Raw genomic sequence first — 49,562 nt, 5'->3', positions numbered from 1 at the left:
GCGCCTCCGCGCGCCGCCGCGTCCACCCCCCCCCCCCCCCGCGGCCCCACCCCCCCCCCCCCCCGGGGGGCTCGCCCCCACCCAACCACGGGTGGGGAGCGACCCCGGGTTCGGCACGTCCGGACGGCACGTGGACCGAGGTCGGGACCTTCGACCGGTCCGGCGCACCGGGCGGCGGCGCTACGTTCGAGGTCCTGGCAGCGCGGCGGGCGAACACCCACTCGTCGGACTGCCGGGCCGTCGTGCGTCGGAAGGAGCCGCCGATGACCCGCCCCGGCCTCGTGGTCGCCGGACTGAACCGGTTGTCCGTCACGGACTGGCCCGGGCGGCGGGTGGCGACGGTCCTCACCCAGGGCTGCCCGTGGCACTGCGGGTACTGCCACCACCCCGGCCTGTGCGCGGTCGCCGCGCACGGCGCACCACCGCCCGGGGACACGGTCCCGTGGTCGGAGGTCGTCGCGTTCCTCGGCCCGCGCCGTCGCCTCCTCGACGGCGTCGTCTTCTCGGGCGGCGAGCCGACGCTCCACCCCGGCCTGCTCGGCGCGATCGACGACGTGCGCGGCCTCGGCCTCGACGTCGGGCTGCACACCGCCGGCCCCTGGCCGGCGCGGCTCGCGCGGCTCCTGCCGTTCGTGGACTGGGTGGGCCTCGACATCAAGCACCTGCCGTCGCGCTACCCCGTCGTCACCGGGACGATCCCGTCCGGGCGCCGCGCGTTCGAGGCGCTGACCGTGCTGCTGCGCTCCGGCGTCGACCACGAGGTGCGCACCACGGTCGACCCGAGCGTGCACTCGCGCACCGAGCTCCTCGCGCTCGGCACGCACCTGCGCCGCCTCGGGGTGCGCGAGTGGGTGCTCCAGGAGGCCGTGCCCGACGGCGCGTCCGCCGCATGGACCCGCGCGCTCGCGGGCCGCCGGCTCGCCGACGTGCTCGACGAGACCGACCTCGCCTGGGCACGACGCCGGTCGGCCGCCTGACGGAGGGGTCAGTAGGTCGTCGGTCGAGCGTCAGGCCGGGCGGACGGGCTGGCGCAGCACCGTGCGGAGCCGCGTCGGGTCCGTGCGTCGCACGTCGCTCAGGTAGATCTCGTGGGGCGGCCCGGCGAAGGTGAGCCCTCGGGCGGCGCGGACGGGGCTGGCGCGCCCGTCGTGCGCCTGGTATCCACACGGTGTGACGCCCTCGCCGCCCCCGTACCCGCCACAGGACCCCCGCGCCGCGTACCCGCCCGCCCGCCCCGCGCAGGCGCCTCCCCCGCCGGGCCACCCCGGCGCTCCGTACGGCGGCTACCCGCCCGTCCCCCGGCTCCCGCCGGCGGCGTTCACCGCCGGGTACCGCCGGACGGCGTGGGCGCTGATCTGGGTGCCCGTCGCGCTCATGGTCACCGCCGGCGTGCTGAGCGTCGTCCTGCTCGCGTACGCGGACGCGGACCCGGTGAACAACTCCGGCGCCGGGTACCTGGCGCTCCTCCTCTGGGGGGTCATGCTCGTCGGCGGTCCGCTCCTGCTCGGCGCGTTCATCCCGGGATGCGTGATGCTGTCCCGGTCGAGCTCGGCCCGCGCCGTCCTGCGGGCAGCGGGGCACCGGCCCCCGGCCTGACGCACGACACCTCGCCGCCTCCCTCGGTGGGGCGACGGGTGACGGGTGACGGGCTCAGGCTCCGCGGCGCGCGAGGTCGGGCTCGACGGGCGCGGCCGGGCGCAGCGGCGTCACGTAGTCGACGACGGCCCGCACGACCTCGGGGTCGCGCAGCAGCCGGTGGTGCCCGAGCCCTTCCGTCGTGAGGAGCTCGCCCTCGGGCCAGGCCGCGGCGAGCGCGGCCCCGACGGGGTAGGGGACCTCCTTGTCCGCGCGGTCGTGCACGACGAGCGCGGGCGGGACCGGGTGGGTGCGCAGGGTCTCGCGCACGTCCAGCTCGGCCAGCGGGCGACCGGCGACGTCGGAGAGCAGGCCTTGGAGCAGCTCCCGGGTCCGTCGCGAGAGCCGGAGCAGGTCGGCGAACCCGTCGAGCTCGCCCAGCACGTCGGCGATCGCGGCGACGAGCACCAGCCGACCGGCGGGCAGCCCGTCGCGGACCGCGAGCACGGTCGTCGCGGTGCCGAGCGAGTGCGAGACGACCGCCGCGGGTTCGCCGTGCGCCCGGACCACCGTCGCGAGCGCGTCCGCGAGCTCGGGCATGGTGCTGCGCCGCCACCCGAGGCTGCCGGGGCCGGAGTCGCCGTGGCTCGGCGCGTCGAAGGCGACGACCCGGTAGCCGGCCGCCCGGAGCGGCTCGACGAACGCGCCGAGCTGGCCGCGCCACCCGCCCCACCCGTGGGCCAGGTAGACGACGCCGACCTCGGCCGGTACGCGGGTCCCCGCCGGCTCGCCGGCAGGGCTCGCCTGCCCCTCGCCACCGGTCGCGGCCGCGGCCGCCGCCCACGTCTCGACGACGACCCGCGACCCGGCGTCCGTCGTCACCGTGGTGAGCTCGCCCGGGGCGGAGCGGCCGTCGCGGCGCCGACCGGCGCCGTCGGGCGGGGTGCACCAGAGGTCGAGCGCGAGACGCGCGGCCCGACGCGGGGACACCGCCTGGAGGCCGGCGAGGCGCGCGCGGACGACCGCGAGCTGCAGGGCGGCCTTGCGCCGTCGCGCGGCTCGGCGACGGTCGGCACGAACGGTCGTGCTTTTCTTCGAGCCTGGGACGCCCACGGCGGTTCCTCTCGGTCGGTGGTGCAGACGGCTGCGGTCAGCGGACAGGGACCGGCGCGGTCGTGCGCGCCGCGTCGAGCAGGGCCTCGAACGCGCGCCGGGCGCGCTCCTCGGCCAGCGGGTCGGCCATGAGGACGTGCGCGTGGTTCACCCCGAGCATGACGCCGTAGAGGTCGGAGGCGAACTGCTCCGGGTCCGCGTCGGCGCGGAACCCGCCCTCCGCGACGCACGTGCGGAAGACCTGCGCGACGGCGTCGCAGAGGTCACGGTGGTCGCGCACGAGCTGGTCCCGGACGAGACCCTGCTGCGCGGAGAGCTCGGTCGCCGCCTTGACGAACAGGCAGCCGCCGGGGTCCTGGCGCAGGTCGCACGCGAGCCACCCCTCGAACAGCGCCCGCATCCGCGGCTCGCCGCGGGGGGTGCGCAGCGCGGGGGCGACCACGGTGTCGATGAACTCGGCCCGCGCCTGGCCGAGGACGGCGAGCTGGAGCGACTCCTTGGAGCGGAAGTGCGCGTACAGGCCGGACTTCGACATGCCCGTGGCCGACGCGAGCTCGCCGATCGTGAGACCGGTCAGCCCGACGCGGTACGCGGCCTCCACGCCACGGTGCAGGATCGCCTGCCGCGTCTCGTCGCCCTTGGTCACCTCCCGACCGTAGCACGGTCGTGCTGAAATCTGCCGGTTCGCGACCGACGGACCGTGACCCCGGGCCGAGGGCTGGCCGTGCGGCCCGGGGTCACGGCGGTCCCACCGCCGCTCAGGCGGGCGCGGGCGACTCCGTGACGAGCGGGTACACGCCGTTCTCGTCGTGGACCTCTCGCCCCGTCACGGGCGGGTTGAAGACGCAGACGCACCGGATCTCCGTCCGCGGCCGGACGACGTGCTTGTCGTGGTCGTTCAGCAGGTACAGCGTGCCCGGAGCGAGCGGGTGCACCGTGCCGGTGCCGAGGTCCTCGATCTCGCCCTCGCCGGACGTGATGAACACGGCCTCGACGTGGTTGGCGTACCAGAACGTGCTCTCGGTGCCGGCGTACAGCGTGGTCTCGTGCACCGAGAACCCGACGCCCTCCTTCGCGAGCACGATGCGCCTGCTGCGCCAGTTCTCGCTGTGGACGTCGGCCTCGGTGCCGGTGATCTCGTCGAGCGTGCGGACGATCATGGGGTGTTCCTCCAGGTCGGATTCGGGGCAGGTCGGTCGGCGCTCCGGCACCGGGCGCGAGGACCGGCCCGGCGCGGGGGGCGGCTCAGCGCAGGACGGCGGCCAGCGCGTCGTCCAGCACGTCGAGCCCGCGACGCAGCTCGGCGTCCGTGAGCGTCAGCGGCGGGAGGAGCTTGACGACCTCGCCCGACGGCCCGGACGTCTCCACGAGCAGGCCGCGCGCGAACGCCTCCGCGCACACCCTGGCGGCCAGGTCGCCGTCGGGCAGCTGCACGCCGCGCGCGAGGCCGCGGCCCTTGGAGACGAGCGCGTGGTCGGGGTAGCGCGCGACGACCGAGTTCAGGTGCGCCTCCACCAGGGCGCCCTTGGCGAGCGTCGAGCGCTCGAGCGCGTCGTCCGACCAGTACGTGCGGATCGCCTCCGCCGCCGTCGCGAACGCCGGCGCGAACCCCCGGAAGGTGCCGTTGTGCTCGCCCGGCTCCCACACGTCGAGCTCCGGGCGGATGAGCGTGAGCGCCATCGGCAGGCCGTAGCCCGAGATCGACTTGGACAGGCAGACGATGTCCGGGACGATGCCGGCGTCCTCGAACGAGAAGAACCCGCCAGTGCGCCCGCAGCCCATCTGGATGTCGTCGACGATGAGGAGGATCCCGTGCCGCGAGCACAGGTCGGCCAGCCCGCGCAGCCACTCCGCGCGCGCCGCGTTGATGCCGCCCTCCCCCTGGACCGTCTCGACGATGACCGCGGCGGGCTCGTTGAGCCCGCTCCCGCCGTCCGCGAGCAGCCGCTCCAGGTACACGAAGTCCGGGACGTCCCCGTCGAAGTAGTCGTCGTACGGCATCGGGGTCGCGTGCACGAGCGGGACCCCCGCCCCTCCGCGCTTCATCGAGCTGCCCGTGACGGACAGCGCGCCCAGCGTCATCCCGTGGAACGCGTTGGTGAACGTGATGACGGACTCCCGCCCCGTGACCTTGCGGGCGAGCTTCAGCGCGGCCTCCACGGCGTTCGCGCCGCCCGGGCCGGGGAACACGACCTTGTGGTCGAGGCCGCGCGGACGCAGGATCCGGTCGTGGAACGTCTCGAGGAAGTCGCGGCGCGCCGTCGTGAGCATGTCGAGCGAGTGGACCATGCGGTCGTCGGCCAGGTAGTCGAGCAGCACCCGCTTGAGCCGGGGCTCGTTGTGGCCGTAGTTCAGCGACCCGGCCCCCGCGAAGAAGTCGAGGTACTCGGTGCCGTCCTCGGCGCGGACGGTCGCACCGACCGCACGGTCGAACACGGCGGGCCAGGCGCGCGAGTAGCTGCGCACGCCGGACTCCAGGGCCGTGAAGCCCGTCGGGTCGTCGGCGGCGTACGCCTCGGGAGCAGGGACGGTCGAGATCGTCACGAAGGACTCTCCTTGGGATGGTGCGCTCGGGTGCGTGAGAGTGCGAGGGGCTACGGCGTCACCCGTGCGCCGGACCGGCGTAGCCCACGTCCTGCGCCGGCTCCCGCCGGCCAGGGGCTCAGCGGGCGTGCACGCCCTCGATGACGAGCATCGGCTCGTCGACGTGCGCGTCGGGGAACTGGTCCGCGGTGAACAGCGGTCGCGTCGTGATCGTCGCCCCACGCCGGGCGGCCCAGCGCACGAACAGCGCGCGCGAGGCGACGTTGTCCTGCGCGACGGTCGTGATCACGGAGACGACGTCGGGCGACGCGTCGACGACCGCGTCGAGGAGCTGGCCCGCGACACCCTGCCCCCGACGCTCCTCGGCCACGGCGACCTGCCAGACGAACAGCCGGGACGCGTCATCGGGGAGCAGGTAGCCGGAGACGAACCCGACCACCTCCTCGTCGACCACGGCGACGCGGCACGTGTCGGCGAAGTGCTGCGCGAGGAGGAGGTACGCGTACGACGAGTTCAGGTCGAGCTCGCCGGAGTCACGGGCGACGCGCCACATGGCCGCGCCGTCGTCCGGCGCGGGACGGCGCACGGCGGCCCGCCGCACCCCCGTGCGGGGCGGGGCCGACGGCGGCGCGTCGGCGGCGTTCGAGGTCGAAGGGTCGGTGGGCGCGGCGTTCGTCGTCGTGTCCATACCGTCGACGACCCTAGGCCTGTTCTCGATCAGATTGCACCTCTGCATGACCGATCGCGCGCACTCTCGGGAGCCGGATCACACCCGAGAGCCGCAGAATCACGCGGAAGGCAGGTTCTGGTCAGCAGTCGGTGGTCGCGGTGCTCCACGTCTCTGTGGGTGAGACACCCGGGGAACGAGCGTCGGCGGGACCCCGTCGGCGCGGCGACGCGCGGGCACCCGGGCGGAGGGCAGGTCGGCGCGGCACGTGGGCTCGGCCCAGGAACGACGAAGCCCCGGAACCACACATGGTTCCGGGGCTTCTGCGGTGCGCCCGAAGGGATTCGAACCCCCAACCTTCTGATCCGTAGTCAGATGCTCTATCCGTTGAGCTACGGGCGCCGGTCATGCTCGGCCGCTGATCGCTCACCGGCCGTCGAGAACACTACCGTGTCCCCGCCCCGAACCCAAACCGATCCGCCCCCGGACGGCGCGAGGTGACGGACGCCACGCCGTCCGACCCTCGCCGCACGCGGCGCGCCGGACGGTCCCCCCAGGGTGGGACCCGCACGGGACGACGTCCCGTCCCCAGCCCGACGCGGCGGCACCCGCCGCCGTCGGACGATCGGTCCATGACGTTCACCGGCCCCTCCTCCGCCCCCGGCGGCTCGCCCCTCGTCGCGAGCGCGCTCACCAAGGTCTACGGCTCCGCCCAGACCGCGACGCACGCCCTCGCGGGCGTGAACCTCACGGTCCACCCGGGCGAGTCGCTCGCGATCATGGGCCCCTCGGGCTCCGGCAAGACGACGCTCCTGCACGTCCTCGCGGGCATCATCACCCCGACGTCCGGCTCGGTGTCGTGGCGCGGCGAGGACGTCACGACCCTCTCCGAGGCCCGCCGCACCGTCCTGCGGCGCCAGGACTTCGGCTTCGTCTTCCAGTCGGGCCAGCTCCTGCCGGAGCTGCCCGCGGTCGAGAACGCCGCGCTGCCGCTCATGCTCGCGGGCACGGCGCGCACGGAAGCCACGGCCGTCGCCGCCCGGTGGCTCGCGCACCTCGGCCTCGCCGGGATGGAGCAGCGGCGCCCGGGCGAGCTGTCCGGCGGCCAGGCCCAGCGCGTCGCGATCGCGCGCGCGCTCGTCGGGTCGCCCGGCGTCGTGTTCGCCGACGAGCCGACGGGCGCGCTCGACCAGTCGACCGGCGCCGAGGTCCTCGACATCCTCACGCGCGCCACCCGCGATTCCGGCGCCGCGCTCGTCGTCGTCACGCACGACGCGGGCGTCGCGCGCCACTGCACCCGCACCGTGACCATGCGCGACGGCCGCATCTCCGGCGAGTTCTTCGCGCCCGGGGCCCAGCCCGCGCCCGCCGCGCCCGCCGCACCGAGCCAGGACAGCGCACGATGAGGACCGTCGACCTCTGGTGGCTCCTGCGCCGTCGCAGCGCCGACGAGCGCGACCCGCAGGGCCTGACGAACGTGCTCGCGATCATCGCGTTCGCGGTCACCACGGCGATCCTGCTCGTCGTCATGGGCGGCTTCCACGCGTTCCTCCTGCGCGCCGGCGGCGTCGACGGCATGCGTGAGGGCATGGACTCGGCCATCACCCCGTACGCGACCCAGTACCCGCTCCTCGCGGGCGTCGCGTCCCTCCTGCTGCTCATCCCGCTCGTGACGCTCGGCGCCGCGGCCGCGCGCCTCGCCGTCGCCCGTCGTGACGCCCGCCTCGCGGCGCTGCGCCTCGCGGGCGCGACGACGGGCCAGGTCACCACGCTCACCGCCCTCGACGCGGCCGCGCAGGCGGTGATCGGGGCGCTCGTCGGGCTGGTCGGGTACGGGGCGCTGCTGCCGCTCGTCGCCCAGCTCCGCTTCCAGGGCCGCACGTTCGACCTCGGCGAGCTCTGGGTCGGGGTCCCGGCCCTCCTCGGGGCGGTCGTCCTCGTGGTCGCCGTCGCGCTCGTGTCCGCGCTCGTCAGCCTGCGCCGCGTGGCGATCACCCCGCTGGGCGTCGCGGCCCGCGTGACGCCCCCGGGGCTCAAGGCCGTCCGGCTGCTGTCGATGGGCGTCGCGTTCGTCGCGCTCGTCGTCGCGACGAACCTGTCCTTCGGGTCCGTGGCGGTCGTCCTCACCGTCCTGACGGTCATCCTGCTGGTCGGCTTCGCGACCGTGAACGTCGTCGGGCCGTTCGTCATCTGGCTCGTCGGCAAGATGACGGCCGGCGGCGCCCGCCGCGTGCCGACGCTGCTCGCGGGGAGGCGGATCGTCGACAACCCGAAGACCGCGTGGCGCTCCGTCGGCGGGGTCGCCCTCGCGACGTTCATCGCCGGGCTGACGAGCATCTTCGCGCTCCTGGAGCCGGGCATGGGCGCGGACCCGGACGAGGTGCAGTACCTCACCGACATGAAGACCGGCGGGTTCCTCACCCTGGCCATCGCGGGCGTGCTCGCCGCGGTCTCGACCGGCGTCATGCAGGCCGGCCGCGTGATCGACCAGCGCAACGAGTACCGCACGCTCGTCCTGTCCGGGACGGACCTGCGCACGCTCGACCAGGCCCGGTTCCGCGAGACGCTCGTCCCGCTCGTCGTGAGCGTCGGCGTGGCGACGTTCGCCGCGCTGCTGTTCATGGTCCCCGTGATCGGGCTCAACGCGTTCGCCAACGTCGAGGTCGTCGTCCAGTTCCTGCTGTGCGTCGCGGCCGCGTCGGCCCTCGTGCTCGCCGGGGCCGGGGCGTCCCGGTTCGTGGTGCGGTCCGCGCTCGCGACGTCGGGCAGCGCGTAGCCGCCCCGGACTCGTCAGCGCCCCGCCGGTCCCCCGACCCGTGGGGCGCTGGCGGCTCTGCGTCGGGCAACAGGAGTCGGGCAACAGAAAAGGCCCCGGGCGCTCGGCAGCCGGGACCTTCCTGAGCGGAGACGGAGGGATTTGAACCCTCGAACGGATTGCTCCGTTACCACCTTAGCAGGGTGGCGCACTAGACCTGACTATGCGACGTCTCCTCGCAGGCTCGTCGGAGAGCCTGCGTCGCCCAGGGTACAAGGGCGTCGCCGCGAGACCAAACCGCCGAGCCTGACGGGTCGCGCCGCGCCGCCGTCCGGACGCCTACCGCTCGAAGGTCCACTCCCGGTCGGTGAGCATCCGGGCCACGGCGAGCCCGATCGCGAGCGCGACGATCACCAGCCCGGCCTCGACGGCGTAGGCGAGCGCCTGCGCCGTCGCCCCGGTGTTGAACTCGTACACCGCCCGGTACGCGGTGACGCCAGGGACCATGATGACGACCGCCGGCACGGACACCGTGATGCGCGGGACGCGCAGCGCCGGGGCGACCGTGGCGGCGAGCAGTCCCACGAGCAGCGCGGCCGCCGCCGCGGCCGCCTGCGGGACGACGTCGGCGTCCACGAGGAGCAGGCGCCCCACGTTCGCGACCATCCCGATCGACGCGGCCCCGAGCGCCATCGCCCACGGGCTGTTGAACATGAGGGCGAACCCGAGCACCCCGAGGAAGCTCGCGACGCTCCGCAGTCCCAGGAACAGCGGCTCCGCCAGGCCCGGCGGAGGCACCGGGTCCGGGGCGAGGCCCGCCGCGGCCGACACGCCCCACACGGCCAGGGCGGCCGACGCGAGGATCATGAGCGCGTACGTCACGCGGGCGACCCCCGCCGAGAAGTCGAGCTTCGCGAGGTCGAGCGCGCCCGTGACGAGCGCGAACCCCGGCACGAGGAAGAGCACCGCGGAGACGTACCCGGCCTCGTGCCCGCCGTCGACGCCCGCGAGCGCCGACAGCGCCAGGACGAGGACCAGGTAGGCGATGCTCGCGACCGCCGCGGCGAGCATCGTCACGCCGAACTGGTTGATCCCCCGGTGCAGCATCGCCCGGCGCACCGCCTGCCCGAGCGCCGCCGCGACGAGCACCGCGCCGCACTCGACGAGACCGCCGTTGTTGAGGAACGCGAAGGCCGCGCAGGCGATCCCCGCCCAGAGGGCGTTGAGCAGCGCGCCGTACAGCGGTGGCCGGCGCGCGATCCGGTCGAGCTCCGCCTCGACGGTGCCGAGGTCGGCGCCCGCCGGGAGGGCCGCGGAGAACCGCTCGAGCTGCGCCAGGCGGTCGGCGTTGATCCCGATCGACCGGACCTCGGTGAGCTCGGTGCGGAAGATCGGGCCCCGGTACGACGTCGCGGTGATCTCCGTGAGCGTCACGTGGGCGGCGATGTGGTCGAGCCCCAGCGCCCGCGCCGCACGGGTCATGTGCGACTTCACGCGGTAGCTGCCCGTCCCGGCGGAGAGCGCGAGGCGGCCGATCCGCAGCACGGTGCCCGACCGGCGGATGAGGTCGACGGGCTCGAGACCGGCTTCGTCGGCCGGGGAGGGCTCAGGCGTCACGAGGCCATGATCCCGTAGGTCCGTCCGCGCGGCACTCGCCGAAGGTCCCGGTCCCCGGTGCCCAGGGGCCGGACGCCGGACGTCCGCGGTCCGCCCGGCCCGGGCCCGGTCAGGAGCGTCGCACCCGCCGGACGGCGAGGAGGATCTGGTCGCGCGCGCACCGCCCGGACGCACGTCGGGCCGGGTCCGGAGCACGGCTCCGGGCCCGGCCCGACGACCTGCGGAGGGCGAGGGATTCGAACCCCCGGTGCGTTGCCGCACAACGGTTTTCAAGACCGTCACATTAGGCCGCTCTGTCAGCCCTCCCGGCGAGCCATTGTGGCACGCCCGGCCCGCGCACGACGACGGCGGGCCGCCCCGTGGAGGGCGGCCCGCCGTCGGCGGTGGTACGGGGATCGCGGAGGTCAGGCCGCCCCGCGGAGCTGACGCATCGCGAGCTGGACGAGCGCGATGAGCGTCTGCTTGGTGGCAGCCCGCGACCGCGCGTCCGTGTAGAGCATCGGCACGTGCGCGGGGATCTGGAGCGCCTCGCGCACGTCCTCGAGCTTGTGCTTGGCCACGCCGTCGAAGCAGTTCACGCCGACGACGAACGGGATGTTGCGCGACTCGAAGTAGTCGATCGCCGGGAAGCACTGCTCGAGGCGGTCGGTGTCCACGAGCACGACGGCACCGATGGCGCCGCGCACCAGGTCGTCCCACATGAAGAGGAAGCGGTCCTGGCCCGGCGTGCCGAACAGGTACAGCCACAGGTTGCCCGGGAGGGACACGCGACCGAAGTCCATCGCGACGGTCGTCGTCGTCTTGCGGTCGGACACGCCGCCCGCGTCGTCGACGCCCACCGAGTGCTCCGTCATCGCAGCCTCGGTGTTGAGCGGCTCGACGTCGGAGATCGACCCGATGAACGTCGTCTTGCCGACGGCGAACCCGCCCGCGACCACGATCTTGACGACCGTCGGCGCCGTCCGTGCCGCTGCCGGGGCACCGGCGGGCTGCGCTGTCGCCGGTGGCTGCGCGGCCGCGGGAGCCTGCGCTGCCGAGGGCTGCGCCGGCGCGACGGACGGGGCGGGCTGTGCCGGGGCCACGGGCTGCGCGGCGGCGACGGGCTGCGGCGCGGTGCGCGGCTGAGCCGCAGCCTGGGCGACCGGCGCTGCCACCGCGGCCGGCGTCGCCGGCGCGGCGGAGACGGACGGTGCCGTCGGCGCGGGCTGCGCCACGGGTGCCGACGGCGCGACCGGACGCGCCGGGGCGGACGCCGCCGGCGCCTGCGTCGGCACGCCGGCGGGCGCGCTCACCGGAGCCCACGCGGTCTGACGGACGGCCGCCTGGCCACCGGGCACACCCCCGATCACCCCGGACGGCTGCCCGGCCTGCGGCGCGCTGCCCGAGCCGTCAGAGGGTGGAAATGCCATTGAGAACACTCTCCAAGACGCTCAGGGACAGACCCGAGTGGTTGCTGCCATGACCCGTGTGGACGTTGAGCGGGGTCGACGTGTGGACGGTGATGTAGTTGTCCTCCTGCAGGTCCGCGACGAGCACCTTCGTCACGCCGAGCGGCAGGCGCAGGAGCGCGGAGAGCTCGGCGATCGAGACGTACGTGTGCGCGGCGTGCTGGAGGATCGAGCGCTTCTCGGGCGGGAGCCCGAAGCTGTTCACGGCGCCCGGCATGACCTCGACGAGCGCCTCGAGCGGGAGGTCGGACGTGGCGGAGCGCACACGACCGCCCGTGACCGCGTACGGGCGGACCGTCGCCGCCTCGTACCCGTCGTGTGCTCCCATGCTGCCGAAAGGTACGTTCGTCATCGCTCAGTCCTCATCCCACCGGGGCTCGCGTCGCGCCGTCGACGGGAAGGCTACCCCGCATCTCCGAGATGAGCTGCGGCGTCAGGGTCGCCTCGGTGCGGGAGACCAGGAGCGCCATCTCGTAGCCGATGAGGCCGATGTCGCAGTTCGCCTCCGCCACGACGCCCAGGACGGACCCGTTCGAGACGTTCATCAGGAACAGGAAGCCGTTGTCCATCTCGATGATGGCCTGCCGGACGTTCCCTCCGTTGAGCTGTCGGGCCGCCCCGCGGGTCAGGCTCGACATGCCGGAGACGATCGCCGCGAGCTGGTCACCGCTCGTGCGGTCGAGCTGGTCCGACATGGCCATGAGCAGGCCGTCCGCCGACACCACGAGCGTGTGCCGGCTGCCCGGGACCGTCCGCACGAAGTTGTCGAGCAGCCACCCGAAGTTGGTTGCCTCGGTGCTGAGCGCGTTCACTCTTCCTCCTCGTCAGTTGCCGCAGACGGCATGTCGTCACCGCGCCTGCGGCGCTGAATCAGGGACATAATCCATGGCCTGGGGGCTCCAGGTCGAACTCGTCTCGTCCTGGCCCTCGACCCGGCCCCGGGCCGTGGCCGACTGGAAGGCCGACAGACGGGCCCGGAGCTGCTCCGGGTCACGGTCGATCCGGGCCGTGAAGCGGTCGACGTAGCCCTCCCGGTCCTCGCCGCGCGCGCGCCGGGTCAGGCCCGACGCCGTCGTGCCGTCGACCGTGAGGGGCTGGTAGATACCGTCGTTCGGGTCCGCCAAGGTCGCTTCCTGGAAGTCGGTGCTGCCCTGCAGCAGGGTGGACATCTCCTCGTACAGCACCGCGGACGCCATCCAGTCCGACCGCGCCTCGACCGAGTCGGTGATGTACCCGGGCTCCAGCGGCTCGATCGCGTCGCCCACCTGTCGCCGGACGAGCGGCGTCGGCGGACCGTACCCCGCCGCGGCCGGGCTCGGCGCGGGCTCGGGAGCCGTGTACGACGGCTCCGGCGCCACGTAGCCGCCAGCGGCCGGCACGTCCTGGACCGGGGCGAGCGTGCGCGTCTCCTGCACCGGGGCGACGGGCGCCTCCGGGGCGAACGCCGACGCGTTCGCGGCGGCCGCGGGCTGACCTGTTCGCGGGGCGAACGCCGACGACCGTGCGGGGGCCTGGGCCTCCTGCGGCGGGGGCGTCGGTGCGGCGGCCGGAGGGGCCGCGACCGGGGCGGCCGCGAGGGCGGACGCGGGCACCGGGGCAGGAGCCTCCGGGGTCGGGGCCGGGGCTGCGACCGGGGGCGCTCCCACCGGGCGCGAGGCCAGGGCCTCCGGGGACGGCCCGGCCGGGCGCGCCTGCGGCGTCGCCGTCGTCCGGGGACGCCGGCCGAAGAGCCCCCGCTTGCGCGCCTGGCTCTCGCGCAGCGAGCGGCGCGTCGGCAGGTCGGCCATCAGCTCCTCGAAGCGCGGGAGCGCCTCGAAGGTGAGCTCCGCGGGGATGTCCTCCGCCGACGCGGCCTCGCCACCCGCCGCCACGACCGGGACGTCGGTCCCGAGACCGGCCTCGGCCCGGGTCGCCTCCGGCACGGGGGCGGGCTCGGGGACGGCCGGCGCGCGCTGCGCCAGCGGGACGCGCGCGACGGTCGCCTCGTCGACGGGCTCGGCCGGGACCGCGGGCACGACACGCGTCGCGTCGAGCGGCGCGTCGGCCACGGACGAGGGCGCCCACGTGTCGGCAGCCGGCTCCGGCGTCCACGCCTGCTCGGCGGGCTGCTCGGGCGCCCATGCGTCGGGGGCCGGCTCCGGCGTCCAGGCCTGCTCTGCGGGCTGCTCCGGAGCCCATGCCTGCTCGGGGACCCACGCGTCTGCGGCGGGCGTTGCGACGGCCTCCTGCGGCGTCCACACGTCCTGCTGGACCGGGGCGTCGCCCGGGACCTCGGAGACCAGCGGGATGTCCGTCGCCGTGACGTCCGGGGCGGCGGGCAGCTCCACCGGGTTCTCGGCGGCCGGACGGTCGCCGACCGGGCGGAAGCTCGAGAACAGGGCGCTGCGCGTGCTCACGTCGAGGACGGGGATCTCGGCGGACACCGGCTCGACGGGGCTCGCGGCCGGGCGCGACCGGCTCGGGAGCGCGGACCCGGCGTCCGCGACCTCCGCGGGCGGGGTCCAGGCCTCGTCCGCCGCCGGGAGCTGCTCCGGCAGCGCCGGGGTGGCGAGCGGGGGCAGGACGATCGCCCCGGTCTGGGGTCCCGACGCGAAGGACGCGCTCGGCGCGGCGGCGGCGGGGTCGACCGTGCGCGACCGACGGCGGGGCATGCCGGTCTGCGTGGTGCCGTCCGTGAGCGCGTCGAGGTCGACGGGCACCGCGACGGGCGCCTCGGGCTCGACGGTCGGGAACGACGCCGTCGCCGCGGGTGCCGGGACCGACGGCGCGGCCGGGGCCGCGACGTCGGCGGCGGGGAGCGCGGGGAGCACTCCCGTGCCGGCGAGCTGCTGGGCAGCGGCCTGCGTGCTCGTCTCCAGCGGGTCCGTCGGCAGCGGGAGCGGCACGTTCGAGTCGGGGACGAAGAGGGCGCCCGGGAAGGACACGACGACCTCGGTCCCCTGGTCCTCGCCGCCCGCGCTGAACCGGACCTTCGCGCCGAGGCGGTCGGAGAGACGACCGACGACGAAGAGGCCCAGGCGCTGCGCGCCGACGACGTCGGACGCCGCGTGCGTCGCGACCTTGCGGTTCGCCTCCGCGATCTCGTCCGGCGTCATGCCGAGACCGTGGTCGCGGACCGTCACGTAGACGAAGTGCTCGTCGCGGCCGGTCGTGACCTCGACCGGGGTGTGCGGCTCCGAGAACATCGTCGCGTTCTCGAGGAGCTCGGCGAGCAGGTGGGCGGCGTTGAGCGCGTTGTGCCCGAGCATGAGCGGGTCGACGACCAGGTTCAGGCGGACGCGGTCGTACAGCTCGATCTCGGAGGACGCCGTACGGATGACGTCCGAGGCGGGCATGGGCTGGCGCACGCGGCGGCCCGAGTCGATGCCCGCGAGGACGAGGAGGGACTCCGCGTTGCGGCGCATCCGTGTCGCGAGGTGGTCGAGGCGGAAGAGGTTGGACAGCGTGCCCGCGTCCTCCTCGGAGCGCTCGAGGTCGTCGAGGAACGCGAGCTGCCGGTTGAGGAGCACCTGGTCGCGGCGCGCGACGTTGACGAACATCTCCGCGATCGAGCCACGGAGAGCGGCCTGCTCGCGCGCGACCTTGATGGTCGTCTGGTTCACGTCGTTGAACGCGGTCGCGAGCTGGCCGACCTCGTCCGTGGACTCCACCGTGATCGGTGCCAGGTCGATGCCGGGGCCCTGCCCCGGGACGGCGACCTGCTCGACGAGGCGGGGCAGCTGGTCACGCACGTCCTCGGCCGCGTCGGTGAGGCGGCGCAGCGGGTTGACGATCGCGCGGGCGATGAGGCCCGCGACGAGGACCGAGGCGATGACGGCCGCGAGGGTCGCGAGGATCGTGACGACCGCGCGGGTCGTCGCGGCACCCGCGAGGTCGGACGCCTTCTCCGCCGTCTCGGTGCGGACACCGTCGCGCACCGGGCTCGTCTGGTCGAGGTCCGCCTGCGACAGGTCCGGCCACTGCGCGGCCTGGCTGGGCGGCGTCGCCTCGGGTCGCGAGCCGGCGAGGTTCTGCCGGATCTGGTTGTACGTGGCACCCGGCGTCTGGAGCTGGAGGTCTCCCGGGAGCCGTCGGACGGCCGTGCGGGTGCGGTTCGCGAGGGTGTCACCGGTGGTCACCAGGACTGCGGCCTGCTGGCTCGTCTCGGTGCTCCTCTGGCCGACCTGGGCTGCGGCGAGGACCGCACCGGCGAACGGCTGCTCGAGCGCCTGCTGCGCGAGGAGCTCGTCGAGAAGGACGTAGGAGTCGAGGTACTGCGCGAGGCTGCGGTCCGGGATCGTGTCCGCGAGCGTGCGGGGCACCTCGAGCGCCTCGTCGATGAGCGCGTTGAACTGCGAGATGCGCGTGTTGGGGCCGATGGACGACCGGTCGATGCCCTGCCGGATCGCCAGCAGGTCGGCCCTGTCCGCGATCGTGTCGGAGACCGCGCTGCGCACCCGCGGGTCGAGGGCCGACGTCTCGAGCCTCTCGTACGCGCGGTCGCGCGCGTCGAGCGCCTTGTCCGTCTTCTCGCGCTGCGCCATCATCTGCGCCTCGGTGTCCTCCGACCCCTCGACCGCGTCGAGGAAGGAGTACGTGCGCTCGGCCGCGATCTCGGTCCCCGCCGCGTCCTGCGCCGCGAGCGCCCCGACGAGCGTGCTCGTCTGGCTGGCGGTCCGCGCCGACCCGATGGCCTGCGCCGAGATGATCGCGGCGGCGGCGAAGAGGACGAGGACGGGCACCGCGAGGGCCGCAAGGATCTTCCCGCGAACGCTCAACCTGCGGAGCATACGAACCTGCCTCCATCACCCTTGTCCACCCGTTCGGCGGCGCGGTCGGCGCGCATGGCAGCGGCGCCTCCCGGGCTCCGCTCCCCGGTCGTGCGTACTAACTATCGGTGCACATCCCCCGGACACCTAATCCGCGAGGAGCGTGAACTTTCGTCCCGCCCCCGCGACGCCCCGTCGGCGAACCGGCGCCTCCCGGGCCGTCCGCGTAGTCTCGGCGATGTGCGAGGCGTCACGATATCGGCCCCCGGTGGCCCTGAGAAACTAACGGTTTCCGCGCTCCCTGACCAGACCCCCGGCCCGGACGAGCTCGTGGTCCACGTCGCTTCCGCTGGCGTGAACCGCGCTGACCTGCTACAACGCGCCGGATCCTACCCTCCGCCCGCCGGCGCACCGGACTGGCCCGGCCTCGAGGTCTCGGGCACGGTCGCGGCCGTCGGGGGGTCGGTGACGGGCTGGTCGGTGGGCGACCGCGTGGTCGCGCTGCTCGACGGCGGCGGCTACGCGGAGCAGGTGCGCGTCCGGTCGACGCAGGTGCTCCCCGTCCCCGACGGCGTGGACCTCGTGGACGCCGCCGCGCTCCCCGAGGCGGCGTGCACGGTGTGGAGCAACGTCGTCGACGTCGGTCGTCTGGCCCCGGACGAGTGGCTGCTCGTCCACGGCGGGTCGGGCGGCGTCGGGACCGTCGCCGTGCAGGTCGGCGCCGCGCTCGGTGCCCGCGTGGCCGTCACCGCCGGCGGGCGCGACCGGGCCGACCGGTGCCTCGCTCTGGGGGCGAGCCTCGCCGTCGACCACCGCGAGGAGGACTTCGTCGCCGCGGTGCGCGACGCCTCGGGCGGGCACGGCGCGGACGTCGTGCTCGACGTCGTCGGTGCGGCGTACCTGCCGCGCAACCTCGAGGTGCTCGCCACGGGCGGCCGCCTGGTCGTCATCGGCATGCAGAAGGGACGACGCGCGGAGCTCGACCTGGGTCTCCTCCTCGCCCGGCGCGCCACGGTGGCCGGGACGACGCTCCGGGCGCGGCCGCCGGCCGAGAAGGCGCGGATCGTGCACGAGGTCCTCACGCACGTCTGGCCGATGGTGGAGGACGGCCGCGTCCGCCCCGTGGTGCACGCGCGCCTCCCGCTCGAGGAGGCCGCGCGGGCGCACGAGCTGCTCGACTCGGGCGAGGTCTTCGGCAAGGTGCTCCTCGTCCCCTGACCGCGGCCGACACCGGGATCACGCGCCGTCGGTGCGCGCGTGGGCGCCGCGCGCCAGACTGGACCCATGGCTGACGAACCCCGCGACCCCCGCCCCGACGAGCCCACCGCCCCCGAGCCTGCGAACGGTCCGGAGGACACCGTCGACGACACCGACGAGCCCGCGCGCGCCACGGTCGTGATGCCGGACGGGACGGGGGTGAGCGTCGTCGAGAGCGACGACTCGACCGACCCCGACCGCAACCCGGCGACGGTCATCGAGGAGCCCGCCAAGGTGATGCGCATCGGCGGCATGATCAAGAAGCTCCTCGACGAGGTCCGGGACGCCCCGCTCGACGAGGCGGCGCGGTCGCGCCTCGCCGAGATCCACGAGCGCTCGCTCACCGAGCTCGAGGAGGGCCTGTCGCCCGACCTGGTGGCGGAGCTGCACCGGATCACGCTGCCGTTCTCGGACGACACCGTCCCGACGGATGCGGAGCTGCGCGTCGCCCAGGCGCAGCTCGTCGGCTGGCTCGAGGGCCTGTTCCACGGCATCCAGACGGCGCTCGTCGCCCAGCAGATGGCCGCGCAGGCGCAGCTCTCGCAGATGCGTCGCGCCCTGCCGCCGGGTTCGCTGCCGCCCATGGGCCCCGGTGCGCCGGGCGGGATGCCGGGCCACCCCGGCCGGGCGGACGAGCACGACGGGCGTCCCTCCCCGGGTCAGTACCTCTGAGGCACCGCGACCCGCCCGCCCGTCCGGGCCGGGTGCTCAGGCGGGCGGCGGGTCGAGCGGCGCGGCGTCGTCGGGCGGCGGCGAGTCCCGGCCGCCCGGGCGCGCGGCGGTCATGGCGATCGCCCCGGACACCAGGACGAGACCGACGAGCTCCGGGACCGTGGGCACCTGGCGCAGCACGACGGCCCCGACGACGGCGGCCGTCGCCGGGAGCAGCGCGAGCAGCACCGAGAACGTCGCCGCGCTGACCCGGCGCAGGATGACCTGCTCGAGCGCGTACGGGACGACGGACGAGAAGAGGGCGATCCCGGCGATCGCGACCGCGTGCCGCCAGTCGCCGAGCACGGGGACCGCGCCGGGCGCGAGGAACGGCGCGAACACGAGGGCGCCCACGGTCATCGCGACCGCGAGCGACGTCACCCCTGAACCGGAGACGGCGACCCGCCGTCCCAGCAGGATGTACGCCGCCCAGCACGCGGCCGCGACGCCGATCGCGGCCAGGCCGAGCACGGCGTCGTCGCGCGGGAGGTCCGACTCGATCGTCACGCCCGCGAGCAGCACGACCCCCGCCGCGGCGACCGCGATCGCGCCCCGCTCGCGCCACCCGCTGCCGGTGACGGCGGCAACCGCGACGGGGCCGAGGAACTCGATCGCGACGGCCGTCCCGAGCGGAAGGTGGTCGATCGCGACGTAGAACGCGAGGTTCATGGCGGCGAGGGCGACGCCGAAGACGGCGACCCACGCGAGGTCGTGCCGGGTCCACCGGTGACGCCACGGCCGGCGCCACGCGAGCAGCAGCACCGCGGACGCCGCGATGCGCAGCCACCCGATCTCGATCGCGCCGGCCACGGCGAACAGCCCGACGGCGATCGCCGCGCCCAGGTACTGCGTCAGCCCCGAGACGACGAACAGCGCCGGGGCAGGAACCCGGTCGAAGGCGGCGGGGCGACGTGTCACCCGTCGACTCTAGGCGCCCTCATGCGCCGGTCGAGCATGCGGCTGCGGCCCCTCCGACGCGCGGGACGGGCCGGAGCCGCATGCTCGGGACGGGTGTCAGCCCTTGACCGACCCCGCGAGGAGACCGCGCACGAAGTACCGCTGCAAGGCGACGAACACCACGAGCGGCACGATGATCGAGATGAACGCACCGGCGGTGAGGATGTGCCAGTCGCCACCGCGCGATCCAGCCATCTCGGCGACTCGCACCGTCAGCGGGTAGGACGAGGTGTCGGCGAACGTCAGACCGACGAGCAGGTCGTTCCAGACCCAGAGGAACTGGAAGATCGCGAACGACGCGATCGCGGGCACGAGCAGGGGCAGGAGCACCTGGAAGAAGATCTTGACGTGACCGGCGCCGTCGACGCGCGCGGCCTCGACGAGCGACCGCGGGATGTCCTTCATGAAGTTGTGGAGGAGGAAGATCGCCAGCGGCAGCGCGAAGATCGAGTGGGACAACCAGACGGTCCAGAACGTCCCGTTGAGGCCCACGTCGACGTAGTCACGCAGCAGCGGGACGAGCGCGACCTGCAGAGGCACGACCTGGAGCGCGAAGATCGCCACGAAGAGGATCTCGCGACCCCGGAACTCGATCCATGCGAACGCGTACGCCGCGAGGAGCGCGAGAGTGATCGGGATGACCACGGCCGGCAGCGTGATGACGAACGAGTTGACGAAGTAGGTCGACAGGTTGCTGCCGCTGCCGTAGAGCGCCTGGTCGTAGTTGTCGAGCGTGAACTCTGCCTCGCCGTTGAAGAGGCCCGGGATGACGGTCCACCACCCGCTCCGACGGATGTCGAGCTCGGGGCGGAAGGACGTCACGAGGAGGCCGACCGAGGGGATGGTCCACAGGATCGCGATGAGGATCGCGAGGAACGACGCCCAGGGTGAGCTGAGCTTGCCCTTGGCCGCGATCGCCCGCTTCTCGAGCCGGGTCAGCTTGCGAGGGCGGCTCGGCCCTTCGAGCTCCGCCTCGGTGGTGAGATCGGTGTCCGGGACGACCGGAGGGATCGGCGTGCTGGTCATCGGATCTCCTCCGCGAGCCGCATCTGACGGACGTTGTAGACGATGATCGGGATGACCAGGATGAACAGGATGACCGCGAGCGCCGAGCTCAGGCCTTGGTTGTTCTGCCGGAACGCCTGCGTGTAGAACTCGTTCGCGACGACCTGCGTGCCGAACTGGCCGCCGGTCATCGTGCGCACGATGTCGAAGATCTTGAGCGTCGCCATCGCGATGGTGGTGAGGACGACGACGAGCGCCGGGCGGACGCTGGGGACGGTGATGTACCGGAACATCCCCCAGCCCTTGAGGCCGTCGAGCCGGGCGGCCTCGACGATGTCGTCGGGGATCGCCTTGATCGCCGCCGAGAGGATCGTCATCGCGAATCCCGTCTGGATCCAGATCATCACGACGATGAGGAAGAACGTGTTCCACGGCTGGCCGATGAGGAACTGCTGGGGCGGAAGCCCGAGCCACACCAGCACCTGGTTGAGCAGCCCGATCTGGTTGACTCCCGGCTGGTCGGGCCGGAACTCGTAGACGAAGCCCCAGATGATGGACGCCCCGACCATCGAGATGGCCATCGGGAGGAAGACGAGCGCCTTCGCGAACTTCTCGAACCGGGAGCGGTCGACGAGCACGGCGTACACGATCCCGATGAACGTCGACAGCAGCGGGACGACGACGACCCAGATGGCCGTGTTGCGCAGGACCAGCTGGAACTGGTCCGTCGTGAACGCCGTGACGTAGTTGTCGAACCCGACGAACTCGTTGCCGCGGCGGTCGAAGAGCGAGTTCCAGATGGTGATGAGCGCGGGCCGCACGAGTCCCCAGGCGAGCCCGATGACCGCCGGACCGACGAAGGCGAGCACGACGAGCCAGCGCGGGATCCGCTTGGGCCGGTCCACCGCGAGGAGGATCGCCCCCATCACCACGACGAAGAGCAGGATCGCGAGGAACATCAGGCCGAACTTCTCCACGGGAGAGCTCGGTTCGGTCAACCAGTCCATGGTGGCCTCCGGTCGGGTCGCCCGCGGCAGCGAGGGCGAGAGGGTTCTACATCCTGGACCCGGAATCGGGGGGCCCGCCACAGTGGGCGGACCCCCCGTCCGGTCGTGCGTGCCTCAGACGGGGCGCGCCCCGCCTGTCGGCCGGGTCAGGACGACGGCCAGGACGCCTCGATCGTGTCGACGACCTCCTGCGTGTCCGAGCCGGTGAACCAGTTCACCATGCCGGTCCAGAACGTCCCTGCACCCACCTCACCGGGCATGAGGTCCGAGGCGTCGAAGCGGATCACGGCATCCGGGTCAGCGAGGATCTCGGCCGAGAGCTGGTCGAACGAGGTCGCCAGGTTCTCGGGGTCGAGGCCGTTGTTGGCGCTGACCCAGCCGCCCTGGGGAGTCGTGAGCGCCTTCGTGTTGGCCCAGTCCGCGCTCGAGAGGTAGGTCTGGAAGGCCTGCACCTCGGGGCGGTCGTCGAAGGCCGCGACGAACTCGCCGCCGCCGAGGACGGGCTTGATGTCGGTCTGGTCGGTCGGCAGGTAGAAGGCGTAGACGTCACCGTCCTCGGCGACCTCCGTGCCCTCGGGCCACTGCGTCTGGTAGAAGTTCGCGGCGCGGTGCAGCCAGCAGGTGCCGTCGAGGATCGGGAAGCCCGCGTCGGTCCACGTCGTCGTCGCGATCGAGTCGACGCCGCCGAGGCCCGCGTTGACCATCTCGGGGTTCTTGAGGATCTCGCCCGCGGTGTCGAAGGCCTCGACGATCTGCGGGTCGTTGAACGGGATTTCGTGGGTGTACCACTGGTCGTAGACCTCGGGCCCTGCGGTCCGCAGGACGACGTCCTCGATCCAGTCCGTCGCGGGCCAGCCGGTCGCGTCACCGGACTCGACCCCGGCGCACCACGGCATCGAGCCGTCCTCGACGATCTGCTCCGAGAGGTCCATCATCTCGGTCCACGTGGTCGGCACCTCGTAGCCGGCGTCCTCGAACATGGACGGCGAGTACCAGACGTACGACTTCACGTTCGACCCGAGCGGAGCGGCGTAGAACGTGCCGTCGACGGTGCCGTACTCCTTCCAGGACTCGCTGAAGAACTCGTCGACGTTCGCGGACGTCTGGTCGGGAGCCGGGACGATCTCGTCCGGGAAGTCCGTGACGATCGTCTTCAGCAGACCGGGCTGCGGGAGGTAGGCGATGTCAGGAGCGTTGCCCGCCTGGATCCGCACGAGGAGCTGCGCCTCGAACTCGCGCGACCCCTCGTAGTTGACGGTGACGCCGGTGCACTCCTCGAACGGGTCGTAGGACGCCTCCTGCGTCGCCTGCTCGGGCTCGACGATCGAGGTGTAGACGGAGACCTCCGTCCCCTCGAGGTCACCGAACTCCTCGTACACGCTGCAGTCGATCTCGGGCGTCGCGGCGTCGCCGCCACCGTCACCGCCGCCGTCCCCGCCGCCGTCACCTCCGCCGCCACATGCAGCGAGCACGAGCGCGAGGCTCGCGCCGCCGGCGGCGACCGCCAGCGTGCGGCGACGCGCCGCGCTGGTCCTCGTGGTCCTGGTCATGTCAGCCTCCACCTCGTCGTGGGTACGGACGCCGTCACCCCGGTCCGGTGAGAACCGGGCGCATCGCGACGTCGCGAGCGCGGGTGCGCTCTCGCCCTAGGCACTATGCAAGCGGTTGCATCGCGCCGCCGCAAGCACAGGGGAGGCGAGTTTGCGTAACGATTCCGTCACGTGCGGCGGGTGCGCGCTCTCTCGGCCCTTCTCCCCTGGCCACGCTCCCACGCGGGGACACGGGCGCGCGGCGAGGCGCGGTGCCGGACCTACGCGCCGGTGCCCGGCGGCGCCGTCGAGCCGCGGCGCACGAGCTCCGTCGGGTAGGTGATGCTCTCCGGCACCGGGGCGCCGTTGATCATCTCGAGCAGGAGGAGCGCCGCGTCGAACCCCTGCTGGTACGCGTCCTGGGCGACCGTCGTCAGGCCGACGAGCTCCCCGAGGTCGTGACCGTCCACCCCGACGACCGAGAGGTCCTCCGGGACCCGCAGCCCCAGGTCCCGTGCCGCGAGGATCGCTCCCATGGCCATCTCGTCCGACGCCGCGAAGACGGCGGTCACGTCCGGCCGGCGGCGCAGGAGCTCCGTCGTGGACCCGCGCCCTCCCGCGACGTCGAAGTCGCCGTTCACCTCGAGGTCGGGCTCGACGGCGACGCCCGCCTCCTCCAGCGCGCGCACGTAGCCCTGCGCGCGCTCGACGGGCGGCGACCACGACGACACGAGGTCGGGCACCCCGGTGACGTGGCCGATCACCCGGTGGCCCAGGTCGAGCAGGTGGCGCGTCGCGGCCCGGCCGGTCGCGACGTCGTCGAGCCGGACCGTGACCTGGTCCGCCGGCCCCGATCCGACGAACGCGAGCGGCCGGGCGAGCGCGACGAGCGAGCGCACCTCGTCGTCGTCGAGCGGCAGGCCGACGACGAGCGTGCCGTCCACGCGGTGGCGCAGGACGCTCGGGTCGACCCGCCGGCGGGACGACGTCCGGCGCACGTCGAACGTGTAGAGCAGGACGTCGTAGCCGAGGTCCCGCAGCGCGCGCTCGGCACCCTCGATGACGTTGGCGAAGAACCAGCGGTTGACCCACGGGGTCAGCACGCCGATGGTGCGGGTGCGTCCGGTGGCCAGCGACGACGCCGACGGCGTGGGCACGTACCCGAGCCGGGCCGCCTCCGCGAGCACCCGCAGGCGCGTCGCCTCCGACACGTTGGGCAGGCCCCGCAGGGCGCGGGACACGGTCGCCGTGGACACCCCGGCGGCCTGGGCGACGTCGTCGATACCTGCCACGACGGGTGATGCTGCCACGCCGGGACGCCGGGTGGCGAGGCGCCGTGCCGCATCGTGAGCAGATCGATGCAAGCGCTTGCGCCCCCGCCCGGCGTGCCCGCGCCTCGCCCGCCGCCGCACCGCGGCACAGTGACCGATATCGTGGGGAGGCCCGTCCCGCGGCACCGCTCGGCACCGCTCGAGCCGGCCGCGCCGCCGTCGGGCACCCCACCTGCGAACCGGAAGGACCACGATGATCGAGCTGAGGACCCCGCGGGAGATCGACCAGATGCGACCCGCGGGGCGGTTCGTCGCCGACGTCCTCACCACGGTGCGCGCCGCCACGAAGGTCGGGACGAACCTGCTCGAGCTCGACGAGGTCGCGCACCGGATGATCCGCGACCGCGGGGCCGAGTCCTGCTACATCGACTACCACCCGTCGTTCGGTGCGAGCCCCTTCGGCAAGGTGATCTGCACGTCCGTGAACGACGCCGTGCTGCACGGCCTGCCCCACGACTACGCGCTGCGCGACGGCGACCTGCTGAGCATCGACTTCGCCGCCTCCGTCGACGGGTGGGTCGCGGACTCGGCGCTGTCGTTCGTCGTCGGCACGCCGCGCGCGGGCGCGCTCGGCGAGGCGGACGCCCGGCTCATCCAGACGACCGAGCGCGCGCTCGAGGCGGGCATCGCCGCCGCGCAGCCGGGCAAGAAGGTCGGCGACATCTCCGCCGCCATCGCGGACGTCGCGCACGCCGCGGGCTACTCGGTCAACACCGACTTCGGCGGGCACGGCGTGGGCCGCACGATGCACGGCGAGCCCCACATCCCCAACGACGGCCGTCGCAAGCGCGGGTTCCCGCTCAAGCCGGGCCTCGTCATCGCGATCGAGCCCTGGTTCCTCGAGACCACGGACGAGATCTACACCGACCCCGACGGCTGGACCCTGCGCTCGGCCGACGGGTCGCGCGGCGCCCACAGCGAGCACACGGTCGCGATCACGCCCGACGGCCCGGTCGTCCTCACCGCCCGCGAGCCCCGCGACTGACCGCCCCCGCGAGGGATCGTCCCCGGCACCGCGAGGTAGAGCTGCAGGTCGCGACGTAGAACCCCGCGAGCTCTATCTCGCGCCCTGCGGTTCTACCTCGCGGTCAGGGCAGGAGGCTCTGGAGGACGCGCGCCGCGCCGTCGTCCTCGATGGGGGCGGTCACCTCGTCGGCCGCGGCCTGCACGACGGCGTCCGCGTGGCCCATCGCGACGCCGTGCGCCGCCCAGCGGAGCATCTCGACGTCGTTGCGCCCGTCGCCGACCGCGACGGTCCGGTGGGGCTGGACGTGCAGCGCGCGCCGCACGAGCTCGAGCCCGGTCGCCTTCGTGACGCCCAGCGGCGCGATGTCCATCCACGCCGTCCAGCCGACGGCGTACGTCACGTCGTCCAGGCCGAGGCGCTCGACGAGCTCGTGGAACTGCTCGCTCGTGGACCCCGGCGACCGGACGATGACGCGCGTGACCTCCCCCGACCACAGCTCGTCGAACTCGACGACGCGGTGCACGCCGTCGAGCTCGCCGTCGGGGAAGAGCTCGTTCATGCGGAACCCGACGCCCACGTCCTCGACGGCGTACCGCGCGTCGGGCAGGTGCTCGCGCAGGAGCCGCAGGGCCGGGCCCGGATCGAACGTCACGACGTCCTCCAGCACGTACCCCTCCGGCTCCTCGGGGTCGAGCCGCGCCGTCACCGCGCCGTTCGACGCGACGACCCAGCCGCGGTCGATCCCCAGGATCTCCGCGACGGGCGTCATCGCGATGAGCGAGCGCCCGGACGCGAGCACCACGTGGTGGCCCGCCGCGCGCAGGTCGGCGACGGCGTCGCGCACGTCCTCCGACAGCTCCTGGTCGTACGACATGAGGGTGCCGTCGATGTCGAGCGCCACGAGCATCGGCCCGGACGCGTCGTCCGGGACGAGGGAACCCGTCACGCCACCACCGGCTCGAGCACCTCGAGGCCCCCGAGGTACGGGCGCAGTCCCTCCGGCACGCGGACCGAGCCGTCGGCCTGCTGGTGGTTCTCGAGGATCGCGACGATCCAGCGCGTCGTGCCGAGCGTGCCGTTGAGCGTCGCGACGGTGCGCGTCTCGTTCTTGCCGTCGACCTCGACGCGCTCCCGCACGTTGAGGCGGCGTGCCTGGAACGTCGTGCAGTTCGAGGTCGACGTGAGCTCGAGGTAGCGCTGCTGCGTCGGAAGCCACGCCTCGCAGTCGAACTTGCGCGCGGCGCTCGACCCGAGGTCGCCCGCCGCGGTGTCGATGACGCGGTACGGCAGGTCGACGAGGCGCAGCATCTGCTCCTCCCAGCCGAGCAGGCGCTGGTGCTCCGCCTCGGCGTCGGCCGGGTCGCAGTAGGAGAACATCTCGACCTTGTGGAACTGGTGCACGCGGATGATGCCACGCACGTCCTTGCCGTGCGAGCCGGCCTCGCGGCGGTAGCACGCGCTCCAGCCGGCGTAGCGCAGCGGCCCGGCCGACAGGTCGACGATCTCGTTCGCGTGGTAGCCCGCGAGCGCCACCTCGCTCGTCCCGACGAGGTAGAGGTCGTCCTTCTCGAGGCGGTAGATCTCGTCCGCGTGGGCGCCGAGGAACCCGGTGCCCTGCATGACCTCGGGCCGCACGAGCGTCGGCGTGATGACGGGCGTGAACCCGGCCGCGACCGCCGTGTCCATCGCGGCGTTGAGCAGCGCGAGCTCGAGGCGCGCGCCCACGCCCGTGAGGTAGTAGAACCGCGCGCCCGACACCTTGGCGCCGCGCTCGGTGTCGATCGCGCGCAGGCCCTCGCCGAGGTCGAGGTGGTCGCGCGGTGTGAAGCCCTCCGCGGCGAAGTCGCGGATCGTGCCCTCCTCGCGCAGCACGACGTAGTCGTCCTCGCCGCCCGCCGGCGCGCCCGCGACGACGTTCGAGATGCGGTAGAGCAGCCCGCGCAGCTCCTCCGCCGCGGCGTCCGCGTCGGCCTGGCGCGCCTTGACGTCGGCCGCGAGCTGCTTGGTGCGCGCGAGCAGCTCCTGCTTCTCCTCCCCCTGCGCCTGGGCGACCTGCTTGCCGAGGGACTTCTGCTCGGCGCGCAAGCTCTCGAACTCGCTCAGCGCGGCGCGGTGGCGCGCGTCGGCGTCGAGTGCGGCGTCCACCAGCGCAGGGTCGTCACCACGGGTGACCTGGCTGGCACGGACGATGTCGGGGTTGTCGCGCAGGAGGCGGAGGTCGATCACGCCAGCAGCCTAACGAACTGCGCGCCGCCCGGTCGCAGTCCTTTCCCGCCCCGGCCCCGCTACGGTGTCGCCATGTCCTGGACGCTCTGGCTCGCGATCGCGGCGCTCGCCGTCGCGGTGGTGGCACTCGTCGTCGCGCTGGGCCTGCGCGCGCAGCAGACCCGGCAGCGCCGCGCGCACGGCGACGAGGCGCTTCCCGTCGAGGAGCCCGCGCTCGAGGACGACCCGCGCGAGCTCGTCGCGTTCGTCGCCAACCCGTCGAAGCCCGACGTCGCGGGGCTGGAGGCGGTCGTCCGCGCCTCGTTCGCCGACGCCGCGCTGCCGGAGCCGCTGTGGTTCGAGACGACGGTCGAGGACCCGGGCGTCGGGCAGACGCGCGCGGCGCTCGCGCAGGGCGCGGACGTCGTCGTCGCCGTGGGCGGGGACGGCACGGTCCGCGCGGTCGCCGAGGGCATGGTCGGCAGCAGCCGCACCATGGGCCTGGTCCCGGTGGGCACCGGCAACCTCCTCGCGCGCAACCTCGACCTGCCGGTGGGCGACGCGCGTGCCGCGCTGGCCGTCGTGATCGCGGGGTCCGACCGCCCGGTCGACGTCGGCTGGGTCAAGGTCCTGCGCTACGCCGACGTCACCCCCGCCGAGGGAGACGAGCCGGGGACGGCGCCGGACCCCGCCCGGGACACCGACAAGGAGCACATCTTCCTCGTCATAGCGGGCCTCGGGTTCGACGCCGCGATGGTCGCCGACACCGACGACGACCTCAAGGCGAAGGTGGGCTGGGTCGCCTACTTCGTCGCGGGCATCCGGCACCTGCACGGGCGCCGCATGCGCGCGCGCATCCAGCTCGACGACACGCCGCCCGTGGACGCGCGGCTGCGCTCGCTCCTCATCGGCAACTGCGGCCGCCTCCCCGGGGGCCTGACGCTCCTGCCCGACGCGGTGATCGACGACGGGATCCTCGACATCGCCGCGATCGACACGCGCGGCGGGGTCGTGGGCTGGGCGCAGCTGTTCGGGGAGGTGGTCATGCAGGGCCTCGGCGTGCGCAACGACCTGCCCGCCAAGATCGGACGCATCGACCACGCGCGCGCCCGGCGCGTCCGCGTGCGCGTGGAGGGCGGCGAGCAGGCCCAGGTCGACGGCGACGTGCTCGGCCTCGCCGTGGAGATCGAGGCGCGCGTCGACCCCGGCGCGCTCGTGGTCCGCACCGCCTGACGAGGACCGCGATCGCCGAACCCGGCGCTCGCTGTGGGCGCCCCGCGCGAGGGGCGTGGAGGGCGCGTGAGCGTCCCGCGCGGACGTGCGACGACGCCGTCCGGACGGCCGGGGGACGCGCCGGGCGCCCCCGTAGGCTGGTCCGGTGACGTTCCCGGCCGCCGCGCTCCCCCCTGCCCGCACGCTCCCCGCTCGTCGCTGGGGGCGCCGGGGCACCCGTGCGACGGCGCTGGCGACGGCCGTCGCGCTCACCCTGCTCACCGCGCTCGGGGCCGTCGCCGCGCCCTCCGCGGCCGCGGCGCCGTCGGGCACGACGGCGGGCACGACGGTCGCGGGCGGCTCTCCCGTCCCGACGCACGACCCGCGGCCGGTCGTGCTGGTCGCCGTGGCGGGGCTCTACTGGAGCGACGTCTCGCCCACCGCGACGCCCACGCTGTGGTCGATGATCCGGACCGGCTCGGTCGCGTCGCTCGGCGTCGGGCGGACGACGTGCGCGACGGACGCGTGGCTCACCCTGTCCGCCGGGCAGATGGTGACGTCCTCCCAGCCGGCAGCCGAGGAGCCGACGGCGACGCCGCCCGCCGACGCCGAGCCGCCCACCACCGGCTGCCCGCCGCTGCCCGCCCCCGCCACGACGGCGTCGGGGGCGACGACGCTCGAGGCGCAGCCCGCCGACGTCCCCGGGTGGGCGACGCTCACCGCGCCGTCCGAGGAGGAGGCGACCGCCCCGACGACGCACCACGCGCCCGGGACCGCGGCGGCCCGGCTCGCCGAGACCGGCGTGTGCACGACGGCGGTCGGCCCGGGCGCGGCCGTCATGCTCGCCGACGCGACCGGGCACGTCGAGCGGTACGCGTCCGCGCTCGCCGCGCTGCCCGAGGGCGGGCTCGACGCGTGCGACGTCACGGTGGTCGACCAGGGCGAGATCGTCGACTCCTCGTCCGGGCGGGGCCAGAGCCTCGACGCGCTCGACGAGGCGCTCTCCCGCGTCATGGACGAGGTCGACCGCGGGACGCGCGTGCTCGTGGCGGGCGTGCCCGCGGGGCCCGTCGGCGAGCCGGGGCTCCCGGTCGTCGTCGACTGGCGCAAGGGCGAGCCCACACGGCGCTGGCTGCACTCCCCGAGCACGCAGCAGGACGGCATCGTCCAGCTCGTCGACCTCACGGCGACGGTCGTCGAGCAGGCCGGCGGCAGCACCGAGGGGCTCGACGGCGCGCCCCTCTCGCTGGGCGAGGTCCGGCGCATGGACGTCGCGCGCACGGTCGAGAACCGCCAGTACCTCAACGTGCTGACGAGCACGATCCCCACGCTCTACCCCGTGCTCGTCGGGCTGCTCGTGGCGACCCTCGTGCTCGCGCTCGGCGGGACCCTGTGGGCGCGGCGGTCCGCCGCGCGCCGCGGCCTGCCGCCACGGCCCGGGCGCGCAGGGACCCGCGTCCTGTCCGCGGTGCTCATGGTCGCCGCCGCGGCCCCCGTCGCGGCCTCGCTCGCGAGCCTGTCACGGTGGTGGGTGTGGAGCGCGCCCGCTCCGGCGCTCACCCTCGCGCTCGCGGTGAGCGCCGTCGCCGTCGCGCTCGTGGCCTGGGTCGTGTCGCGCCTCCTCCCGCGCCGCCCGTGGGCGCTGCCGACGGCGCTCGCCGGCGTCACGTGGCTCGTCCTCACCGTGGACGGCGCGACGGGCACGACGCTCCAGCAGGCGTCCCTGCTCGGCACGTCCGCCGTCGCGGGCTTCACGCGCTTCTACGGCTTCAACAACGTGACGTTCGCGGTGTACGCGGTCGCGGGCCTCGTGCTCGCCGGCGGCCTGGCGTCCACGGCGCTGGTCCGGGGGCGACGCCGGCTGGCGGCCTGGCTCGTCGTCGCGGTCGGGGCGGTGACGGTCGTCGTCGACGGCTGGCCCGCGTTCGGCGCCGACTTCGGCGGCATCCTCGCGCTCGTGCCCGCGTTCGCCGTCCTCGCGCTGCTCGTCGGGCGGGTGCGGATCACGTGGCTGCGCGCGCTGGTCGTCGCGGGGGCCACCGTGGTCGTGGTCGCGGTCGTCGCCGTCGTCGACTGGCTCCTGCCGGGCGGCAGCTCCCACCTCGGCGGGTTCGTGCAGACCGTCGTCGACGGCGCCGCGCTCGAGGTGATCGGGCGCAAGGCCGTGGGCGCGTGGCAGACCGTCGCGCAACCGGCCGGTGCGGTCGCCGCGGTGCTCGTCGTGCTCGTGGCCGTCGCCGGGCTACGTCCCGAGCGCTTCCGCCTGCCCGAGGTCGCGCGCGCCTACGAGCGCTGGCCGCTGCTGCACGACCTCGTCGTCGCGCTCGTCGTCGTCGCGGGCGTCGGCTCCGTGCTCAACGACTCGGGCGTCATCATCGGCGTCATGGTCGTCGTCGTCGCGACGGCGATGGTCGTGCCCGGTTTCCTCGCCGACGCGGCGCCGAGGCGCGCGGCGGCCGCCGTCCCTGAGCCGGGGATCCGGCGCATGCCCACGATGCTGCTCACCGTGGGCGGCGGGCTCCTGCTCGTCGTCCTGCTCACGTCGACCGTGCTCGGCTCGACGGACCAGCGGCCCGCGTCGGCGGCGTCGCGGGCCGGCGGCGAGGCGTCGGTCACCCGGTCCGACGCCATCGCCACCGACCGCCCGCTCGTCGTCGTCGGGACGACGGGCGTGGCGTGGAGCGACGTCACGGCGGCCACCACGCCGACGCTGCACGCGCTGCTCACGGACGGCGCCGGCGCCGGCGGCGTCGCCCAGCCCACGGGCGCGGCGAGCCGGTGCACGGTGGGCGGGTGGCTCGCCCTCTCCGCCGGGCAGCTCGCCGACGTCGCGACCGAGCGCGCCCCGGACGGCTCGTGGGCGTGCCCGACGCCGCAGCCCGTCGCCACCCCGGACGGAGCCTCGGACGGCATCGCCGGCGGCGCCCGCATCGACGGGTGGGACGACCTCGTCGCGCTCCAGCGGGGTTCCGGGTACCAGGCGCGCCTGGGCGTCCTGGGCGACGCGCTCGGCGGCGACGGCTCCGCCGGCGGCACGGCGGCCGTGTGCGCGACCGCCGTGGGGCCCGGGGCGGCGCTCGCCCTCGCGGACTCCCAGGGGGAGGTGGCGCGCTACCGAGAGCTCGCGTCCGCGACGTCGCCAGGGAGCGACGCGTTCTCGTGCCCCGTCACCGTCGTCGACGCGGGCGACGCGACGGCACCGGCCGTCGACCCCGACCTCCCGGCCGAGGAGCGCGCCGCGCTAAGGGCTTCCCTGCGGGCGGACCGGCTCGCGGCCGTGGACGCCACCGTCGGCGCGGTGCTCGACGCCGCCCCGACGGGGACGACCGTGCTCGTCGTCGACGTCGCCGGGACGCCCGGCACCCGGCCGGCGCTCGGCGCGACGCTCGTGCGGCCGTCGTTCGACGGACCCGAGCAGGCGCGCTACCTGACCAGCGCCGCGACGCGGACGGACGGCGTCGCGCGCGTCCTCGACGTCCCGGCGACCGTGCTCGACGCCGCGGGCACCACGATCCCCGCCCGCATCCAGGACACGCCGCTCGCCTGGGGCTCGCCGCGGCCCCCGGACGCGACCTCGACCGCGGACGCCCTCGCCGACCTCACGACGCTCGACCACGTGCGCCGCGCGGTCTACACCGCGTTCGTCGACGTGCCGCTCTACGCAGGCCTCGTGATCGCCGGGCTCTGCCTGCTGCTCGCGCCGCGGGCCGCGCGCGCGGCCGGCGACCGCGCCCGGGTCCGCTGGGCCCGCGCCGCGCACGTCGCCCGGGGCGCCGCGCTCGTCGTGGCAGCCGTCCCGACCGCGGCCTTCCTCGTGTCGCTCACGGGCTGGTGGCGGTTCGGGAACCAGATGCTCGCGATCGTCGTGTCGACGGTGCTCGCGACGGCGGCGGTCGCGGGCCTGGGGGCGCTCGCCCCGCGCCGCCCGGTGTGGCTCGGGCCGGGGATCGTCGCGGGCATCACGTTCGCCGTGCTCACGCTCGACGCGCTCGTCGGGACGCCGCTCAACCGCGCCAGCCCGCTCGGCTCCGCGCCGACGTTCGGCGCGCGGTTCTACGGGTTCGGCAACCCGACGTTCTCCGTGTACGCGGTCGCAGCGCTCGTGCTCGCCGCGGCGCTCGCCCAGTGGCTCGTCGCCCGCGGGCACCGGTACGTCGCCGCGACGGTCGTGGGCGTCATCGGCGTCGTGACGATGGTCGTGGACGTGTGGCCGACGCTCGGCGCCGACCTCGGTGGCGGGCTCGTGGTGGTCCCGGCGTTCGCGGTCCTGGGGCTCGCCGCCTCGGGGGCGCGCGTCACGTGGCGGCGCTTCCTGCTCGTCGCGGCAGCGGGCGTCGGGCTCGTCGCCGCCGTCGGCGTGCTCGACTGGCTGCGCCCGGCCGACGAGCGCTCGCACCTCGGCCGGTTCGTCGGCGAGGTCGTGGACGGCTCTGCCTGGGAGACGCTGCTGCGCAAGGCGGGCTACGCGGCCCGCTCCGTGCTGGGCGGCGTGCCCGTGTGGCTGACGATCCTGGTCCTCGTCGCGGCGGCGCTGGTGCTGTTCTGGCCGCGGCGGTTCACGCCGGCGTGGTTCGCCCGCACCGAGGCCGCGTGGCCGCTCGTGCGCCCGACCGTGCTCGCCCTGTGGATCGTGTGCGTCGCCGGGTCGCTGGTCAACGACTTCGGCGTGCGCATCGCGCTCGTCGCGCTCATCCCGGCGGTCCCGCTGCTCACCGTCGCGGCGCTGCACGCCGTCGGCGACGGCACCGGTACCGACGACGAGCCGGATGCGCGGGAGGACACCCCGAGCGCCGCGCCGGACGCGGCGGGGACGGCGTCGGAGGGCACCGCCTCGCGGGTGGGGAGCGCGACGCCCTGAGCCTGGCTACGCGAGGACGAGCTCGGTGCCGCCCAGCGCGAGGTCGGCCATCGCGACGCTCTGTACGGCCGGGTCCTCGTAGGTGTTCCAGTAGTAGGTCGACGTGCGCGAGGAGAAGAGTCCCGTGTAGACGGTGATCTCGGACTCGCCCGACGCCATCACGGCGCTCCCCTCGACCATCGCGACCTGCTGCAGCGTGTGGAAGGCGCGACTGACGTTCTGCTCCTCGCTCTCCTGGGTCGGGTAGTGGGCGTTGACGTAGGCGGCGCGGACGAACCGCGACGGCGAGTAGTAGTCCCCCGGGATGCCGCGCATGTGCGAGCCCGAGCCGAACGGGGTGAGGACCGCCCCGCCCAGCTCCGTGTCCCCGGGGAAGTCGGGCGAGACGTTGAGATAGTTGCGCAGGTTCTCGTGGTGCCACCCGAACCCGGGCTGGTTGGTGAGCACGTCGACGTCGTCGTGGAACACGTGCATGCCGTCCGCCGTGTGCTCCACGACGACGGCGCGCGTCGCGTCGGCGACGATCCAGTGGAGCATCGAGCTCGGGTAGGTCTCGTTGATCGGCCGGTCGACGACCACGACGTCCTGGAGCGCGGCCTCCACCTCGTCCACCGTCGCGAACTGCGAGCACACCCACAGCGGGAGCTCGTAGGCGGCGACGTTGACCGCGCCGTCGACCGGGCCGGGCGCGTAGGCCGCGTACCCCGGGAAGTTGAGCCCCGCGACGGCGAGGCCCGCGTCGTTGCCGCAGTCGAAGTAGAGCGGCGTCCCCTCCGCCACGATGCCCATGCCGAGCGTCGCGTGGCGGATGCCGGGCACCGCGCCGAACGGCGACCTCGGCGCGTACCCGGTGGGCGTCAGCACCACCCGCTGCCCGTACCCGCTCGTCCAGTCGAGGTTCCGCGCGAGGTAGACGCTCCCCCGGCCGTCCGAGAACCTGATCCCCGTGCACATGGCGATGCCCCCGTCGTCGTCGGTCCGGCCTCGCGCGGACGCGGGCCACCGGGCACGGCACGGTGCCCGTCCACCCAGGGTAGGATCCCCGGGAGACGTTCGCCACCCGCGGGACGTCAGTGCTGGTCGGCGGCCCGCACCCGGTCGACCGCGGAGCGCATCTTGCGCGCGTTCACGGCCAGGAGCACGTCGCGGTACTGCGCGGCCCGGTGGAGCTGGCCCTTGAGGTCGTTGGACGAGGCGCGGTGCCGCAGGTCGCACGGCACCTCGACGGCGACGTACCCCTTGCGGAGCAGGTCGATCGTCATGCCGGTCTCCACGCCCCAGCCGCGCGCGAGCGGGGTCGCGGCCTCGAACGCCTCGCGCGTGAGGCAGCGCATGCCCGAGAGCGGCTGCGTCGGGGTCCACCCCGTGAGCGACTGGATCGCGCGGCGCGCGGCCCCGACGACAATCCCCCGGCCGCCGGCGCCCGGCTGCGGGGGCAGCAGCGCGATGGCGAGGTCCGCGTACCCGTCGAGCACGGGCGCGACGAGCGGCGCGGTGTTCACGGCGGTCTCGCCGAGGTCGCCGTCGATGAAGAGCAGGAGGCGCGGGGGACGGTCGGCGGCGTCGCGCATCGCGACGACGGCCGCGCCGGTCTCCATGGCGGCGGCCTTGCCGCGGTTGTGCGAGTGGCGCACGACGACGGCGCCCGCCTCGCGCGCGACGTGCTGGGTGTCGTCCTCGCTCCCGTCGTCCACGACGAGCACGAGGTCGACGTGCGGGATCGCCTTGGCCGCGCGGACCGTCGCGGCGATGCGCCGCGACTCGTCCTTCGCCGGGATGATCACGGCGACGCGCTGCCGCACCGCACGGCCGGTCCGGCCGTCGCCGACCGTCGGCCGCGGCGTGCGTGCCCGCGTGCCGGACGCCGAGAGGTACGTCGGCGGCGTGCTCGCCGCGCCCGTGAGGGCACCCGTAGGAGCACCTCGAGAAGCACTGCCCGTGTTGTTCCCCGACTCAGTCGACCGATGGTCCGCGTTCACGCCGTCCAGCCTAGTAGTGCAAAGAGTTGGCCGCAGAAGTGTCGTCGTTCCACCAGCAGATCCGCTCGGGATCTTCGCAGGACGACCGGGCTGCGTTCCCAGGTCCCCCGGATCCTACTCGACGCGACAGCCCGCCGACAGGGGCGTCGGCGGGCTGCTCGTCGGGCCGCGGGTCGGGCCGCTGGCCGGCTTCCGTCAGCGTCAGCGCAGGGTCACCTGGCGCGACACGATCCCCGCGCGCGCCCGGCGCTCGTTCGCGTCGAGCGGCTCGGTGACGGCGAGCGCCTCGGTGAGGAGCGCGTCGAGCTCCGCGACCGGGGCCTCGAGCTCGTCGGCCTCCGTCCCGCTCGGCAGCTCCCACACCGGGACGAGCACACCGCTCGACCGGAACGCGCCGACGAACTTGCCGCCGGCGAGGCCCGACTCACGCCGCGCGTGCAGGCGCGAGATCGCGTCGATGAGCGCGTCCTCCGGCTCCGGGCGTGCCCAGCGCAGGAACTCGCGCGACATGCGGCACCAGTACGCCGACGCGACGGCGTCGAGCTTGACGGTGGGCACCATGGACTCCGCCGCCTGGTCGAGCGACGCGCGCAGGTCCGGCGTGACCTCCTCGGCCGGGTCGAGCCAGAACGCGAAGTCGTCGTGGACGGTGACGTCGAACGGGACGGAGGGGTCGAGGACGTCCTGCAGGCGCGGGCCGGCGTCGGGCAGCGCGCTCATCTCGATGGACGTGCCGGGCTCGGCGTCGATCGCCTCCAGCAGCGCCGCGGCGAGGTCGCGGCTCGTGTCGCCCGAGCCCGCGAGCGTCTGGACCGCGAGGAGGATCGCGCCGTCCTGGCGGTGCAGCGCGGCCCATCCCGCGGGCAGGACGGTGACGACGGTGACGTCGCGCGCCCCGTGCTCCGCGGTCGTGCGGGCGGTCGCGGTGGCCGAGGGCACGACCTCGCGCATCGCGACCCAGTCGGTCTCGCCGGGGAGCCCCTCGAACGGGCGCAGCACGAAGTCGGGCGTGGAGTTCTTGGCCATGCGCGGCAGTCTACTGGCGCGCCGCCGGGCGGGTGCGGGGCCGCAGGCGGACGTCGGGCAGCGCGGGTGCGGGGAGCGGGCCGCCGTCGTACCCGACGACCTCGCCGTAGCGCCCGTCGCGCGCGCCCTCGGCGTAGCGCGTGCCGCCGTGGTTCGGCCCCTCCCCGCCGGTGACCACCAGCTGCGCCTGCCAGTCCGCGCGGGCGCGCGCGACGTCGTCGTGCGACCGGCCGACGAAGTTCCACCACATGACGATGTCCTCGCCGAACGGCTCGCCGCCCACGAGCACGACCCGCGCGGGGCCGTCCGGCCCGGCCTCGACGGTGAGCGTCGCACGGCCCGGGGCGACGTACCCGAGCGACGACGGCGGGACCTCCTCCCCCTCCAGGTGCACCGTCCCGTCGTCCACGAGCAGGCCGTGCTCGAACCCCGGGTCGACGTCCAGCGTCACGCGCGCCCCGGCCGCCAGGTCGACCTGCGCCCCGACGAGCGGCGAGTACGTCGTCGCGGGCGAGCGCAGCTCGGCGTCCGCGACGCGCAGGCTCCCGAGGAAGACCTGGACCCGGGCACCGGCGACGTCCGCGACCGGCAGGTCGGCGTGGTGCTCGAACGCCGGCGGCTCGTCGAGCCGGTCGCCCGGGAGCGCGACCCAGAGCTGGACCCCGTGCAGGACCGGCGGGCGGACGCCGCGCGGCGACTCCTCCGAGTGGGAGATGCCGCGGCCCGCGGTCATGAGGTTGAGCTCGCCGGGCCGGACCGTCTGGAGCGAGCCGACCGCGTCCCGGTGCAGGATCTCCCCCGCGAACAGCCACGTGACGGTCTGCAGGCCGGTGTGCGGGTGCGGCGGGACCTGCATGCCGTCGGTGCCGTCGCCGATCGCGGGCAGCGGGTCCGGCCCGTAGTGGTCGAGGAAGCACCACGCCCCCACGAGCGAGCGTGCGCGCTGCGGGATCGTGCGGCGCACCCGCATCGCGCGCGTGCCCCCGAGCGGGACGTCGCGGTGCTCGAGGATCTCCACCGCGGGCATCGCGCCGACACCCGCGCCGCCAGGGGTGCCCGCGGAGCAGACGCGCTCCTCGGGCCGGGTCTCGAGGTTGCTCATGGCACGAGCGTAGGCGCGGCGGACGGACCCGGCCCACCGGTCCGCGGACGGGTCTTCGCGTCACGGCACGCCGGCGGGAGAATGGCAACGAGGCCCCTCGGAGCAGGATTCCGAGGGGCCTCGCCGTGTCCGCGCGACCCCGGGGCGGTCGGGCCGGTGGCCCGTCGGGGCGCCGCTCGCGACGTGGCGGCCCGGCGCCCGCGCGCCCGGCCCGGATGCCCCGGGCAGGCGTGCTGACGCCGATCGCGGTCGGCCTTCCGGGTCCGGTCGGAACCTGCGCCGTCGCGCGCAGCCCCGCAGCAGGGGGTCGCGGGTCGTCCACCGTTCTCCGGTCAGCCGTGCCCTGGCGTTCGCGCCGGGCCGTCGTGCGCTCCTGGGCGGGGCCGTCAGACCCCTGCGTGCGGAACACCGTCGTCCGTCTGCGCCCGTCCGGGCCGTTAGCACGTTTGTAGTCCTCACCCGGAGGGCCTGCAAGAGTTCCCACCGATGTCATTTGGCCGGTCGCGAAGGCCACAGGTTCGTCCACAGGCGGCCCCGCGCGATTCCCACGGGACCCACAACCCTGTGGACGAAATCTGTGGACAGTTCGCGCGCGCGACACGCCCGGCTCGACCACGTCCCGCGCCCCGTGCGCACGCCGTCGCTCAGACCCAGGACTGCGTCGTCGGCGTCGCCGCCGGCGTGAGCCGCTCGTCGAGGTCGAGGTCCCGCACGACGAAGCCGCCGTCGTCGACGAGCGTCCCCGCGAGGCGCCCCTGGAGCATCGCCGCGAGCCGTGCGACGAGCACCCGTGCCCGCGAGCGCGCGATGACGTGCAGCCCCGACGGGCGCTCGACCTCGAGCTCGTACGGGTCCTGCGGGACCCACGAGACGCGGTACGCGTGCGGGCCGTGCTCGCGCCAGTCGAGCGCGCCGAGCGCGAGCGGCACCTGCGGCACGCGCTGCGCGGCCAGCCGGACCGCGCCGTCGTACGGGGTCTCGCCCGACAGCACGTACTCCGCGAGGCCGTCCGGGCGCGGGTGGACCGCCACGACGCGCGCGCTCGGGACCGTCGTCCGCAGGACGCCGAGCGCGTCGTCGGGCCCGAGGACCTGGGCGCTGTAGAGCGTGAGGTCGACCCCCGAGGCGGGGTCGGGCGTGAGCACCGTCCGGCCGTCCGCCACGACGGCGCCCCCGACGCGCCGGGCCGCCGCGACCGCCCAGCCCAGCACCTGGAGCTCGACGCCCTGCGGCAGCCCGGTCGCGAAGGCGCGCGCGAGCCCGTCGCGGTCCTCGGCGAGCGGGACCGGGGCGCCGCGCGGGGCCGGGTCGTCGACGTGCAGCGCGAAGACCTCGGCGCCCCCGCCCGCGAGGTCGAGCGCCTGCGCCTGCGGCGGCGTCAGCGGGAACGGCCCGACGGCGCGCGCACCCTCGGCGAGCCGGAGCTCGCCCGGCGCGACCACGCCGTCGGGCACCACGCCCCGGAACCGCGCGCCCACCATGGGGCGGGTCGCTCCTCCGCCGCCGGGTGGCGTCGTCCACGCCGCGTCGGCGAACCAGGCGCGCGCGAGGGTGTCCACGGGCGTGCGTGCCGCACCGCGGGAACGAGGCACCGCGAGAAGGTGCGCTCCCGCGTGCGCGTCCGGCACGAGGCCGGCGACGGTGGCGTCCATGACCGGACCGTAGGGCGTCCGGAATGCCGGGATGTTACGCCCGTGTCACGGCCGTGCGTCTCCTGCCGCTGCGGGGCCGGGTGCCCGCCGTCCGGTCAGGCGCCGACGTCGTGCAGGTGGTGGACGACGTCGTGCACGAAGTACTGGCCCAGGGTGCGCACGGTGAACACGGACCCGTTCGACCGCCGCCCGGGGCGCTCCCACTGGTCGGGGACCAGCGCGTCGAAGCGGCCCGCGACCCGGTCGCCCGCGATCGCGAGCTCGCGCGCGACGACCGCCGGGTCCTGGTGCGCGTAGTCCTCCTCGACCGCCGTCGCGTCCTGGTCCCAGTTCGCGAACCGCGGGTCGTCGCCCTCGACCATCGACTGGACGCGCACGTCGAACACCGAGAAGACGTCGCGGACGTGCGCGGCGTACTCCAGCGCGGACCAGGTCGTGGCGTCGGGGCGGACGCGCACGTCCTCGCGGCCCAGCGCGCCGACGTAGCGCGGGATCGCGTCGCGCACCGCGGCCCCCACGCGGTCGGGCGTCACCTCGGCCGCCACGAACCCGCACTCCGGGCACGGCCGCTCCATGACCCACGTCCAGTCCTTGGTGTCCGCGGGGACGGGCGGGAAGTCCGGGTCCGGGGCGGTGGCGGGGACGCCGTCGGGCGCCGCGGTCGTGTCCATGGCGGCAGTGTGCCAGACGGCGGGGCGCAGCCGTGAGGCCCGGCTGCGGCCCGGCTGCGGTCCGGCTGCGGCCCGGGGGAGCCGATTAGCGTTCTGACACGACCTCCCTATGATGTCAGCATGCCCAAGATCATCGGAGGGTCCCTCCACGAGCACCGCGCCCAGACCCGGCAGAAGCTCTTCGCGGCGCTCTCGACCCTCATGATGGACCGCGGCTTCGACGCCATCTCGCTCGCCGACATCGCCGCCGCCGCGGGCGTCGGCCGCACCGCGGTGTACAACCACTTCCCCGACAAGGAGGCCCTGCTCCTCGGGTTCATCACCCACGAGACGGAGCAGTACGTCGGGACGCTCGAGCGGGCGCTGGAGGACGTGGACGACCCGGTCGAGCAGCTCCGCACCTACATCCGCCAGCAGGCGCAGCTCAAGCGCATCTTCCACCTGGCCCCCGGCCCGGACCTGCGCACCGTGCTGTCGCGCACGACGCGCCAGCGGCTGCGCGAGCACGCCGAGCTCGTCGAGGCGATCCTGCGCCGGATCGTCGCGTCCGGCATCGAGGTCGGCGAGTTCCCCGCGCAGGACATCGACACCACCGTGCAGCTCGTCAACGCGTGCCTGTCCGGCCGGCTCGTCCCCGACGACCCGGCCGCGCGCGAGCAGGCGATCGAGGCGACCGAGGCCTTCGTGCTGCGCGCCGTCGGGGCCGACGCGTCGTCGCCCGCGCTCGCGCGCTGACCCGGCCGACCCGCTACGCCCGCCCTTCTCCCCCGAGCAGAAGCGCCCGGACAGAGGTGATTGCCGCGGCAACGGTCGCCTAGCCTCGGGAGGTGCCGACCCTCCGCCGCCGCAGGCTCCCCGACGCCCCCGCCCGGGTGCGCGCCGGGCTCGGCGCGCCGTTCCGCAACGTCTTCACCGCGAACCTCAGCTCCAGCCTGGGCGACGGCATCGCGCGCGTCGCGTCGCCGCTGCTCGCCGCCCGGCTCACCGACGACCCGTTCCTCGTCTCCGGGATCGCCGCCGTCTCGCTCCTGCCCTGGCTGTTCTTCGCGATCCCCGCCGGGGTCCTCCTCGACCGCGTCGACCGCCGGCACGCGCTCGCGCTCGCGAACGGCGCCCGCACGCTGCTCGCCCTCGGGCTCGTCGCCCTCGCCGCGACGGGCACGCTGACGATCTGGTGGCTGTACGCCGTCGTGTTCCTCTACGGCGCCCTGGAGACCGTGTACGACGGCGCGATCCGCGCGGTGCTGCCCTCGATCGTGCGGCCCGCCGACCTCCCGCGCGCGAACTCGCGCATCGAGGCGGGCGAGATCACCGTCCAGAACTTCCTCTCGGCGCCGCTCACGTCGGCGCTCTTCGCGGTCGCCGTCGTCGTGCCGCTCGGGACCGGTGCGGCCGCCTACGCCGTCGCCGGGGCGCTCGCGCTGTTCCTGCCCGCCGTCGCCGCGGGCGAGCACCGGACCGTGGCCGTCGAGGGAGCGGAGCCCGCGCCCCCCTGGTTCCGCCAGCTCGGGGACGGGTTCCGCTACCTGTGGGCGCACCCGACCCTGCGCCCGCTGTGGCTGCTCTCGATCGTCGTCGGGCTCTGCTTCTCCGCCGCGACCGCGACGATCGTGCTCTACGTCCTCGACGTGCTGGGCGTCCCGGAGGCCTGGTACGGCACGTTCCTGCTCGTCGGGGCGGCCGGGTCGCTCCTCGCGGCGGCCGTGGCGAACCCTGCCAAGGAGCGCTTCGGGACCGGCCCGACGATGGCCGTGGCGAACCTCGTCTCGACGGTCGTCCTCGTGCTCCTCGGGCTCGCCCCGCTCCTCCCGGACGCCGGCGCCGCGGTGGTCGCCGGCGCCGTCCTGTTCGCGGTGAGCTCCGGGGCGGTCACGGTGTGGAACGTCCTCGTCATGTCGCTGCGCCAGGCGATGATCCCCGGCCGCCTGCTCGGCCGGGTGCACGGCACGTGGCGGACGCTCCTGTGGGGCGTCATGCCGCTCGGGGCGTTCCTCGGCGGGCTCCTGGCCCGCGCGGACCTGGCGACGCCGCTCGTCGTCGGCGGCGGGCTGGGCACGCTGGTCGCGCTGCTGGGCTTCCGGTTCCTCGCCGGGCTCCCAGACCCGGAGGACGTGGACCAGATCTCGGACAGAGGATAGGCAAGCCTCACCTGGGTGGGTTACAGTTCCTGACGCATCGTCATGACATCGCGTCAGGACGAGCACCCCGACCCGACGCTACCCGCAGGAGCCACCCGTGACTGCTCTCACCCAGGACCTCGACCGCACCGACGAGTCCGTGCCGCTGTCCCAGCGCCTGCGCGAGGGCACGCGGCCCGAGCACGAGCAGGCCGAGAGCTCCGGGTTCGTCGAGCGCCTCATGTCCGGGCAGCTCGACGTCGCCGCGTACGCCGACCTCGCCGCGCAGCAGTGGGCCATCTACGGCGCGCTCGAGGACGCGAGCGCCGCGATGCGCGCCGACGCCCAGGGCGAGTCCCTCGTCTTCGACGAGCTCACGCGCACCCCCGAGATCGAGAAGGACCTCACGTTCCTCGTCGGCGCCGACTGGGCCGAGCGCATCACCATCCACCCCGCGACCGAGCGCTACGTCGCGCGCCTGCGCACGGTCGGTGCGTCGCTGCCCGCCTACGCCGCGCACGCGTACACCCGCTACCTCGGCGACCTCTCCGGCGGGCAGATCATCAAGCGCATGCTCGAGCGCCACTACGGCCTCTCGGGCGACGGCCTCGCGTTCTACACGTTCGTCGAGATCCCCAAGTCCAAGCCGTTCAAGGACGTCTACCGCGAGCGCCTCGACGGCCTCGTCCTCACGCCCGAGCAGCTCGACGAGACCGTCGCCGAGGCCAAGCACGCCTTCCGCCTCAACAGCGACCTCTTCGCCGACCTGGGCGCCGCCCACCCCTGACCTCGAGATAGAGCCCCGGTCGGCCGGGGCTGTGCCTCGGCGGACCACGACCCTTCCTCGAGGGAGTCGGGTTCTTCCTCGGTCGAGTGGGTTCGGTTCGCGCCGTTCGCGTGAGGCGCGTTACTCGCGAGGCGGTCGAGGCCGCCTCCAAGTCAGGTTAGGCTCGTCTTACCTGGGGCGGGCGACGGCCTCGCCGGGTCGCGCCCTCCCGCGCACCGCTCCCTGGAGACTCCCCATGCCTCACGCTGCCCGCTCCGCGCTGCACCTCGGCTCGACGACGAGCCGCTCGACGTCACCCTCGGGGCCGTCGGGCACCGCGCGCGGTCGGGCGCGACGGACGGTGACGGCGCTGGTCGGGGCGGGGGCCGTCGTCGCGCTGGGGCTCGTCGCCGCGTGCGCGCCGCTCCCCTACGAGCCGCCCGCGACGCCGTCGGCGGGGGAGAGCCAGGACGCCGCGCCCGTCGAGGCGGCGCCCGCGGAGACCGCCGACCAGACGGGCGTGCCGACCTGCACGACGCTCGGGGAGTCGCGCGCCGCGGGCGGCGGCTCCGACGTCGACCCGGCGTCGTTCCCCACCGGGCCCACGAGCGCGACGTTCGCCGACGACGCGATCCACCCGATCGCGGACGCACCGGCCCCGCAGCTCCCCGTCACGGTCGAGTCGGTCGACGGCCGGACGGTCGAGATCACCGACGTGAGCCACATCATCCCCGTCGACCTGTACGGGACGCTGGGCGAGATCGTCTACAGCCTGGGGCTGGGCGCCAACGTCGTCGGGCGCGACCTGCCGACCGGCTTCCCCGAGGCGGCGGACGTCCCCGTGGTCACGGGCGCGGGGCACGCGCTCGACGTCGAGGCGATCCTCGGGCTCGACCCGTCCGTGATCCTCACCGACGCGACGATCCTCACCGACGACGTGCGCGGGCAGCTCGAGAGCTCGGGCATCCCCGTCGTCTACTTCGACGAGGCGCGCACGCTGGACGGCGTCGACGACCGGATCCGCGCCGTCGCGACCGCGCTCGGCGTGCCCGCGCAGGGCGAGGCGCTCGTCGAGCGCACGGACCGGCAGATCTGCGCGGCGCTCGGCGCGGTCCCGCGGGACACGGGGAACCCCCGCGTCGCGTTCCTCTACCTGCGCGGGTCGAACATCAAGATGCTGTTCGGGCCCGGCTCGGGCGCCGACGACCTGATCCAGGAGGTCGGCGGCGAGGACGCCGGGACGGCGATCGGCCTGACGCAGCAGTACGCGCCGGTCACGAGCGAGGCGATCATCAGCGCCGCGCCCGACGCGTACCTCGTCATGACCGACGGGCTCGAGTCGATGGGCGGCCTCGACGCCATGATGGCGATCCCGGGCCTCGCGCAGACGCCCGCGGGCGAGGCGCGCCGCGTCGTCGACATGGACGGCTCGCGCCTCCTCACGTTCGGCCCCCGCACCGGGTCCACGATCGCGTCGCTCGTCGAGGCCTTCTACGGGGTGCCCGCGCCGGAGCTCCCGGCCTCGTGAGCACGCCCCTCACCCGTTCCCTCGGCACGCCCGAGGACGCGCCTGTACCCGAGGACGCCACCGCGCCCGACGACGCCCCCCGCTCGGGCGACCGGCCCGCCCGGGTGGGCCCCGCCGTCGGGCAGCAGCGCCGCCGGGCCGCGCGCTGGCTCATGGTCGGCCTGGGCGTCGCGCTCGCGGTGCTCACGGTCGTGTCCGGGATGACGGGTCAGGTGCCCGTATCCCCCGCGGAGGTGCTGGGCTCGCTCGCGCACCACGTCGGGCTCGACTGGGGCCCGATGCCGTCGCACCCGCAGGGCGAGAACGCACTGTGGGTCGTGCGGTTCCCGCGCGTCGTGATGGCGATCGTCGTGGGTGCCGCGCTCGCGTGCTCGGGCGCGCTCATGCAGGGCGTGTTCGGCAACCCGCTCGCCGAGCCGGGCGTCATCGGCGTGTCGTCCGGCGCGGCCGTGGGCGCGTGCGCGGTCATCGTCACCGCGGGCGCGCTCGTGCCCGGCACGTGGGTCGCCGGGGCGGCGTTCCTCGGCGGACTGGTCACGACGTTCGTCGTCTACGCGCTCGCGCGCGCCGGGGGCAGGACCGAGGTCGTGACGCTCGTGCTCACGGGCATCGCGGTCAACGCGTTCGCGGGCGGGATGCTCGCGTTCTTCACGTTCGTCGCCGACCCGGCCGCGCGCGAGCAGATCGTCTTCTGGCAGCTCGGGTCGCTCGGCGGCGCGACGTGGCAGTCCGTCGCGGTCGTGCTGCCGATCGCCGCCGTCGGCGTCACGGGCGCGATGCTCGTGCGCCGCAAGATGGACCTGCTCGCGCTCGGCGAGCGCGCCGCGCAGCACCTCGGGGTCGACGTCGAGCGGCTGCGGCAGATCGTCATCGTGCTCGTCGCGCTGCTCGTCTCCGCGGGCGTCGCGTTCACGGGAATCATCGCGTTCGTCGGGCTCGTCGTGCCGCACCTCGTGCGCATGGTGTGCGGGCCGAGCCACCGCACGCTCGTCCCCGCCTCCGTGGTGGGCGGCGCCGTCGTGCTGCTCGCCGCGGACCTCCTCGCGCGCAGCGCCGTCGCGAACGTCGAGCTGCCGCTCGGCATGATCACGTCGCTCGTCGGCGGTCCGTTCTTCTTCTACCTGCTGCGCCGCACGCGCTCGCGCCAGGGAGGCTGGGCATGAGCGACCTGCGCCACGAGGGCTCCTCGTTCCTCGGCTCGCTCCGCACCGCCGTCACCGGTGCCCGACGACGGTCCCGCCTCCCCGCGCCCGTCGCGCCCGGCGACGTGGTCACCGCCGCGCACGGCGTGTCCCTCACCCTGGGCGAGGCGCCGATCCTGCGCGACGTCTCGGTCGACGTGCGCGCGGGCGAGGTCCGCGCGCTGCTCGGCCCCAACGGGGCTGGGAAGTCGTCCCTGCTCGCCGTGCTCACGGGCGATCTGGTCCCCGAGGCCGGCGACGTCGTCGTCGACGGCCGACCGCTGCGCGCGTGGACGCCCACCGAGCTCGCCCTGCGCCGGTCGGTCATGCTCCAGCAGGTCTCGCTGAGCTTCCCGTTCACCGCCGTGGACGTCGTGCGCATGGGCCGCTCGCCCTGGCGCGGCACCCCGTTCGAGGACGAGGACGACGCCGCGGTCGCCGAGGCCCTCGCCGCGACCGACGTCGAGCACCTCGCCGACCGGCACTTCACGTCGCTGTCCGGCGGGGAGAAGGCCCGCGTCGCGCTGTCCCGCGTGCTCGCGCAGCGCACGACGCTCCTCATGCTCGACGAGCCGACCGCCGCGCTCGACCTCAAGCACCAAGAGCTCGTGCTCCAGCTCGCCCAGGCGCACGCCGCCGCGGGCGGGGCGGTGGTCGTCGTCGTGCACGACCTCTCCCTCGCCGCCGCCTACGCCGACCAGGTCACCGTCCTCGCGGGCGGCCGCGTCGTCGCCGACGGCGGTCCGCGCGACGTCCTCACCGCCGAGCTGCTGAGCGGCGTCTACGACTACCCCGTCGAGGTCGTCGACCATCCCGGTGGCGGCGCACCGATCGTCCTGCCGCGCCGCTGAAGCCCGACCGTCACCGCTCGCTCCTCGTCGCCACGAATCCTCGTCGACGCTCCCTCACCGTCTCGCCGCCCGATCCGCTGTCGTTACCGGCGCCTTCGCCGCGGCCGGGCCCACTCCGGGACGGTGAGCTGGGCTGGACGCGAGGGCGCAGGCTTGCGCGACACGTACGTCGCGAGACGGTCGAGCGCGAGCGCTCCGCCGGCGACGAGTCCGACGATCGCTCCGTGGTCTCGGCGGAGCGCACCGATCGCGTGGGCCAGCCGGTCCGCCTCCAACGGGTTCAACGGCTCGTCGCTCTGAAAGTCCTCCGGCTGGACCAGTGTCGCCATGACCACGAAGTCCTCGAGGTGCCGCCGCTTGTCGCCTGGGATCAGGAGGGCGGATGCCTTGCCGATCAGGGAACCGACGATGGAGGGTCGGTTGATGGCGGCCGACCGCTCACCGATGGTGACGGTGACCTTCTGGCTGCGGTTGATCTGCTTCTGAGCGCCCGGAGTCTCGAGGCCCGGCGCGCCGTGGATGTCCGGTCGTCCCGCCGCGACCGGGCCCAGGTAGCGCGGGATGAGCACATCGACGATCGCCTCGCCTCGCCGCCACCGATGGTTGGTCCCGTTGACGGACATGGCGAGATCGGTGACGAACCCGACTTCGGACAGGACGCGCGTGACGGACATGAGCGCGTCCGGATGTTCCCGCACGTCCAGGACCGCGTCGACGTCGCTCGTGGAGCGAACGGGCGAGAGGCCTCGCTCGAAGCAGTGGAGCTGAACCATCTGGCCGCCAACCAGGGTCCAGCCGTCAGGCATGCGGTCGGCGAGATCGAACAGTCCGATCCAGGAGGCGGTCTGCGCCGGCGGCATCTCGGGCAGCACCACGGTCGTCACAAGTACCTCCTCGCCAGCTCACGTGCCTGACGGATGTCGCGCTCCGTGCCGTTGTCGACCAGGTCGGCGATGACGAGCGTGATGGGTACCGGGTTGGGCGGCAGGAAAGGCGCGACGTGAAGGATCACGTTCGGCTTGCCGCGCGCGGGGACGAGCCAGTGGTCGGCCTTCAGCGCTTCGGCTTCGTCCTGGTGGACGTAGAGCTCGACGAGGTCGGACACGGCCATGCCGGAACGCCGATCGCTGACGCCGCTGGGCACGACTCGGACGTCGTCGACCAGCGTCGTGGTGCGGGATGCGGAAAGCTCGAGCCTCTCAGCACGAGAGCGCAGCCATGAGGCGAGAACCAGTGCGGGGTCATCCCGGTCGTGTAGGTGCGCCATCCGTTCCTTGAGCTTCCACGCCGCCTGCGGGTCGAGCCACGCGTCCGTCTTCAAGATGAGCGCCCAGGCGTTCCGAGGGCTCATCGGCCTTCCCGGCCGCTTGGGATGTCGCAGGGAGTGTGGGCTGACCACCCATCGCCCACCGACCTTCTCACCCTGCAGCTCGCCGGCGTGGAGCATCGCGAGCACTCGGCGCTCGGACACATCGAGCGCTCGCGCCGCGTCTGCCACGCTGATGACCATGTCGTCAATCATACGGGATTCCGAATAATTGACGACACGAGGCGAGGTGGCGATCTCCTCTATGGTTCGGAAAGCGGAATGATTACAGACAGCGATCCGGCCCTCGCACCCGACAAGCAGGGTCCCCGCCACACCACGGTTCTACCTCGCGGCAGGGACACCGCCCGGGAGGGCCTCGTAGCGGTCGGGGACGGCGGTGAACGACCCTCGCCCGCCGGTGAGGGAGCGCAGGTCGAGGACGTAGCGGGTGAGCTCGGCCTCGGGGACGAGCGCGTCGACGCGGACGCGGCCGTCGGGCAGGGAGTCGGTCGCGGTGATGTGGCCGCGGCGCGCGGAGAGGTCGCCCATGACGTCGCCCTGCGCGTCGGGCGGGACGGTCACGGACACGGCGGAGACGGGTTCCAGGACGACGGTGCCCGCGGCCGCGAGCGCCTCGCGCACCCCGACCCCGCCCGCGGTGCGGAACGCCATGTCGGAGGAGTCGACGGAGTGCGCCTTGCCGTCGAGCACCTCGACGCGCAGGTCGACGACCGGGTAGCCGTGCGGCCCGCCGCTCTCCATGGCCTCGCGCGCGCCGCGCTCGACGGCGGGGAGGTACTGGCGCGGCACCGACCCGCCGACGACGGAGCTGACGAACTCGAATCCCTCCCCGCGCGGGAGCGGCGACACCCGGAGCTGTACGACCGCGAACTGCCCGTGCCCACCCGACTGCTTCTTCACCTTGCCCTCGACCTGGACGGCGCGCGTGATGGTCTCGCGGTACGCGACCTGGACGGGCTCGGTGGTGACGCGCACGCCGAACGAGCGTTCCAGCCGTTCGACCGCGACGGCGAGGTGCGTGTCGCCGAGACCCCCGAGCACGGCCTGGGACCCGGTGAGGTCGACGTGCAGGGTCGGGTCCTCGGCGCGCAGGCGGGTCAGCGCGGCGGAGAGCTTGTCGTCGTCGGACTGGGACACCGGCCGCAGCGCGAGCGCGTAGACCGGTGCGCGCGGCGGCAGGTCGCGCGCGGCGACGGGCATCCGACGGCCCGCGAGCAGCGTCCCGGTCGCGGCGACGGAGAGCTTCGCGACGGCGGCCACGTCGCCGGCGACCACGCGGTCGACCGCGACGTGCTCGCGCCCGCGCAGCCGGAAGAGCCCGTGCACGCGGTCCTCGGCGCCCGTCGCGGTGCTCACGAGGCGGTCGCCCGTCGCGACGGACCCGGAGAGCACCTTGAACACCGACACCTGGCCCACGAACGGGTCGACGACCGTCCGGAAGACGTGCACGAGCGCGTCCCCCGTCGGGTCGGCCGCGACCTCCGTGGTCGCGCGCTCCGACGGGGAGCCGTCTGCGCCGCCCGACCCCGCGCCGTCGGGCAGCCCGACGACGGCCGCGCGGTCGGCGGGCGACGGCCCGAGCTCGCACACGAGGTCGAGCACGCGGTCGACGCCGACGCCCGTCACCGCGGACGCGAGCAGGACGGGCACGGCCTCGCCCGCGAGCACCTCGTGCGCGAGCGTGCGCTCGAGGTCCGCGGCCCCGGGCTCATCGCCCGCGAGGTACGCCTCGAGCTGGTCGTCGTCGTGCGTGACGATCTCCTCCACGACCTCGTCGTGCAGGGCGTGCTCCTCGTCGCGCACGTCCGCGGGGACGTCCTCCTCGTGGGTGCGCCCGTCGCCGTCGTACTCCC

The 49,562-nt window shown here is 74.5% G+C and carries 41 protein-coding genes, 3 tRNA genes and 1 pseudogene (1 of these 45 only partly in view); 15 read left to right on the top strand and 30 right to left on the bottom strand.

The annotated features are described in order from the left end of the window. Nucleotides 1–263 precede the first annotated feature (263 nt). Nucleotides 264–977, top strand: a complete 714-nt coding sequence (locus ACZ402_RS00705; RefSeq protein WP_375823821.1) for an anaerobic ribonucleoside-triphosphate reductase activating protein — start codon at nucleotides 264–266, stop codon at nucleotides 975–977. 30 nt (nucleotides 978–1,007) lie between these two features. Here ACZ402_RS00705 and ACZ402_RS00700 read toward each other — a convergent pair. Beyond that, nucleotides 1,008–1,100: pseudogene (locus ACZ402_RS00700) on the bottom strand (GyrI-like domain-containing protein); the annotation flags it as partial. Between the two features lie 70 nt (nucleotides 1,101–1,170). On the opposite strand from ACZ402_RS00700, the gene ACZ402_RS00695 reads away from it, so the two are divergent. Continuing rightward, nucleotides 1,171–1,596, top strand: coding sequence for a hypothetical protein (locus tag ACZ402_RS00695; protein ID WP_375823822.1), 426 nt, complete (start codon nucleotides 1,171–1,173; stop codon nucleotides 1,594–1,596). Between the two features lie 54 nt (nucleotides 1,597–1,650). On the opposite strand, the gene ACZ402_RS00690 is transcribed toward ACZ402_RS00695, so the two are convergent. The 6 genes from ACZ402_RS00690 to ACZ402_RS00665 all read right to left on the bottom strand — a co-directional run bounded on the left by ACZ402_RS00690 (nucleotide 1,651) and on the right by ACZ402_RS00665 (nucleotide 6,301). Beyond that, on the bottom strand, nucleotides 1,651–2,688 hold the full coding sequence (locus ACZ402_RS00690) for an alpha/beta fold hydrolase (RefSeq protein ID WP_375823823.1): 1,038 nt from the start codon (nucleotides 2,686–2,688) through the stop codon (nucleotides 1,651–1,653). A 37-nt stretch (nucleotides 2,689–2,725) separates the two neighbouring features. Further along, nucleotides 2,726–3,334 carry a TetR/AcrR family transcriptional regulator gene (locus ACZ402_RS00685; RefSeq protein ID WP_375823824.1) on the bottom strand — a complete coding sequence of 203 codons (609 nt, stop codon included), beginning with the start codon at nucleotides 3,332–3,334 and terminating at the stop codon, nucleotides 2,726–2,728. A 112-nt stretch (nucleotides 3,335–3,446) separates the two neighbouring features. After that, on the bottom strand, nucleotides 3,447–3,848 hold the full coding sequence (locus tag ACZ402_RS00680; protein ID WP_375823825.1) for an ectoine synthase: 402 nt from the start codon (nucleotides 3,846–3,848) through the stop codon (nucleotides 3,447–3,449). A gap of 85 nt (nucleotides 3,849–3,933) precedes the next feature. Next, nucleotides 3,934–5,232, bottom strand: a complete 1,299-nt coding sequence (gene ectB / locus ACZ402_RS00675; protein WP_375823826.1) for a diaminobutyrate--2-oxoglutarate transaminase — start codon at nucleotides 5,230–5,232, stop codon at nucleotides 3,934–3,936. A 118-nt stretch (nucleotides 5,233–5,350) separates the two neighbouring features. Continuing rightward, a complete protein-coding gene (gene ectA / locus ACZ402_RS00670) occupies nucleotides 5,351–5,920 on the bottom strand; it encodes a diaminobutyrate acetyltransferase (RefSeq protein WP_375823827.1) in 570 nt (189 codons plus the stop codon). Between the two features lie 308 nt (nucleotides 5,921–6,228). Further along, nucleotides 6,229–6,301 (bottom strand) — tRNA-Arg (locus ACZ402_RS00665). Nucleotides 6,302–6,531: 230 nt separating this feature from the next. On the opposite strand from ACZ402_RS00665, the gene ACZ402_RS00660 reads away from it, so the two are divergent. Beyond that, nucleotides 6,532–7,305, top strand: coding sequence for an ABC transporter ATP-binding protein (locus ACZ402_RS00660; protein ID WP_375823828.1), 774 nt, complete (start codon nucleotides 6,532–6,534; stop codon nucleotides 7,303–7,305). Beyond that, the gene (locus ACZ402_RS00655; RefSeq protein WP_375823829.1) at nucleotides 7,302–8,675 is read left to right on the top strand and encodes an FtsX-like permease family protein; all 1,374 of its coding nucleotides are present in this window, start codon (nucleotides 7,302–7,304) and stop codon (nucleotides 8,673–8,675) included. Before ACZ402_RS00660 ends, ACZ402_RS00655 begins: the two co-directional genes overlap by 4 nt. 126 nt (nucleotides 8,676–8,801) lie before the next feature. Here the strand turns inward: ACZ402_RS00655 and ACZ402_RS00650 are convergent. The 7 genes from ACZ402_RS00650 to ACZ402_RS00620 all read right to left on the bottom strand — a co-directional run bounded on the left by ACZ402_RS00650 (nucleotide 8,802) and on the right by ACZ402_RS00620 (nucleotide 16,476). Then, nucleotides 8,802–8,890: transfer RNA gene (locus tag ACZ402_RS00650), tRNA-Ser, on the bottom strand. Between the two features lie 103 nt (nucleotides 8,891–8,993). Beyond that, nucleotides 8,994–10,271, bottom strand: coding sequence for a threonine/serine exporter family protein (locus ACZ402_RS00645; RefSeq protein WP_375823830.1), 1,278 nt, complete (start codon nucleotides 10,269–10,271; stop codon nucleotides 8,994–8,996). Between the two features lie 221 nt (nucleotides 10,272–10,492). After that, nucleotides 10,493–10,577 (bottom strand) — tRNA-Ser (locus tag ACZ402_RS00640). Nucleotides 10,578–10,675: 98 nt separating this feature from the next. Then, nucleotides 10,676–11,212, bottom strand: a complete 537-nt coding sequence (locus tag ACZ402_RS00635; protein ID WP_082141054.1) for a GTP-binding protein — start codon at nucleotides 11,210–11,212, stop codon at nucleotides 10,676–10,678. Nucleotides 11,213–11,660: 448 nt separating this feature from the next. After that, on the bottom strand, nucleotides 11,661–12,047 hold the full coding sequence (locus tag ACZ402_RS00630; protein WP_031317001.1) for a DUF742 domain-containing protein: 387 nt from the start codon (nucleotides 12,045–12,047) through the stop codon (nucleotides 11,661–11,663). Nucleotides 12,048–12,081: 34 nt separating this feature from the next. Continuing rightward, nucleotides 12,082–12,531 (bottom strand): roadblock/LC7 domain-containing protein, encoded by a 450-nt coding sequence (locus ACZ402_RS00625; protein ID WP_024839165.1) that lies wholly within the window; start codon nucleotides 12,529–12,531, stop codon nucleotides 12,082–12,084. Nucleotides 12,532–12,567: 36 nt separating this feature from the next. After that, nucleotides 12,568–16,476, bottom strand: a complete 3,909-nt coding sequence (locus ACZ402_RS00620; protein ID WP_375823831.1) for a sensor histidine kinase — start codon at nucleotides 16,474–16,476, stop codon at nucleotides 12,568–12,570. Between the two features lie 231 nt (nucleotides 16,477–16,707). Here ACZ402_RS00620 and ACZ402_RS00615 point away from each other — a divergent pair, with 231 nt between their 5' ends. Both ACZ402_RS00615 and ACZ402_RS00610 read left to right on the top strand, forming a co-directional pair. Next, the gene (locus ACZ402_RS00615; protein WP_375823832.1) at nucleotides 16,708–17,685 is read left to right on the top strand and encodes an NAD(P)H-quinone oxidoreductase; all 978 of its coding nucleotides are present in this window, start codon (nucleotides 16,708–16,710) and stop codon (nucleotides 17,683–17,685) included. 66 nt (nucleotides 17,686–17,751) lie between these two features. After that, on the top strand, nucleotides 17,752–18,396 hold the full coding sequence (locus tag ACZ402_RS00610) for a bacterial proteasome activator family protein (protein ID WP_375823833.1): 645 nt from the start codon (nucleotides 17,752–17,754) through the stop codon (nucleotides 18,394–18,396). Nucleotides 18,397–18,432: 36 nt separating this feature from the next. Here the strand turns inward: ACZ402_RS00610 and ACZ402_RS00605 are convergent, their stop codons facing one another. The 5 genes from ACZ402_RS00605 to ACZ402_RS00585 all read right to left on the bottom strand — a co-directional run bounded on the left by ACZ402_RS00605 (nucleotide 18,433) and on the right by ACZ402_RS00585 (nucleotide 24,225). Further along, on the bottom strand, nucleotides 18,433–19,353 hold the full coding sequence (locus ACZ402_RS00605; protein ID WP_375823835.1) for an EamA family transporter: 921 nt from the start codon (nucleotides 19,351–19,353) through the stop codon (nucleotides 18,433–18,435). Between the two features lie 96 nt (nucleotides 19,354–19,449). After that, on the bottom strand, nucleotides 19,450–20,418 hold the full coding sequence (locus tag ACZ402_RS00600; RefSeq protein ID WP_336724292.1) for a carbohydrate ABC transporter permease: 969 nt from the start codon (nucleotides 20,416–20,418) through the stop codon (nucleotides 19,450–19,452). Continuing rightward, nucleotides 20,415–21,404, bottom strand: coding sequence for a carbohydrate ABC transporter permease (locus ACZ402_RS00595; protein WP_375823836.1), 990 nt, complete (start codon nucleotides 21,402–21,404; stop codon nucleotides 20,415–20,417). The genes ACZ402_RS00600 and ACZ402_RS00595 overlap by 4 nt, the downstream gene beginning before the upstream one ends. A 146-nt stretch (nucleotides 21,405–21,550) precedes the next feature. Then, complete coding sequence (locus ACZ402_RS00590; RefSeq protein ID WP_375823838.1) at nucleotides 21,551–22,954, bottom strand: ABC transporter substrate-binding protein; 1,404 nt, start codon at nucleotides 22,952–22,954, stop codon at nucleotides 21,551–21,553. Nucleotides 22,955–23,214: 260 nt separating this feature from the next. Next, nucleotides 23,215–24,225 carry a LacI family DNA-binding transcriptional regulator gene (locus ACZ402_RS00585; protein ID WP_375823840.1) on the bottom strand — a complete coding sequence of 337 codons (1,011 nt, stop codon included), beginning with the start codon at nucleotides 24,223–24,225 and terminating at the stop codon, nucleotides 23,215–23,217. 232 nt (nucleotides 24,226–24,457) lie between these two features. Here ACZ402_RS00585 and map point away from each other — a divergent pair, with 232 nt between their 5' ends. After that, on the top strand, nucleotides 24,458–25,249 hold the full coding sequence (gene map, locus ACZ402_RS00580; RefSeq protein ID WP_375823841.1) for a type I methionyl aminopeptidase: 792 nt from the start codon (nucleotides 24,458–24,460) through the stop codon (nucleotides 25,247–25,249). 103 nt (nucleotides 25,250–25,352) lie between these two features. On the opposite strand, the gene ACZ402_RS00575 is transcribed toward map, so the two are convergent. Together ACZ402_RS00575 and serS are read right to left on the bottom strand one after the other, a co-directional pair. After that, the gene (locus ACZ402_RS00575; RefSeq protein ID WP_375824127.1) at nucleotides 25,353–26,138 is read right to left on the bottom strand and encodes an HAD family hydrolase; all 786 of its coding nucleotides are present in this window, start codon (nucleotides 26,136–26,138) and stop codon (nucleotides 25,353–25,355) included. Between the two features lie 35 nt (nucleotides 26,139–26,173). Next, entirely contained in the window at nucleotides 26,174–27,457 is a 1,284-nt protein-coding gene (gene serS / locus ACZ402_RS00570; RefSeq protein ID WP_024839177.1) for a serine--tRNA ligase, read from the bottom strand. 72 nt (nucleotides 27,458–27,529) lie between these two features. On the opposite strand from serS, the gene ACZ402_RS00565 reads away from it, so the two are divergent. Continuing rightward, on the top strand, nucleotides 27,530–28,669 hold the full coding sequence (locus tag ACZ402_RS00565; protein WP_375823842.1) for a diacylglycerol/lipid kinase family protein: 1,140 nt from the start codon (nucleotides 27,530–27,532) through the stop codon (nucleotides 28,667–28,669). A 145-nt stretch (nucleotides 28,670–28,814) separates the two neighbouring features. After that, nucleotides 28,815–33,506 carry a hypothetical protein gene (locus ACZ402_RS00560; protein WP_375823843.1) on the top strand — a complete coding sequence of 1,564 codons (4,692 nt, stop codon included), beginning with the start codon at nucleotides 28,815–28,817 and terminating at the stop codon, nucleotides 33,504–33,506. A 6-nt stretch (nucleotides 33,507–33,512) separates the two neighbouring features. Here the strand turns inward: ACZ402_RS00560 and bsh are convergent, their stop codons facing one another. The 6 genes from bsh to ACZ402_RS00530 form a co-directional block, all read right to left on the bottom strand. Further along, nucleotides 33,513–34,460: a choloylglycine hydrolase gene (bsh, locus tag ACZ402_RS00555; RefSeq protein ID WP_375823844.1), complete on the bottom strand. Its 948-nt coding sequence runs from the start codon at nucleotides 34,458–34,460 to the stop codon at nucleotides 33,513–33,515. A 116-nt stretch (nucleotides 34,461–34,576) separates the two neighbouring features. Continuing rightward, nucleotides 34,577–35,308: a glycosyltransferase family 2 protein gene (locus ACZ402_RS00550; RefSeq protein ID WP_253052521.1), complete on the bottom strand. Its 732-nt coding sequence runs from the start codon at nucleotides 35,306–35,308 to the stop codon at nucleotides 34,577–34,579. 378 nt (nucleotides 35,309–35,686) lie between these two features. Next, complete coding sequence (locus ACZ402_RS00545; RefSeq protein WP_375823845.1) at nucleotides 35,687–36,511, bottom strand: DUF5926 family protein; 825 nt, start codon at nucleotides 36,509–36,511, stop codon at nucleotides 35,687–35,689. 10 nt (nucleotides 36,512–36,521) lie between these two features. Then, nucleotides 36,522–37,613, bottom strand: a complete 1,092-nt coding sequence (locus ACZ402_RS00540; RefSeq protein WP_375823846.1) for a pirin family protein — start codon at nucleotides 37,611–37,613, stop codon at nucleotides 36,522–36,524. 644 nt (nucleotides 37,614–38,257) lie between these two features. Then, nucleotides 38,258–39,265: a hypothetical protein gene (locus ACZ402_RS00535; protein ID WP_375823847.1), complete on the bottom strand. Its 1,008-nt coding sequence runs from the start codon at nucleotides 39,263–39,265 to the stop codon at nucleotides 38,258–38,260. 95 nt (nucleotides 39,266–39,360) lie between these two features. Beyond that, entirely contained in the window at nucleotides 39,361–39,936 is a 576-nt protein-coding gene (locus tag ACZ402_RS00530; protein WP_375823848.1) for a DinB family protein, read from the bottom strand. Nucleotides 39,937–40,056: 120 nt separating this feature from the next. On the opposite strand from ACZ402_RS00530, the gene ACZ402_RS00525 reads away from it, so the two are divergent. The 6 genes from ACZ402_RS00525 to ACZ402_RS00500 all read left to right on the top strand — a co-directional run bounded on the left by ACZ402_RS00525 (nucleotide 40,057) and on the right by ACZ402_RS00500 (nucleotide 46,379). Further along, nucleotides 40,057–40,671, top strand: coding sequence for a TetR/AcrR family transcriptional regulator (locus ACZ402_RS00525; protein WP_375823849.1), 615 nt, complete (start codon nucleotides 40,057–40,059; stop codon nucleotides 40,669–40,671). Nucleotides 40,672–40,763: 92 nt separating this feature from the next. Continuing rightward, nucleotides 40,764–42,074, top strand: a complete 1,311-nt coding sequence (locus ACZ402_RS00520) for an MFS transporter (protein ID WP_375823850.1) — start codon at nucleotides 40,764–40,766, stop codon at nucleotides 42,072–42,074. A gap of 97 nt (nucleotides 42,075–42,171) precedes the next feature. Further along, on the top strand, nucleotides 42,172–42,840 hold the full coding sequence (locus tag ACZ402_RS00515) for a biliverdin-producing heme oxygenase (protein WP_375823851.1): 669 nt from the start codon (nucleotides 42,172–42,174) through the stop codon (nucleotides 42,838–42,840). A 235-nt stretch (nucleotides 42,841–43,075) separates the two neighbouring features. Beyond that, nucleotides 43,076–44,347: a heme/hemin ABC transporter substrate-binding protein gene (locus ACZ402_RS00510; protein WP_375823852.1), complete on the top strand. Its 1,272-nt coding sequence runs from the start codon at nucleotides 43,076–43,078 to the stop codon at nucleotides 44,345–44,347. A gap of 152 nt (nucleotides 44,348–44,499) precedes the next feature. Next, the gene (locus tag ACZ402_RS00505; RefSeq protein ID WP_375824128.1) at nucleotides 44,500–45,510 is read left to right on the top strand and encodes a FecCD family ABC transporter permease; all 1,011 of its coding nucleotides are present in this window, start codon (nucleotides 44,500–44,502) and stop codon (nucleotides 45,508–45,510) included. Further along, nucleotides 45,507–46,379: a heme ABC transporter ATP-binding protein gene (locus ACZ402_RS00500; RefSeq protein WP_375823853.1), complete on the top strand. Its 873-nt coding sequence runs from the start codon at nucleotides 45,507–45,509 to the stop codon at nucleotides 46,377–46,379. Before ACZ402_RS00505 ends, ACZ402_RS00500 begins: the two co-directional genes overlap by 4 nt. 83 nt (nucleotides 46,380–46,462) lie before the next feature. Here ACZ402_RS00500 and ACZ402_RS00495 read toward each other — a convergent pair whose 3' ends face one another. From ACZ402_RS00495 to ACZ402_RS00485, 3 genes are all read right to left on the bottom strand, one after another. Continuing rightward, entirely contained in the window at nucleotides 46,463–47,263 is an 801-nt protein-coding gene (locus ACZ402_RS00495) for a hypothetical protein (protein WP_375823854.1), read from the bottom strand. Next, complete coding sequence (locus ACZ402_RS00490) at nucleotides 47,260–47,889, bottom strand: helix-turn-helix domain-containing protein (RefSeq protein WP_375823855.1); 630 nt, start codon at nucleotides 47,887–47,889, stop codon at nucleotides 47,260–47,262. Before ACZ402_RS00490 ends, ACZ402_RS00495 begins: the two co-directional genes overlap by 4 nt. 141 nt (nucleotides 47,890–48,030) lie before the next feature. Further along, a protein-coding gene (locus ACZ402_RS00485; RefSeq protein ID WP_375823856.1) for an elongation factor G crosses the window boundary here: on the bottom strand, nucleotides 48,031–49,562 show its 3' portion. 574 nt of this gene lie beyond the right edge of the window; the window shows 1,532 of its 2,106 coding nt (coding positions 575–2,106); the start codon falls outside the window, past its right edge; the stop codon is at nucleotides 48,031–48,033.

The organism is Cellulosimicrobium sp. NPDC030954 (assembly GCF_055571305.1).
Note: the sequence above shows the minus strand (reverse complement) of the source record. Positions and strands in the feature narration are given on the sequence as shown.

What these genes read in the sequence shown, in the direction of transcription:
- ACZ402_RS00705 (WP_375823821.1), top strand. Translation starts at nt 264, where the DNA reads ATGACCCGCCCCGGCCTCGTGGTCGCCGGACTGAACCGGTTGTCCGTC.
- ACZ402_RS00680 (WP_375823825.1), bottom strand. Translation starts at nt 3,848, where the DNA reads ATGATCGTCCGCACGCTCGACGAGATCACCGGCACCGAGGCCGACGTC.
- ectA (WP_375823827.1), bottom strand. Translation starts at nt 5,920, where the DNA reads ATGGACACGACGACGAACGCCGCGCCCACCGACCCTTCGACCTCGAAC.
- ACZ402_RS00660 (WP_375823828.1), top strand. Translation starts at nt 6,532, where the DNA reads ATGACGTTCACCGGCCCCTCCTCCGCCCCCGGCGGCTCGCCCCTCGTC.
- ACZ402_RS00655 (WP_375823829.1), top strand. Translation starts at nt 7,302, where the DNA reads ATGAGGACCGTCGACCTCTGGTGGCTCCTGCGCCGTCGCAGCGCCGAC.
- ACZ402_RS00630 (WP_031317001.1), bottom strand. Translation starts at nt 12,047, where the DNA reads ATGGGAGCACACGACGGGTACGAGGCGGCGACGGTCCGCCCGTACGCG.
- ACZ402_RS00610 (WP_375823833.1), top strand. Translation starts at nt 17,752, where the DNA reads ATGGCTGACGAACCCCGCGACCCCCGCCCCGACGAGCCCACCGCCCCC.
- ACZ402_RS00600 (WP_336724292.1), bottom strand. Translation starts at nt 20,418, where the DNA reads ATGACCAGCACGCCGATCCCTCCGGTCGTCCCGGACACCGATCTCACC.
- ACZ402_RS00595 (WP_375823836.1), bottom strand. Translation starts at nt 21,404, where the DNA reads ATGGACTGGTTGACCGAACCGAGCTCTCCCGTGGAGAAGTTCGGCCTG.
- ACZ402_RS00590 (WP_375823838.1), bottom strand. Translation starts at nt 22,954, where the DNA reads ATGACCAGGACCACGAGGACCAGCGCGGCGCGTCGCCGCACGCTGGCG.
- map (WP_375823841.1), top strand. Translation starts at nt 24,458, where the DNA reads ATGATCGAGCTGAGGACCCCGCGGGAGATCGACCAGATGCGACCCGCG.
- ACZ402_RS00575 (WP_375824127.1), bottom strand. Translation starts at nt 26,138, where the DNA reads ATGCTCGTGGCGCTCGACATCGACGGCACCCTCATGTCGTACGACCAG.
- ACZ402_RS00565 (WP_375823842.1), top strand. Translation starts at nt 27,530, where the DNA reads ATGTCCTGGACGCTCTGGCTCGCGATCGCGGCGCTCGCCGTCGCGGTG.
- bsh (WP_375823844.1), bottom strand. Translation starts at nt 34,460, where the DNA reads ATGTGCACGGGGATCAGGTTCTCGGACGGCCGGGGGAGCGTCTACCTC.
- ACZ402_RS00545 (WP_375823845.1), bottom strand. Translation starts at nt 36,511, where the DNA reads ATGGCCAAGAACTCCACGCCCGACTTCGTGCTGCGCCCGTTCGAGGGG.
- ACZ402_RS00540 (WP_375823846.1), bottom strand. Translation starts at nt 37,613, where the DNA reads ATGAGCAACCTCGAGACCCGGCCCGAGGAGCGCGTCTGCTCCGCGGGC.
- ACZ402_RS00535 (WP_375823847.1), bottom strand. Translation starts at nt 39,265, where the DNA reads ATGGACGCCACCGTCGCCGGCCTCGTGCCGGACGCGCACGCGGGAGCG.
- ACZ402_RS00530 (WP_375823848.1), bottom strand. Translation starts at nt 39,936, where the DNA reads ATGGACACGACCGCGGCGCCCGACGGCGTCCCCGCCACCGCCCCGGAC.
- ACZ402_RS00525 (WP_375823849.1), top strand. Translation starts at nt 40,057, where the DNA reads ATGCCCAAGATCATCGGAGGGTCCCTCCACGAGCACCGCGCCCAGACC.
- ACZ402_RS00510 (WP_375823852.1), top strand. Translation starts at nt 43,076, where the DNA reads ATGCCTCACGCTGCCCGCTCCGCGCTGCACCTCGGCTCGACGACGAGC.
- ACZ402_RS00505 (WP_375824128.1), top strand. Translation starts at nt 44,500, where the DNA reads ATGGTCGGCCTGGGCGTCGCGCTCGCGGTGCTCACGGTCGTGTCCGGG.
- ACZ402_RS00500 (WP_375823853.1), top strand. Translation starts at nt 45,507, where the DNA reads ATGAGCGACCTGCGCCACGAGGGCTCCTCGTTCCTCGGCTCGCTCCGC.
- ACZ402_RS00490 (WP_375823855.1), bottom strand. Translation starts at nt 47,889, where the DNA reads ATGGTCATCAGCGTGGCAGACGCGGCGCGAGCGCTCGATGTGTCCGAG.